This window comes from Dyella sp. OK004 (assembly GCF_900114495.1).
Lineage (GTDB): Bacteria > Pseudomonadota > Gammaproteobacteria > Xanthomonadales > Rhodanobacteraceae > Dyella_D.
Genome location: NZ_FOZI01000004.1, coordinates 57,672 through 115,342 on the forward strand (window position 1 = coordinate 57,672; position 57,671 = coordinate 115,342).

The 57,671-nt window shown below is 64.3% G+C and carries 43 protein-coding genes (2 of these 43 cut by a window edge); 18 read left to right on the top strand and 25 right to left on the bottom strand.

What is annotated here, in order from left to right; all coding sequences use genetic code 11:
• Positions 1-58, bottom strand: the 5' end (the start) of a protein-coding gene (locus BM338_RS16445; protein ID WP_090452707.1) for a nuclear transport factor 2 family protein. 311 nt of this gene lie to the left of the window's left edge; the window shows 58 of its 369 coding nt (coding positions 1-58); its start codon is at positions 56-58; its stop codon lies beyond the left edge, outside the window.
• Positions 59-255: 197 nt separating this feature from the next.
• Between BM338_RS16445 and BM338_RS16450 the strand changes: the two genes are divergently transcribed.
• A complete protein-coding gene (locus tag BM338_RS16450; RefSeq protein WP_090452709.1) occupies positions 256-1,659 on the top strand; it encodes a serine hydrolase domain-containing protein in 1,404 nt (467 codons plus the stop codon).
• Positions 1,660-1,690: 31 nt separating this feature from the next.
• Here the strand turns inward: BM338_RS16450 and BM338_RS16455 are convergent, their stop codons facing one another.
• The 16 genes from BM338_RS16455 to BM338_RS21420 form a co-directional block, all read right to left on the bottom strand.
• On the bottom strand, positions 1,691-3,733 hold the full coding sequence (locus BM338_RS16455; protein ID WP_255367341.1) for a TonB-dependent copper receptor: 2,043 nt from the start codon (positions 3,731-3,733) through the stop codon (positions 1,691-1,693).
• A 150-nt stretch (positions 3,734-3,883) separates the two neighbouring features.
• Positions 3,884-4,261 carry a DUF2946 domain-containing protein gene (locus BM338_RS16460; RefSeq protein ID WP_090452713.1) on the bottom strand — a complete coding sequence of 126 codons (378 nt, stop codon included), beginning with the start codon at positions 4,259-4,261 and terminating at the stop codon, positions 3,884-3,886.
• Positions 4,262-4,378: 117 nt separating this feature from the next.
• Positions 4,379-5,944, bottom strand: a complete 1,566-nt coding sequence (ilvA, locus tag BM338_RS16465) for a threonine ammonia-lyase, biosynthetic (protein ID WP_090452715.1) — start codon at positions 5,942-5,944, stop codon at positions 4,379-4,381.
• The gene (ilvN, locus tag BM338_RS16470) at positions 5,941-6,189 is read right to left on the bottom strand and encodes an acetolactate synthase small subunit (protein ID WP_090452717.1); all 249 of its coding nucleotides are present in this window, start codon (positions 6,187-6,189) and stop codon (positions 5,941-5,943) included. Before ilvN ends, ilvA begins: the two co-directional genes overlap by 4 nt.
• 14 nt (positions 6,190-6,203) lie before the next feature.
• Positions 6,204-8,084: a biosynthetic-type acetolactate synthase large subunit gene (gene ilvB, locus BM338_RS16475; RefSeq protein WP_090452719.1), complete on the bottom strand. Its 1,881-nt coding sequence runs from the start codon at positions 8,082-8,084 to the stop codon at positions 6,204-6,206.
• Between the two features lie 254 nt (positions 8,085-8,338).
• Positions 8,339-9,355, bottom strand: coding sequence for a ketol-acid reductoisomerase (gene ilvC, locus BM338_RS16480; protein WP_090452721.1), 1,017 nt, complete (start codon positions 9,353-9,355; stop codon positions 8,339-8,341).
• Positions 9,352-11,058 carry a dihydroxy-acid dehydratase gene (gene ilvD / locus BM338_RS16485; RefSeq protein ID WP_090452723.1) on the bottom strand — a complete coding sequence of 569 codons (1,707 nt, stop codon included), beginning with the start codon at positions 11,056-11,058 and terminating at the stop codon, positions 9,352-9,354. The genes ilvC and ilvD overlap by 4 nt, the downstream gene beginning before the upstream one ends.
• Positions 11,059-11,244: 186 nt before the next feature.
• Complete coding sequence (gene leuB / locus BM338_RS16490; RefSeq protein ID WP_090452725.1) at positions 11,245-12,342, bottom strand: 3-isopropylmalate dehydrogenase; 1,098 nt, start codon at positions 12,340-12,342, stop codon at positions 11,245-11,247.
• Positions 12,339-12,923: a 3-isopropylmalate dehydratase small subunit gene (gene leuD / locus BM338_RS16495; RefSeq protein WP_090452727.1), complete on the bottom strand. Its 585-nt coding sequence runs from the start codon at positions 12,921-12,923 to the stop codon at positions 12,339-12,341. Before leuD ends, leuB begins: the two co-directional genes overlap by 4 nt.
• A 169-nt stretch (positions 12,924-13,092) precedes the next feature.
• The gene (gene leuC / locus BM338_RS16500) at positions 13,093-14,505 is read right to left on the bottom strand and encodes a 3-isopropylmalate dehydratase large subunit (RefSeq protein WP_090452729.1); all 1,413 of its coding nucleotides are present in this window, start codon (positions 14,503-14,505) and stop codon (positions 13,093-13,095) included.
• Entirely contained in the window at positions 14,502-15,443 is a 942-nt protein-coding gene (locus BM338_RS16505) for a branched-chain amino acid transaminase (protein ID WP_090452731.1), read from the bottom strand. The genes leuC and BM338_RS16505 overlap by 4 nt, the downstream gene beginning before the upstream one ends.
• Positions 15,440-17,050 carry a 2-isopropylmalate synthase gene (locus BM338_RS16510; RefSeq protein WP_090452733.1) on the bottom strand — a complete coding sequence of 537 codons (1,611 nt, stop codon included), beginning with the start codon at positions 17,048-17,050 and terminating at the stop codon, positions 15,440-15,442. The genes BM338_RS16505 and BM338_RS16510 overlap by 4 nt, the downstream gene beginning before the upstream one ends.
• Before the next feature lie 842 nt (positions 17,051-17,892).
• Entirely contained in the window at positions 17,893-19,218 is a 1,326-nt protein-coding gene (thrC, locus tag BM338_RS16515) for a threonine synthase (RefSeq protein ID WP_090452735.1), read from the bottom strand.
• Positions 19,215-20,195 (bottom strand): homoserine kinase, encoded by a 981-nt coding sequence (locus tag BM338_RS16520; RefSeq protein ID WP_090452737.1) that lies wholly within the window; start codon positions 20,193-20,195, stop codon positions 19,215-19,217. Before BM338_RS16520 ends, thrC begins: the two co-directional genes overlap by 4 nt.
• Positions 20,192-21,298 (bottom strand): homoserine dehydrogenase family protein, encoded by a 1,107-nt coding sequence (locus BM338_RS16525; RefSeq protein WP_090453480.1) that lies wholly within the window; start codon positions 21,296-21,298, stop codon positions 20,192-20,194. The genes BM338_RS16520 and BM338_RS16525 overlap by 4 nt, the downstream gene beginning before the upstream one ends.
• A gap of 146 nt (positions 21,299-21,444) precedes the next feature.
• A complete protein-coding gene (locus BM338_RS21420; protein ID WP_143109329.1) occupies positions 21,445-21,624 on the bottom strand; it encodes a hypothetical protein in 180 nt (59 codons plus the stop codon).
• Between the two features lie 168 nt (positions 21,625-21,792).
• Here BM338_RS21420 and BM338_RS16535 point away from each other — a divergent pair, with 168 nt between their 5' ends.
• Together BM338_RS16535 and BM338_RS16540 are read left to right on the top strand one after the other, a co-directional pair.
• Entirely contained in the window at positions 21,793-22,365 is a 573-nt protein-coding gene (locus tag BM338_RS16535; RefSeq protein WP_090452741.1) for a hypothetical protein, read from the top strand.
• A 30-nt stretch (positions 22,366-22,395) separates the two neighbouring features.
• Complete coding sequence (locus BM338_RS16540) at positions 22,396-23,250, top strand: NIPSNAP family protein (RefSeq protein WP_177229391.1); 855 nt, start codon at positions 22,396-22,398, stop codon at positions 23,248-23,250.
• Between the two features lie 45 nt (positions 23,251-23,295).
• Here the strand turns inward: BM338_RS16540 and BM338_RS16545 are convergent, their stop codons facing one another.
• Complete coding sequence (locus BM338_RS16545) at positions 23,296-23,538, bottom strand: hypothetical protein (protein ID WP_090452745.1); 243 nt, start codon at positions 23,536-23,538, stop codon at positions 23,296-23,298.
• Positions 23,539-23,746: 208 nt separating this feature from the next.
• On the opposite strand from BM338_RS16545, the gene BM338_RS16550 reads away from it, so the two are divergent.
• Positions 23,747-24,289: a DUF2501 domain-containing protein gene (locus BM338_RS16550; protein ID WP_090452747.1), complete on the top strand. Its 543-nt coding sequence runs from the start codon at positions 23,747-23,749 to the stop codon at positions 24,287-24,289.
• 51 nt (positions 24,290-24,340) lie between these two features.
• On the opposite strand, the gene BM338_RS16555 is transcribed toward BM338_RS16550, so the two are convergent.
• Positions 24,341-26,326, bottom strand: a complete 1,986-nt coding sequence (locus BM338_RS16555; protein ID WP_090452749.1) for a bifunctional 2',3'-cyclic-nucleotide 2'-phosphodiesterase/3'-nucleotidase — start codon at positions 26,324-26,326, stop codon at positions 24,341-24,343.
• A gap of 235 nt (positions 26,327-26,561) precedes the next feature.
• On the opposite strand from BM338_RS16555, the gene BM338_RS16560 reads away from it, so the two are divergent.
• Positions 26,562-28,241, top strand: a complete 1,680-nt coding sequence (locus tag BM338_RS16560; RefSeq protein WP_255367342.1) for an LTA synthase family protein — start codon at positions 26,562-26,564, stop codon at positions 28,239-28,241.
• A gap of 165 nt (positions 28,242-28,406) precedes the next feature.
• Here BM338_RS16560 and BM338_RS16565 read toward each other — a convergent pair whose 3' ends face one another.
• Complete coding sequence (locus BM338_RS16565) at positions 28,407-30,428, bottom strand: alkaline phosphatase family protein (protein ID WP_090452752.1); 2,022 nt, start codon at positions 30,426-30,428, stop codon at positions 28,407-28,409.
• A 116-nt stretch (positions 30,429-30,544) separates the two neighbouring features.
• On the opposite strand from BM338_RS16565, the gene BM338_RS16570 reads away from it, so the two are divergent.
• Positions 30,545-31,150: a molybdopterin-dependent oxidoreductase gene (locus tag BM338_RS16570; RefSeq protein ID WP_090452754.1), complete on the top strand. Its 606-nt coding sequence runs from the start codon at positions 30,545-30,547 to the stop codon at positions 31,148-31,150.
• A 570-nt stretch (positions 31,151-31,720) separates the two neighbouring features.
• On the opposite strand, the gene nagA is transcribed toward BM338_RS16570, so the two are convergent.
• The 4 genes from nagA to BM338_RS16590 all read right to left on the bottom strand — a co-directional run bounded on the left by nagA (position 31,721) and on the right by BM338_RS16590 (position 36,364).
• Positions 31,721-32,881 (bottom strand): N-acetylglucosamine-6-phosphate deacetylase, encoded by a 1,161-nt coding sequence (nagA, locus tag BM338_RS16575; RefSeq protein ID WP_090452756.1) that lies wholly within the window; start codon positions 32,879-32,881, stop codon positions 31,721-31,723.
• Positions 32,881-33,915, bottom strand: coding sequence for an SIS domain-containing protein (locus tag BM338_RS16580; RefSeq protein ID WP_090452758.1), 1,035 nt, complete (start codon positions 33,913-33,915; stop codon positions 32,881-32,883). Before BM338_RS16580 ends, nagA begins: the two co-directional genes overlap by 1 nt.
• Before the next feature lie 42 nt (positions 33,916-33,957).
• On the bottom strand, positions 33,958-35,013 hold the full coding sequence (locus BM338_RS16585) for a LacI family DNA-binding transcriptional regulator (protein ID WP_090452760.1): 1,056 nt from the start codon (positions 35,011-35,013) through the stop codon (positions 33,958-33,960).
• A gap of 109 nt (positions 35,014-35,122) precedes the next feature.
• Positions 35,123-36,364 (bottom strand): sugar MFS transporter, encoded by a 1,242-nt coding sequence (locus tag BM338_RS16590; protein ID WP_255367365.1) that lies wholly within the window; start codon positions 36,362-36,364, stop codon positions 35,123-35,125.
• 524 nt (positions 36,365-36,888) lie between these two features.
• Here BM338_RS16590 and glk point away from each other — a divergent pair.
• The 7 genes from glk to BM338_RS16625 all read left to right on the top strand — a co-directional run bounded on the left by glk (position 36,889) and on the right by BM338_RS16625 (position 49,967).
• Positions 36,889-37,935 (top strand): glucokinase, encoded by a 1,047-nt coding sequence (gene glk / locus BM338_RS16595; RefSeq protein ID WP_255367343.1) that lies wholly within the window; start codon positions 36,889-36,891, stop codon positions 37,933-37,935.
• Between the two features lie 112 nt (positions 37,936-38,047).
• Positions 38,048-40,765, top strand: a complete 2,718-nt coding sequence (locus tag BM338_RS16600) for a TonB-dependent receptor (RefSeq protein ID WP_090452765.1) — start codon at positions 38,048-38,050, stop codon at positions 40,763-40,765.
• A gap of 269 nt (positions 40,766-41,034) precedes the next feature.
• Positions 41,035-43,806: a TonB-dependent receptor gene (locus tag BM338_RS16605; protein ID WP_090452777.1), complete on the top strand. Its 2,772-nt coding sequence runs from the start codon at positions 41,035-41,037 to the stop codon at positions 43,804-43,806.
• Between the two features lie 101 nt (positions 43,807-43,907).
• A complete protein-coding gene (locus tag BM338_RS16610) occupies positions 43,908-46,232 on the top strand; it encodes a family 20 glycosylhydrolase (RefSeq protein ID WP_090452779.1) in 2,325 nt (774 codons plus the stop codon).
• On the top strand, positions 46,229-47,299 hold the full coding sequence (locus BM338_RS16615) for an acyltransferase family protein (protein ID WP_090452781.1): 1,071 nt from the start codon (positions 46,229-46,231) through the stop codon (positions 47,297-47,299). The genes BM338_RS16610 and BM338_RS16615 overlap by 4 nt, the downstream gene beginning before the upstream one ends.
• A 453-nt stretch (positions 47,300-47,752) precedes the next feature.
• A complete protein-coding gene (locus tag BM338_RS16620; protein ID WP_090452783.1) occupies positions 47,753-49,498 on the top strand; it encodes an alkaline phosphatase in 1,746 nt (581 codons plus the stop codon).
• A gap of 265 nt (positions 49,499-49,763) precedes the next feature.
• Positions 49,764-49,967 (top strand): cold-shock protein, encoded by a 204-nt coding sequence (locus BM338_RS16625; protein WP_090452785.1) that lies wholly within the window; start codon positions 49,764-49,766, stop codon positions 49,965-49,967.
• A gap of 166 nt (positions 49,968-50,133) precedes the next feature.
• Here the strand turns inward: BM338_RS16625 and BM338_RS16630 are convergent, their stop codons facing one another.
• Positions 50,134-51,198 (bottom strand): hypothetical protein, encoded by a 1,065-nt coding sequence (locus BM338_RS16630; RefSeq protein ID WP_090452787.1) that lies wholly within the window; start codon positions 51,196-51,198, stop codon positions 50,134-50,136.
• An 87-nt stretch (positions 51,199-51,285) separates the two neighbouring features.
• Here BM338_RS16630 and BM338_RS16635 point away from each other — a divergent pair, with 87 nt between their 5' ends.
• From BM338_RS16635 to BM338_RS16655, 5 genes are all read left to right on the top strand, one after another.
• Positions 51,286-52,083: an AraC family transcriptional regulator gene (locus BM338_RS16635; RefSeq protein WP_090452789.1), complete on the top strand. Its 798-nt coding sequence runs from the start codon at positions 51,286-51,288 to the stop codon at positions 52,081-52,083.
• 103 nt (positions 52,084-52,186) lie between these two features.
• Complete coding sequence (locus BM338_RS16640) at positions 52,187-54,526, top strand: TonB-dependent receptor (RefSeq protein WP_090452791.1); 2,340 nt, start codon at positions 52,187-52,189, stop codon at positions 54,524-54,526.
• A gap of 171 nt (positions 54,527-54,697) precedes the next feature.
• Positions 54,698-55,792 carry a glycerophosphodiester phosphodiesterase gene (locus tag BM338_RS16645; RefSeq protein WP_090452793.1) on the top strand — a complete coding sequence of 365 codons (1,095 nt, stop codon included), beginning with the start codon at positions 54,698-54,700 and terminating at the stop codon, positions 55,790-55,792.
• 68 nt (positions 55,793-55,860) lie between these two features.
• The gene (locus tag BM338_RS16650) at positions 55,861-57,192 is read left to right on the top strand and encodes an alkaline phosphatase family protein (protein ID WP_090452795.1); all 1,332 of its coding nucleotides are present in this window, start codon (positions 55,861-55,863) and stop codon (positions 57,190-57,192) included.
• A gap of 244 nt (positions 57,193-57,436) precedes the next feature.
• Positions 57,437-57,671 carry the beginning of a TonB-dependent receptor gene (locus BM338_RS16655; protein WP_090452798.1) on the top strand. It continues 2,036 nt past the right edge of the window, so only the first 235 of its 2,271 coding nucleotides appear in the window; its start codon is at positions 57,437-57,439; the stop codon falls past the right edge of the window.

The following is a 57,671-nucleotide window of genomic DNA, read 5'->3' on the forward strand; positions in this document are numbered from 1 at the left end:
GATCGGTTTCGTTCCAGCTCTGGATATAGCGCGCGACGAGTTGGTTGGCGTGGTTCATGGCAGTTCTCCTTAGTGGTCGTTGTGTGTGCGACCAGATTGCGGCCCAAGGCGTGGCAAGACGATTACCTCGGAGGTAATGGGATGCTCCGGCAAGCGAAGATCTGCCCTGCGTGACTATCGGGACTGCCTGGTCCGCTATGGGCACGCTAGGCTCCGCTGCACATTCGACAGCCTGTCGAACACACGGAGGCCGGTATGCGTTCGCGGTTCCTTACGGTGCTGTTCGCTGTCGCGTTTTTGATGGGAGTGATCCCGCTGGGCACGACGATGGCCGCGCCGCCATCGGACGCCGCCGTCACCCATCAGGTACAGGCCGTGCTGGACCATGCCGCGGTTGCGGATGGCCCCGGCGTGGCGATGCTGGTGGCGAGAGGCGACACGGTGTTGTTTCGTGGTGCGCGCGGACGTGCCGATATCGAGCTTGGCGTGCCGCTCTCGCCGGATCAGGTGTTCCGGATCGCATCCGTCACCAAGATGTTCACCGCTGCGACGGTGGTGAAGCTGGCCGAACAGGGCAAGCTGTCGCTCGACGATCCGCTGGCGAAGTACTTCCCCGCGATCCCCGACGCTGCGCACATCACACTGCGCCAGTTGTTGAACCACACAGCGGGCATTTCCGATAAAAGCGTGATGCCGCAGCCCGGCGTATTCCGCCGCGATATCGATACCGCCGCGCATGTCGCCGAAATCAGCAAGCGGTCGCCCGACTTCTCGCCCGGCACGCGCTGGGCCTATTCCAATGCAGGTTACATACTGCTCGGCGCGGTGATCGAGAAGGTCACGGGCGACGCCTGGTATGTCACCTTGCAAAAGCAGCTGATCGATCCCCTGGGCCTGCAGCACACCCGTTATGGCGACACCGCGTCACTCATCGCCGGACGAGTGGCGGGTTACACCACCGACAACCCGGAACACCGGATCGATAACGCCGCTTTTATCAGCGCGAGCGTGCCGGCCGCAGCGGGCGCACTGGTTTCCACACTCGACGACTTGCGGTTATGGATGCGCGCACTCGCCAGCGGTCGTGCCATCGGCGGCGATGGCTTCCGGCAGATGATGACCGCCACGCCCGACCTGCCCGGCGCCTCGCCCGCTCATCGTTATGGCCTTGGCATGTATCTGTGGCAGGTACGGGGCAGCACGATGGTGGGCCATACCGGTCAGATCGACGGTTTCGCTTCCGCCGTGGTCTATCTGCCGAAGGAAGACATCACCGTTGTTGTGCTCGCCAACGACGACAACTTTGATGCGCGCACCATGAGCCGCCGTTTGGTCGCCATCGCATTGGGCCAGCCTTATCCGGATGTCGCCGATATCGCTCCGTCCGATGAGACTTTGCGATCGCTGGAAGGCAAGTATCAGTACGACGAGACGACCGTCCTTAATCTGTCCGTCAAAGCGAACGCCCTGTACTTCCAGCGCGGCAGCCGGCCCTCCATCCGCATGCAAGTAACGGCCGGTCAGGCGCTGCACTTCATTCCCGATGAACTGAGCTATTTGCAGCCAGTGCGCGACGCGTCGGGAAAGGTGATCCGGCTGGACTACTTCGAGGGTGGTGATGGTCCGCCCAAAGCGATGCTGCGCATCGCGGGGCCATAAGGCCCCGCCATGTCGGATCGACGCCGTCGCTTCAGTATTTCAGGTCAAGCTTGAGCCAGCCGGTTCGCCCGGGTTCGTTGATGCGCACCGTGTTGACGTAGCCGACCAACCCAACCGTGGCGGCGTTGATGTGCTCGGCGTAGGTTTTGTCGAACAGGTTGTCGATGCCTGCGCTCAGCGTGATCCTTCGGTCGATGCGATAGGCAGCATTGAGCGAGAACACAGCGAAGCCGCGACTGGGGCCAAGATCCTGACCGATGATGTTGCCTTCACCCACAGCCACACGCTTCTGTGCGGCGGCGATGCGCCATAGCGCGCCCGCAGTCCAGTGGCCGCTTTCATAGTTCAGGCCGAAGCGTGCTTCCAGCGGCGGCATCTGAGGCAATGCGCGATGCTCCGTGCGATTGGCGCCCCAGGCGTAGGCCAAGGTGGCATCGGTCTTCCAGTGATCGCTCAGGCTGTAAGCAAGGCCCGCTTCGCCGCCGGCGATACGCGCATCGACGTTGGTCGCGTGGCTGCTGGCCATCATGCCGCTGCCGTAATGCAACAGTATGAAGTCGTTGACCACGCCCGCATATGCCGATACCCAGGCCTTCAGGCGCCGGTCGTTGTATTGCAGGCCGACATCGAGCTGCGTGGTCTTTTCGGGACGCAGGCTGGAGAACGCCGATAGCGTCTTGCTGGCATGCTGGCCGAACAGTTCCCAGTAATCGGGATAGCGTTCCACATGGCCAATGCCGGCATACAGTGTCATCGGTGATGTGGCGAGATCGCGCTCGTAGCGAAGAAACCCGGCTGGCAAGGTAGACGAGCGGCCGGCATCGACCGTGGTGGCCGCGGGACTCATACCCATGTGGCCCATAGAGCTACCGCCCGGCAATGCCAGGCCATAGCCGCGTACCTGCGCGCGATCTACGCGTACGCCAGAAATCAGGCGCTGGCGTTCGGCAAAGCTCCAGCGCATTTCGCCAAACGCACCGATAGTGCGAATGCGCGCGTCGCGCGCGCGCGGCAGGTCGCGGTAATAACCCATCGGGCTGCCGGGCGGGCCGCCGTTGCGAGCGGTATGCACATTGGATGAACCATCCAGGCCAGTGGTGAGCTGCAGCGCGTCGCCCCAAACAAAGGTGCCGGCAAGTCTTCCGCCCACGGTCCTGCGATCAACATCACTGGCCATTGCCATCGGCATCATGCCGGTGGGGTCGGGTTTGCGCAGCGTGTAGTTGTCCATCACGTGGTCGGCGTAGTTGTAGTACACCTGCGCTTCGAGCTTGTCGAACACGGTGCTGAGATGGCGCCGTTCGAACTTCAGTCCCGCGCTTTCGCGTAGGAACTGCGCGCCGTCCATGCCACTGAAAGCGTACGCGGCCTTGCCGTCGCCTTTGCCGGCGGTCAGCTCCAGCCGGGTGTCGTCATCCGGCGTCCAGCCCAGTGTGGCGTCAGCATTCCAGCGGTCGTAGGACGAATGCACGCGGCGGCCGTCGCCATCCTCGTAATCCTGTGCATGCGTGTGGTTGGCGCTGATACCGAGATAGCCGGTGGGGTTGCCCGCGCGCAGGTCGGCCATCTGGTCGTTGCGTCCCCACGAGCCGCCGAGCAGGCTGCCTTCGAACGACGCGGCCGGCGCCGTATAACGGGTGAATTCGCGTTCGAACAACACCGTGCCGGCTGAGTTGCCTGGCCCATAGAGCACGGTCTGCGGGCCTTTGATCACGGTGACGCGATCGAACAGCTGCGGCGAGATATAGGCAGTGGGCGGATCCATGCGCGACGGGCAGCCACCCCCGATCTGACCGCCGTCGATCAGCAGATTCAGCCGCGATCCGGCCATGCCGCGCAGCACCGGGTCGCCGTTGCTGCCGCCTTTACGGATGCTGGAAAAGCCCGGGATGCTCTTGAGGAAATCCGCGCCGTCGCTGGCGGGCACAGGCTGCCGGGGCGCCTTGGGATTGGTCACCACGGTCAAGGGGCTGGTCTGCATCGGCGCGGTCACGACGACCGGCGGCAGGGTTTCGGTGTCGTCCTCGGCACGCGCATACCGGGGGGCCAGTGCCAGCGTGGCAATAACCGCCATGGCAAGCGGCGCCTGGCGGAGAAGGGTTGGAGCAATACACGATGACGCGCGCGCACTGGCGCGCCCGCAATGGGAAAAGAGGGACATGGCATTCCTTGGAATTCGGCAACGCAGCGCGGCACGGATCACCGTGCGCGCGGGAGATCGGCGTCAGGCGTTGACGAAACCAGGTGGACCACGCGGTGCTGCGGCCAGCGGCGAATGGCGCGAGAACGCAGGTGCTCCACGCCACAAGACGGGGATATAGGTGTTCTGAGGAAGGACGGAAGGCAGCCAGATTGCGCCGCTCAGAACCGGTGTGTGGCTAAGCAGGCTGCAGTAGCCGCAGTGCTCCATGGACGGAACATGCGGGTGCGGAGAGGCCGGATGCCCTGCGTGTTCCACGTGCTCGCCGCACATCATGCCCATGCCGGGCATCGGCCCGGCCGTAGGCAAGGTCTGCGATATCACCGGCGCAACGATGGTGAGCCATATGGCGGCCATGGCCAGCCACGCAACGAACCGTCGTTGTGTGCGCAAACGAATCACTCATTATCCCTGGAGTGCGACGAGCCTCGACCAGCGTAGCGCCGATCGGGCTGCATCATCCCATCGATACATCGCAACAGACACTGCGGCACAGTGCCGCTGGCGTTGCTGGGCCGGTCAGGCGCCGAGCAGCAGCCGATAGGCTGGGCTATCGCTCTCATCCCAGTGCGGATAGCCCAGCGTGCGCAGGAACGACTGGAACATCGCGCGCTCATCCGCGGGTACCTGGATGCCGACCAGGATGCGGCCGTAATCGGCACCGTGGTTGCGGTAGTGGAACAGGCTGATGTTCCAGTCCGGGTGCATATGACCGAGGAAGCGGGTGAGGGCGCCGGGGCGTTCGGGAAATTCGAAGCGGTAGAGCAGTTCGTCGTGCGCCAGCAGCGAGCGGCCGCCGATCATGTGGCGCAGGTGCAGTTTGGCCAGCTCGTCGTCGGTAAGGTCGAGTACGCCGAAGCCTTGCGCGTGGAACGCGGCGGTCAGCGCTTCGCGTTCGCCGCGGCTGTGGATCTGGATGCCGACGAAGATATGCGCCTGCGTGGCATCGCCGATGCGGTAGTTGAATTCGGTGATGGCGCGCTGGCCCAGCGCGGTGCAGAAGCGGCGGAAGCTGCCGCGTTCTTCCGGGATGGTCACAGCGAACACGGCTTCGCGCTGCTCGCCGACTTCGGCGCGCTCGGCGACGAAGCGCAGGCGATCGAAGTTCATGTTGGCGCCGGAAACGATGGCGACCAGGGTTTCATCGCGCAGGCCATGTTCCGCCGCGTAGTGCTTGAGGCCGGCCACAGCCAGTGCGCCGGAGGGTTCCGGCACGCTGCGCGTTTCCTGGAACACATCGCGGATCGCCGCGCAGATGGCATCGGTATCCACTCGCACCATCGCATCCACGTGGCGCTGACACACCGCAAAGGTTTCCGCGCCGACCTGTTTCACCGCGGTGCCGTCGGCGAACAGGCCGACTTCGTCCAGTGCGACGCGTGTGCCGGTTTCCAGGGAACGTGCCATCGCGTCCGAATCGGCCGTTTGCACGCCGATCACCTTGATCTCCGGGCGCAGCGCCTTGACGTATGCCGCCACGCCGGCCAGCAGGCCGCCGCCACCGACCGGAACGAAGATCGCATGCAACGGCCCCGGATGCTGGCGCAGGATTTCCATGCCAACAGTGGCCTGGCCGGCGATCACGTCGGGGTCGTCGAAGGGATGCACAAAGCAGTAGCTGTGCTGCGCTTGCCGTCGTGCCGCTTCGGCCTGCGCGTCGCTATAGGAATCGCCAGCCAGCACCACCTCGACCCAGCGGCCGCCGAAGCGGCGTACCGCGTCGATCTTTACCTGCGGCGCGGTCACCGGCATCACGATCACCGCATGCAGGCCGAGTCTCGCGGCGGCGAGCGCTACGCCCTGCGCATGATTGCCGGCGGAGGCGGCGATCACGCCACGCGCACGCTGCGCCGCGTCGAGACCCACCATCTTGTTGTAAGCACCGCGCAGCTTGAACGAGAACACTGGCTGCTGGTCTTCGCGCTTGAGCAATACGTTCTGGCCCAGGCGAGCGGATAGCAGTGGCGCCGGTTCCAATGGCGATTCACGTGCTACGTCGTAGACACGTGCGGCCAGCGTGCGGCGCAGAAGGTCATGATCCGTGTCGTCGCCGTCTTCCTGTCGTTCGGTGACCGCCGCGTTCACGGCATCGCGTCCACAGCCGGATGGCTGACCTCGATCACGTCAACCAACTTGCGTGTCTGCTTGATGAGCTGATCGACTGACGCGTCGGCACCATGCATGACCAAAGTGAGCTGGGAGACGGCGGGGTCCTGCGTCGCCGCGACCGTCAGCGAGTCGATGTTGTAGCCACGAGCCGAAAACAGGCCGGCGACCCGGACCAGCGCGCCAGCTTCGTTCTGCAACAGGATGGAAAGCGTGTGTTTCATGTCGGTCTCGGGGTTCAAAACATGTCGCTCGCGGGATCATTCGTTTTTGCTGGCGCTTGCCGCGAAGCGATGTGGTCGCCGGTGATCATCTGCGCATAAGTCGCGCCAGGACCGACCATCGGGTACACACCGGCGTCGGGATCGATCATCACTTCCAGGAAGGCCGGGCCGGGATGGGCGAGGAAGGCGGCGATGGTGTGCGCCAGGTCTTCATTGCGCTCCAGCCGCTCGGCCCATTCGAAGCCGTCGGCCTGCGCAGCCTTGATGAAGTCCTTGCGATGCAGGCTCTTGTCGGACGAGGCGAAACGGCCTCGGAAGAACAGCTTCTGCCACTGCCGCACCATGCCGTCGCCGATGTTGTTGAGCACCACCACCTTCACCGGCAGGCCATAAGTGGTGACGGTTTCCAGCTCGCCCAGGTTCATGCGGATGCTGGCGTCGCCGTCGATATCGATCACCATTGCATCGCGCCGCGCGAACTGCGCGCCGATCGCGGCCGGCAACCCGAAACCCATCGTGCCCATCGAGCCGGAGCTGAGCCAATGGCGCGGCTCGCGGAAATCGAAGTACTGCGCCGCCCACATCTGATGCTGGCCCACGCCCGTGCTGATGATGGCGCGGCCCTGCGTGTGACGGTTGATCTCCTGGATCACCGCATAGGGCTGGATCAGCGGACTGGTGCGGTCATAGTCCAACGCATGCGTGCGCTTGAGCGCGGCGATGTGCTGGTGCCACGTTGAGTATTGCTGGGCCAGTCGCTGCCGGTAGCCGTGCTGCTCACCCCAGCGGCGCAGCTGCGCCAGGGTGCGCGAGAGATCGCCAGTATGGTGCCAGTCGACCTTTTTCACCTTGCCGATCTCGGCGGGATCGATGTCGATCTGTGCGATGAACTTCGCGCCGGGTGCGAAACGGTCCGGCACACCAGCGACGCGGTCGTCGAAGCGTGCGCCCAGTGCGAACAGGAAATCGCAGTCATCCACCGCGTAGTTGGCGTACGCCGTGCCGTGCATGCCGAGCATGTGCAGCGCCAGCGGTTCGGTGGTGTCGTAGGCGCCCAGGCCCATCAGGGTGGTGGTGACTGGCAAACCGAAGTCGGCCACGAAGGCACGCAGCTGGTCGGCGGCGCCGGAGGCGATGACGCCACCGCCTGCATAGATCAGCGGCCGGCGCGACTGTGCGAGCGCTTCGAAGAAAGCCGCGCAATCGGCTTCGGCCAAGGTGGCCTGTTCGAGCTTCTGCAACCGCGCACGATAGCCGGGCATGGGTAGCAGGCCTTCGCCGCGAAACTCCAGCGGCGTGTTCTGCACGTCCTTGGGGATGTCCACCACCACCGGGCCAGGGCGACCGCTGCGCGCAATCTCGAACGCGGTGCGCAAGGTGTCTTCCAGCTTTTCGGCATCGGTGACCAGGAACACATGCTTGGCGCAGGCACTCATGATGTTGCTGATCGGCGCTTCCTGGAACGCATCGCTGCCGATGGCCGTCGTCGGCACCTGGCCGCAGATTACCACCATCGGAATCGAATCGGCCATCGAGTCGCGCACCGGCGTAACCATGTTGGTGGCGCCCGGGCCGGAAGTGACGATGGCCACGCCCACCTTGCCCGAAGCACGCGCATAACCGGCCGCCATGAAACCCGCGCCCTGCTCATTGGCCGGCACGATCAGCGGCATCGGTTCGCCGCCGTTCGGCGCGAGGTGCGTGGCGTTGTAGCGGAACACCGCGTCGTACACCGGCAGGATGGCGCCGCCGGAATAGCCGAACAGTACGTCGACGCCTTCGTCGGCGAGCACCTGCACCACGACCTCGGCGCCGCTCATGCGCAGCGCGTTGAGGGGGTGGGTGGCGTCGCTTTCAGAGGCGGCGTCGAGAATGTCCGGCAGAAGCGCATTCATGGTGAAGCGGGTCCTTTGGTGGTGGATCTTTTGCGTTGCTGAAAAATGGAGCGGTGTCGCAAGAGCTTTACCCCTCCCCAACCCTCCCCTGTCCCACGGGACTAGCTGCGCGTCGCAAGCAGGGGAGGGAGCAGGTTGCGCAGGCTCTGAGCTCTTGCCCCTCCCCCTGCTTGCGACGCGCAGCTAGTCCCGTGGGACAGGGGGAGGTTGGGAGGGGGTGAACCTTGCGATGACCTCGCAAGGCTCGCGAGCTCTTACCCCACCTTCTTCAACGGCTCAGCCGCCGGCTTCGCCGCACCCGCCTGCAACCATGGCATGCGCGCGCGCAGCTTCGCGCCAACCTGCTCGATCGGATGCTCGAGGTCCGCCTGCTTGAAGCGCTTGTAGTTCGGCAGGCCGGCTTTGTGCTCGGCGATCCAGTTGCGCGCGAAGGTGCCGTCCTGGATGTCGGTGAGTACGGCCTTCATCCGCTCCTTGGTGCCGGCGTCGATCACGCGCGGGCCGCTCACATAGTCGCCGTACTGCGCGGTCTCGGAGACGAACTCCAGCATGCGGGCAATGCCGCCTTCGTAGAACAGATCCACGATCAGCTTCAGCTCGTGCAGCACTTCGTAATAGGCGATCTCCGGCTGATAACCGGCTTCCACCAGCGTCTCGAAGCCGGCCTGCACCAGCGAGCTGGCGCCGCCGCACAGCACGGCCTGTTCACCGAACAGATCGGTCTCGGTCTCTTCCTTGAAATCGGTCTTGATCAGCAGTGCGCGACCGCCGCCGATGCCGTCGGCATACGCTTTGGCCTTGGCTTCGGCCTGGCCGCTGACGTCCTGGTGCACGGCCCAGATGCATGGCACGCCACGGCCGATTTCATACTCGCGGCGCACCAGCGCGCCCGGGCCCTTTGGCGCGACCAGGATCACGTCGATGTCGGCGCGCGGTTCGATCTGCTTGAAGTGCACGTTGAAGCCATGCGCGAACAGCAGCGCGGCGCCCGGCTTGATGTTCGGTTCGATCGACTCGTGATACAGCGCGGGCTGCACCATGTCAGGCGTGAGCACGGCGACCAGATCAGCGCCGCGCACGGCGTCGGCCGGCTCAGCCACGTTGAAGCCTTCGGCGCGGGCTTTCTCCCACGACGGGCCGCCCTTGCGCAGACCGACCACGACATCGAGGCCGGAGTCGCGCAGGTTGAGAGCGTGGGCGCGGCCCTGGCTGCCATAGCCGAGCACAGCGATGCGGGCTTGGGCCAGCGTGGAATGTGAGGTGGTGCTCATGCGGTGACTCCTTCGGTAGCGGTGACTTGGACGTGTTTGGGTGTGGAGACAGCAGTGTCGGGATGCGTGGTGGCGCCGTCGGAAGCTGAGCCGACCAGGCGCGCGTACTTGGCAAGCGCGCCGGTGGTGACCTTGGGTGCGGGTGGCTTCCAGTGCTGGCGGCGTTCGACCAAGTCGGCGTCGGTTTCGATGTCGCGCAGACCGGCGTCGATGCGGATCAGGTCGCCGTCGCGCAGCAGTGCGATGGGGCCGCCGCGCGCCGCTTCGGGTGCGATGTGGCCCACCATGAAGCCGTGCGTGGCGCCGGAGAAACGGCCGTCGGTGATCAGCGCGACGTCGTCGCCCAGGCCGCGTCCGATCAGTGCGGCGGTGACGCCGAGCATCTCGCGCATGCCGGGGCCGCCGGCCGGGCCCTCGTTGCGGATCACGATCACATCGCCCTTGGCGATGCGTCCGGACTGCACGGCGGCGAAAGCCTGTTCCTCGCTTTCGAACACACGCGCGGTGCCTTCGAAATGGCTGGCGCCCTTGCCGGCCAACTTCAGAATGCAGCCTTCCGGTGCGAGATTGCCGTACAGAATCGAATAGCCACCGCGCGGCTTCAGCGGCTTGCTGACGGGAAGCACGACATCCTGTTGTTCCGCGCGCGGTGCGGCGGCGGCTTCTTCGAACAGGCTGTGGCCGGTGACGGTGGGGGCGTCTTCGAGCATGCCGGCCGCGATCAGTTCCTGCGCCACTCTTGCGCTGCCACCGGCGCCGAACATCTCGACGGCGGTGTAGCGGCCGCCCGGCAGCAGGTCGGCGATCACGGGTGTGTGCTTCGACGCGGGTTCGAAATCTTCCAGCGTCCAGGTTGCGCCGGCTTCGCGGGCAATGGCCAGCAGATGCAGCACCGCATTGGTGGAACCAGCGGTGGCGGCGACCATGCGCGCGGCATTGCGCAGCGAAGTGCGATTGATCAGTGCGCGCGGCGAGCGCTGCTCGCGCAGGCAATCCATCACCAGCTCGCCGCAGCGACGTGCGGCGGCAGCCTTGGCGGGATGCGTGGCGGGAATGTCGTTGAAGCCCATCGGCGACAGGCCCAGCGTGGTCAGCACCATCGCCATGGTGTTGGCGGTGAACTGGCCGCCGCAGGCGCCAGCGCCGGGGCAGGCATCGCGCTCAACAGATGCGAGTTCGGCATCGTCGATCTTGCCCGCGCCATGTGCGCCGACCGCTTCGAACACCTGCTGGATGGTGATCGGATGGTTGTCGTGCGTGCCGTGTGCGATGGTGCCGCCGTAGAGCGCGACCGCCGGAATATCCAGGCGCGCCATCGCCATCGCGGCGGCGGGGATGGTTTTGTCGCAACCGCACAGCACCACCATCGCGTCGAGGCAGTGGCCATCCACGGCCAGCTCGATCGAATCGGTGATCACCTCGCGGCTGATCAGCGAGGCGCGCATGCCCGGCGTGCCCATCGCGATGCCGTCGGTCACGGCAATCGTGTTGAACTCGATCGGCGTGCCGCCCGCCGCGCGAATGCCTTCGGCGACGTGTTCGGCCAGCTCGCGCAGGTTGAGGTTGCATGGGCTGACGTTGGACCAGGTATGCACCACCGCCACTAGCGGCTTGGCGATGGCGGCATCGTCCAGCCCGGTGGCACGCAGCATCGCGCGCGCGGGTGCGCGGTCGGCGCCGGTCTTGATGAGATCACTACGCATGAAGGGTCTCGTTGGCGGAACAGTGGAAGGTGCTCTCCCTGCGTGCAGGGGTTTCGCGGGACAGGGCGCGGGGAGTGGCGGACACCCGGGGCAAGGTGTGCAGCGCCCTCGTTGCCCGCTGCACGCAGGGAGGAGCAGAGGGTGCGAAGGCCGTACGGCCTCCGCGTGGATTCATGGCGGCCTTGCTCAGCCGCATGCGCGCGCTCCAGCGAAGAACGCTTCGGAAGCGGCGGCATGTTCTTCGAACGCGACCAACACGGCATCGCGAACCGCGTCGGTGCCGGCCTGCCCGCCGATGTCGCGGGTGTGCGGACCACGCTCCAGCACATCCGCTACGGCCGCTTCGATGGCGACGGCCTCGTGTTCCAGGCCTAGTGAATGACGCAGCAGCATGGCGACCGACAGGATCGCGCCCACCGGATTTGCCACGCCCTTGCCGGCGATATCCGGCGCGGAACCGTGGATGGGTTCGTACAGGCCGGCCTTGCCTTCGCCCAGCGAGGCGGAAGGCAGCAGACCCAGCGAGCCGGCCAGCGCGGCGGCTTCGTCGGTGAGGATGTCGCCGAACAGGTTCTCGGTGACCACCACGTCGTAGTGCGACGGCTGGGTCAGCAGCAGCATCGCCATCGAGTCGACCAGTTGGTGTTCCAGCTTCACGTCCGGGTACTCGGCGGCGATGCGCTGCACCGTGCTGCGCCACAGGCGCGAGGTTTCCAGCACGTTGGCCTTGTCCACCGAGGTGACCTTGTGGCGACGGCCGCGCGCCAGCTCGAAGGCCCGGCGGGTGACGCGCTCCACTTCGGCGACGGTGTACTTGCACTCGTCGATGGCGGTGTCGGTGGTGCGCGTCTTGGCACCGAAATAGGCGCCGCCAGTCAGTTCGCGCACGAACAGCACGTCGACGTTCTTCAGCTTCTCGTTCTTCAGCGGCGACAGTGCGGCCAGCGCGGGGTGTACCTGCAGAGGACGCAGGTTGGCGTACACGCCGAGCGCGGCGCGCAAGGCGAGCAGGCCTTGCTCAGGACGCACCGGCGCATGCGGATCGGACCACTTCGGTCCGCCCACTGCGCCCAGCAACACGGCATCGGCGCTCTTGCAGGCTTCCAGCGACGCGGCGGGCAGCGGTTCGCCGGTGGCATCGATGGCACAGCCGCCGATCAGGTGTTCCTCGTAGCTGAACTCGTGGCCGAAGTGTTCGGCGACGGCGTCGAGTACGGCTACGGCGGCGGCAGTGACTTCCGGGCCGACACCATCGCCGGGCAGGGTGACGATGCGAGCTTTCATGCGGCGTGCTCCAGTTGCTGTTCGTAGGTGGTGATGGCGTCGGCGTGCTGCAGCAGGTAACCCAGCTGATCGACGCCGTTGAGCAGACAGTGGCGGGCGAAGGCTTCGAGCTTGAACGGCACGTGGCCACCATCCGCCAGCGCGATGAATTGCCCGCGCACGTCGATGGTCAGTTCGAGGCCGGGGTGCGAAAGCAGCCAGTTGTGCTCGGCATCGGAGATCACGATGGCGAGCAGGCCGTTCTTCAGCGCGTTGTTGCGGAAGATGTCCGCGATCTCGCTGCAGATCACCGCCTTGATGCCGTAATCCAGCAGCGCCCACGGCGCGTGCTCACGCGATGAGCCACAGCCGAAATTGCGGCCGGCGACCAGGATCGAGCAACCCTTGGCTTCCGGCTTGTTCAACGGGAACGCCGGGTTGTCGCTGCCATCCGGCTGATAGCGCCAGTCGTGGAAACACAGCTTGCCCAGGCCAGCGCGCTCGGTGGTAGTGAGGAAGCGCGCAGGGATGATGCGGTCGGTGTCGATGTTCTCGTCGGCCAGCACGGCGGTGCGGGAGTGGATGCGGGTGATGGGCTTCATGCGGCACTCCGATGAGCGAAGACGAGATCTGCTCCCTCTCCTGCGTGTAGCAGGGGAGGGTTGGGGAGGGGTGAAGCCCCGCAAGTCATGCGGCGTTTGTCGCAAGGGCTTACCCCCTCCCAACCTCCCCCTGCGAGCAGGGGGAGGAGCTGTCGATGTCGCTGCGTACTCATGCGGCAGCCTCCGTCAAGTACTCACGCGGATCGGCGATCACGCCGGCCAGCGCGGAAGCGGCCGCAGTGGCCGGGCTTGCCAGCACCGTGCGCGCGCCCTTGCCTTGGCGGCCTTCGAAGTTGCGGTTGGAGGTGCTCACCACCAGCTGCCCCGGCTGTGCCAGGTCGCCGTTCATGGCGATGCACATCGAGCAGCCAGGCACGCGCCACTCGGCGCCGGCTTCGGTGAACACCTGATGCAGGCCTTCGCGCTCCGCATCGCGGCGCACCGCTTCGGAGCCTGGTACCACCAGCATGCGCACACCGCTGGCGACGCGGTGGCCGCGCAGGATGTTGGCCGCTTCGCGCAGATCGGAGAGGCGTGAGTTGGTGCAGCTGCCGACAAACACCACATCCACCGGCATGCCTTGCATCGGCTTGCCCGGTTCGCTGTGCATATAGGCAAGTGCGCGGGTCTCCTGCGCTGAGCGCGCGGCCGGCACGGGCTTGTCCATCGCGATCGCCATGCCCGGATGGGTGCCGTAGGTGACGGTGGGTTTGACCTTGCTGGCGTCGATGCGCACTTCGCGGTCGTATGCCGCGCCCGCATCGGTGCGCAGCGCGCGCCACTTCGCCACAGCGGTCTCCCAGGCCTCACCTTGCGGTGCGCGCGGGCGGCCCTTCAGCCAGTTGAACGTGGTGTCGTCTGGCGCGATCAGGCCCGCACGCGCGCCGGCTTCGATCGACATGTTGCACACGGTCATGCGCTCATCCATCGACAACGCCTCGATGGCATCGCCGCGGTATTCGATGACGTAGCCGGTGCCACCGTCCACGCCGATCTCGCCGATGATGTGCAGGATCAGATCCTTGGCGCCGACGCCTTTCGGCAGATGACCGTCTACGTAGATGGCCAGCGTCTTGGGCTTGCGTTGCAGTAGGCACTGCGTCGCCATCACATGACCGACTTCGGTGGTGCCGATGCCGAACGCCAATGCGCCGAATGCACCGTGAGTGGAGGTGTGACTGTCGCCGCAGACGATGGTCATGCCCGGTTGTGTGGCCCCCAGCTCCGGGCCGATCACGTGCACGATGCCGCGATCGTTACTGTCCCAACCGTGCAGCTCCACGCCGAACTCGCGGCAGTTTGCTTCCAGCTGCGCGACCTGCGCTTTCGCCTCGTCGTTGGCGTAGGGGCGTTCGCCATTGGCGGCCGCGGGCAGCGTTGGCGTGGAGTGATCCAGCGTTGCCAGTATGCGATCCGGGCGGCGCAGTTTCAGGCCGCGCTCGCGCAGTTCGGTGAAGGCCTGCGGCGAGGTGACTTCATGCACCAGGTGCAGGTCGATGTAGAGGATTGCCGGGGTATCGGCGGTTTCGGGCGCGACGACGTGCGCATCCCACACTTTCTCGAACAGGGTCTTGGCGCTCATGCGGCCTCCTGCGCCGTAGCGTCGGAATGCACGGGCGTCAACCAACCCCAGCGGTCTTCAGTCGTTCCATCGAACAAACCGAAGAAAGCCTGCTGCAGCGCGCGTGTCACCTGGCCCGGCTTGCCGGTGCCCACTGCCTTGCGATCAACCGAGCGCACGGGCGTGATCTCGGCGGCGGTGCCGGTCATGAATACTTCGTCGGCGCTATACAGCGCTTCGCGCGGCAGGTCGCGCTCTTCGATCTTGATGCCCAGGTCTTCGGCCAGGGTCATCACCGTGTCGCGGGTGATGCCGGCGAGGATACCGGCGCTGGTCGGCGGCGTGAGCAACTTGCCGTTCTTCACCACGAACACGTTCTCGCCGGCACCTTCGCTCAACAGACCGTTGTGGCCCAGCGCGATGCCTTCGGCGTAACCACCGCGACGTGCTTCCAGCCCGATCAGCTGACTGCTCAGGTAATTGCCGCCGGCCTTGGCCCAGCTCGGCACGGTGTTCGGCGCAGGACGCTGCCATGAAGAGACGCATACATCCGCGCCATGCTCGCGCGCGTCGCCGAGATAGGCACCCCATTCCAGCGCCATGATCGCCACGTCCACCGGTGCGCCATCTTTCGGCAGCACGCCCAGGCCGCCCGCGCCGCGGAACACGATCGGGCGCACATAGGCCGAGCCCATGCGGTTTGCGCGGATCACTTCCATGCAGGCGGCGTTGATCTGGTCTTCGGTGTAGCCGATCTCGATCTCGTATACGCGGGCCGACTCGAACAGGCGGCGCGTGTGATCGGCCAGGCGGAAGTAGGCCGGGCCCTGCGGTGTGGCATACACGCGCTCGCCCTCGAACACCGAGGAACCGTAGTGCAGCGCGTGGGTGCTGACGTGGACGGTGGCTTCCGTCCACGGCTTGATGTGGCCGTTGTGCCAAAGAAATGGCGTGGTCATGCGGAGGCTCCTTGGGCTTGCGGGACGGCGACGGCGGCTTGCGGTGCCTGTCGCTCGATACGGTTGACGATCGCGAGCGCGGCCAGCGCGGTCGCTTCGACGATGTCGGTGCTGACAGCATTGCCGCGCCAGTCGCGCGCGGCATGGCGGGCGGTGAGCTGGGCCTGGCCCTGGGCGTCGCCGCCTTCGCTCACCGCGCGTACCTGGAACTGAGTGAGTTCGAGTGCGGTGCCGGTGGCGCGCTGGAACGCGCGCAACACCGCATCGACCGGACCATCGCCGATGGCGGCTTCGCCGATCTCGCGGCCGTCGTCATGGGACAGCTTCACCGAGGCCGACGCGCTGCCGCCGAGATGCGAGGCGGTGTTGAGTTGCACCAGATGCCACGGACCGGCGGCGTCGGGGTCCTGGCCCAGAGCCAACGCTTCCAGATCCTCGTCGTGGATTTCCTGTTTCTTGTCGGCCAGCGTCTTGAAGCGGGCGAACACATCGTCCATCGCGCTGTCGTCCAGCGCGTGGCCCAGTGCCTGCAGGCGTTGACGCAGCGCGTGGCGACCCGAGTGCTTGCCCAGTACCAGTTTGGTCTCGGCAATGCCGACATCTTGCGGGCGCATGATTTCGTAGGTGCCGCGATGCTTAAGCATGCCGTGCTGGTGGATGCCGGATTCATGCGCGAATGCGTTCTCGCCCACGATGGCCTTATTGCGCGGTACTGCCTGGCCGGTGAGCTGTGTCAGCAGGCGCGAGGTGGGATACAACTTGCGGCTGTCGATGCGCGTGCCCACGCCGAAGTGCGGCGCACGCACGCGCAGCGCCATCACGATTTCTTCCAGCGATGCATTGCCGGCGCGTTCGCCGATACCGTTGATGGTGCATTCCACCTGGCGTGCACCGGCGCTTACCGCGGCGAGGCTGTTGGCGACCGCCATGCCCAGGTCGTCATGGCAATGCGTGGAAAACACCACGCGCTCGGCGCCCTTCACGTGCTGGCGCAGGTAGGCGAACAGTTCAGCCATTTCGGCGGGCGTGGTGTAGCCGACGGTGTCCGGCGCGTTGAGTGTGGTGGCGCCGGCGGCGATGGCGGCGCTGAACACTTCCGCCAGATATTCCGGCTCGGTGCGCAGCGCGTCCTCGGCGGAGAATTCGACTTCGTGGCACAGGCCGCGCGCGCGTTCGATGGCGGCGACGGCGGTATCGATCACCTGTGCCTTGCTCATGCCCAGCTTGTGTTCGCGATGCAGCGGGCTGGTGGAGAGAAATACGTGGATGCGTGAGTGGTGTGCCGCTTCCAGTGCACGGCCGGTGGTGTCGATATCGCCGGGCTGACATCGCGCCAGGCCGCAGATGGTGGAGTGGCGCACGATCCTGGCGATCTCTGCCACGGCCGCGAAATCGTCCGGCGATGCCTGCGGAAAACCTGCTTCGATGATGTCCACGCCAAGCGCTTCGAGCGCATGCGCCATGCGCAATTTGGCGCGTCGATCCATCGCAAAACCGGGCGCCTGCTCGCCATCACGCAAGGTGGTGTCGAAGATGCGCACACGCTCGGCAGCTACGTCACTCACGTCGCTGCTCTCGCTGCTGGGTTGATCCTGGGTCTTCATCATTGGCTCCGCTGAGGCGTCGCGGAGGGCAATAAAAAACCCCGCATCCGTTTCCGGGTGCGGGGTTCTTTGGGGTATCTAGGTTAGTTTTGCTTTACCTGGACACAAGCCCTCAGCCCGCACCTCCGTTAGTAATAAGGAGTACGAGTACGAGGGTAAGAAGGAGGTTGCCGCGCAGTCGCAGCAGGCCGTAGAGCGTCGGAGGACGACTCTTTTCGGCGGTGCTGAGGTGGTTGTTGCGCTGCGACATGTGATCGAACGTAACGGCCGTGGAAGGGGCTGTCAACAGTTTCTTGTGAAATAGTTTGAAAAAGTTCGCCCGATCACATTTGGACGTCCAGATGGCTGGATGGAAATGCAGGATGCGGCCTCCGCGCCATCTGAAACCATTCTGTGGCGAATGGAACGTCCGCCTCTCCCGGCTTTCGCTAGTGTTCCAGGTGCTAGCGCGCTCCCTATCTCTGCTCACAGGGAGTATCTATGGGTGGAAGGCCGACTAGACGCCTGACACTGGAAAAGGCGTAGCTACAAAGCCCGCCGCCTGCTCTTCAGGCCATTTCTCTTTGGTTACTTTCTCTTGACTCCGGGCATCCATGCCCTCCGCCCTTCGGGCCAGCTGCGCTGTTCGCACTCGCTCCTGCGGCTGCGTGGGCCAGCAAAGAGAAAGTGACCCGAGCCGCGGCAGCGGTTCGGAAGCCCGCGGCAGGCGAGCCAGGGCACGCAGACGCGACAACCAAGCGATAACGCCACTGGATCCCTGCCTGCGCAGGGATGACGAGTAGGTGGGGATATCGCAAGGGCCGAACCCTCAACACAGTTTCTCCCCTGCAAGCAGGGACGGGAGTTCAGGCTGTGCGTCGCGTTCTAGCCTGGGACTGAAGTAGCCAAAGCTTCAAAGCCTCATCGCTGGCCTCCAGCGGCTCCGCCTGCGCCGACCGATCCAGCATCGCCGCCAGAGCCGGCGGCACCGGCACGGAGCGGCCGATCAACGGCTCGACCACACTTTCGAACTTGGCCGGATGCGCGGTGGCGACCACGGCCCAGTCTTGCCGCTCACTGCGCTGGTCGAGCCGGTGCATGGCGGTTGCGGTGTGCGGGCAGAACACTTCGCCATGCTTGGCAGCGTGGAGTAGCACGGTGTCGCGGATGGTGCTGTCGCTGACGCTGTGTGCGTTGACCAGGGCGCGCAGTTCGTCGTCGTGCGGGAAGGTCCAGTGCAGTCGTTCGAAATTGCTGGGCGCGCCGACATCCATCGCATTGGCCAGGGTGGCGACGGCCGCGCGCGGTGTGTACGGCGCGCCGTCGAAGTAGTCGCTGAGGGTCTCGTTAGCATTGCAAGCCAGTTCGACCTCGCCGATGGGCAGGCCCATCTCGCGCGCCCACAGACAGGCAAGGGCGTTGCCGAGGTTGCCGGTAGGCACGATGAAGTTGAGCGGGCGACCGTGATCGTGGTGCCAGCGCAGCGCGGCGTGCGCGTAGTAGGCCATCTGCGGCAGCAGGCGGCCGAGGCTGATGCTGTTGGCGGAGGACAGCGGGCGTTGCGCTTGCAGCGCGGCGTCGTTGAGCGCGGCCTTCACCATGCGCTGGCAGTCGTCGAAACGGCCGGCCACGCGCAGCGCCTGCACGTTATTGCCGAAGCAACCGAGCTGATGCGCCTGGCGCGGCGAGACCAGGCCATCGGGATAAAGAATCACCACCTGCACGCCGGGTTGCCGGTGGAAGGCGGCGGCTACCGCGGCACCAGTGTCGCCAGAGGTGGCGACCAGGATGGTCAGCGGTGGCTCGCCCGTCTTGCGCAGGCGGCGGAAACAGCTGGCGAGGAAGCGCGCGCCGAAATCCTTGAATGCCGCGCTGGGCCCATGGAACAACTCCAGCATCGATGCGCCGGGATGGGACGGCAGCGGCCGCAGCGGTGCCTCGAAGTTGAACGCCTCCGCGCAGATGGCTGGCAGGACCTCGGCCAGCGGGTGGCCGGCGAAGAACGGCATCAACAGGCGGGTAGCGGTGTCGGCCAGTTTGCCGTGCGGATCGAAGGTGGCCGGATCGAGTCGAGGCAGGGCCTCGGGAACATAGAGTCCGCCATCCGGCGCGAGGCCGGCGGCAATCACCTGATCGATGCGCGCGCCGTCTCGCGCGCCGCGTGTGCTGTGATAAAGCAGGGGTTCGCTCATGCCTTCCTCGTGGCGTCGACTAGCGTGGCGGCGGGGCCGTTGATGGGCGAGACGAGCACATCGCTGTCCAGGCCGGCTTCGGCAAACGCGGCCGACATCGCGGCGGATGCCTTCAGGGCGTCCTCGCGCTGCTCGAACCAGCCGAACACGCTGGGGCCGGCGCCGGAGATGCTGGCGCCGAGTGCGTGGTGATCCATCGCCGCCTGCTTGACGCGGTTGAAGCCGGGAATCAGCGGCGCGCGGCGCGGTTCCACCAGCACATCTTTCAGGCCGTCGCGGACCAGCGCGGCTTCGCCGCGATAGCAGCCGGCCAGCACCAGCGCAAGATTGGCGCTTTGCGCGACGAATTCGCCGAGTTGATAGTCGCCGGCCAAGGCCGCGCGGGCTTTGCGTGTCTCGAGCACCATGTGCGGATGGACCAGCGCGCAATGCCAATGTTCCGGCACCGGCACACGCACCAGGCGATCGCGGGTAGCGAGTACCAGGCCGCCCAGCAGCATCGGGCCCACGTTGTCGCCGTGGCGGCCGCCGCTGGCGACGGCTTCGCCTTCCAGCGCGAAGCCGTAGAGCGATTCGGCGGGTAGCGGGCGTTCCAGCAAGGCGTTGGCGGCGACCAGCGCGGCCACGCAGGAGGCGGCCGAGCCGCCCATGCCGGAGCCGAGCGCTATGCCTTTGTGCAGCACCACTTCGAAACCGTGTCGCAGGCCCAGCGCCTTGCGCAGCGCCATTAGCGCCATGCCGGCGGTGTTCTTCACGGCGTCCATCGGCAGCGCATCGACACAGCCATCAATCGCAGCGATGCGTACTACCGGTTCATCGATTCGGCGCACTTCGGCGCGATCACCAGCGCCCGCCACGCTATGGCCGAGGATGTCGAAGCCGATGCCGACATTGCCGACGCTGGCGGGCGATTCGGCGTGAGCGGAGAGGGCGCGTTGCGGCAAGACAGACATCGATTCCACCAGTTGTGCGTTCATGCGCGCGCCTCCAGCGATTCGGCGATGCGCAGCAAGTCGCCGAACACTCCGGCCGCCGTCACTTCCGGCCCGGCGCCCGGTCCCTGCACCAACAGCGGATTGTCGTGGTAACGACGCGTGGTGAATTGGACCACGTTGTCGGTCAACCGCGTATGGGCGAACGGATGAGATGAGGGCAGTACGGCCAATTTCACGCTGGCGCGGCCGTTGCGGTCGAGGCTGGCGACGTGGCGCAGCACGCCGTTGTGCGCGCGGGCCATCGCCAACTGCGCGGCCATCGGGGCGTCGAGCTCATCGAGCCGCGCCATGAAGTCGTCGACGGAGAGTGCGGCCAGTTCGGCGGGCACCAGGCTTTGTACTTCCACATCGTCCAGCGAAAGCGCCCAGCCGGCCTCGCGAGCGAGGATCACTAGCTTGCGCGCCACGTCCATGCCGGAGAGATCGTCGCGCGGATCCGGTTCGGTATAACCCAGCGCGTGCGCCTCGCGCACCAGCGCGGAGAACGGTTGCTGCCCGTCGTAACGGTTGCACAGCCAGGCCAGCGTGCCAGAGAACATGCCATCCACCGCGAGCAATTCGTCGCCGGTATCGAGCAGGTCGCGCAGCGTCTGCACCACCGGCAGACCCGCGCAGACAGTGGCTTCGTAGCGGAAACGCATGCCGGCGCGACAGGCTGCGCGAATCGCTTCCCAACGCGATAGCGGGCCGCTGCCGGCGAGCTTGTTCGGGGTTACTACATGCACGCCTTCGGCGAGCCAGTCGGCGTAGTGTGAGGCGACGACATCGTTGGCGCTGCAATCGATCAGCAGGGCGTGACGGCTGTCGTCGCCGCGAATATGCGTTGCGAATTGCTGCAGGTCGGTAGGGCGCCAGATCTGCGCGCGGTCGCAGCGGTAATTGAGGTCCGGGTCGTCGCAGTCCAGCCACATGCGCTTGCTGGCGGCGACGCCGCACAGTCTCAGCTCAAGTCCCGCTTCGGACAGACGTCCCTGCGCCGCACGCAGTTGGGTGAGCAGGGCGCTGCCGACACGACCGGGGCCGATCAGACCCACGGCCAGCGTACGGCGGCGTGGAGTGGTCGTCGGCAGCGCACGTTGGAGCAGCGGTTGTTTAGGCGGCTCTTGATGAGCCTTGTCGAGTAGTGGTGCGAGAACGTTCACGGTGGTCTCCTGGTTGGAGCCCCGTCTCGCTGGCGGTTCGGTGTGTGCCGGCCCGCCTCATCGAGGGCGGGGCCGTTGCGTGTGAGAGATTACTCGCGCGCTGACACCCACCCGTGGCCGGTGGTACCGGTACCGGTGGTAATAGTCGTGGCGGAGATAGCTGCAGCGATGACGCCAGCGGACAACGTCATGCTCCCGGTGGAAGCCGGGTGGCGATACATGCGGGCTGGCGCGGATAGCGGCGACATGTGGCTGACCATACGAGCCATGCTGCACCGCAGTCAACAGGTTCATCTGAAACTTTACGAGGGTGGGATGGCCCGGTCCGGGCTGCCTGGAATGGGTTCTGGCGACGGCAGCGAAACGAGGGCGAATTCCGTCCTGTTACTTGCCTAACTTGATGCGGCACCGACACACCTTCCGCCCTGGAGCCCGCCATGCCGATCAAGACGCGCCTTGCCGTTGCCGCCATAACGCTTCTGTTGTCCGCCGTGACGCCGTGGGTAAGCCACGCCGCGCAGACGGATATGCCGGCAGCGGCGCGTGATAGCTCCCGGGATCTGGATTTCCTCCGCGGCAGCCCCTGGCACGTGCACAACCGGCAGTTGCCCAAGCGCCTGGCCGGCTCGCATGACTGGGTGGAGTTCGATGCCACTGACGAATTCATCGCCCTGCCGGGCAACCTCGGCAACGAAGAGCACTACCGCACCGACCACTGGAAGGATTTCGTCAGCGTCGCGTTCCAGCTCTACAACCCGAAGACCCGGCAATGGAACGAGTACTTCGTGGAAAACCGCAGCGCACCCGGCGTGCTGCAGCCGCCGGTTACCGGTGGCTTCACGGGCGATGTCGGCCACTTCGAAGGCCAGGACACCTACGCCGGCAAACCGATCACCGTGCGCACCACCTGGCGGCGGCTCGGGCCGAACCATGTGACCTGGGAGCAGGCGTTCTCGCCGGACGGCGGCAAGTCCTGGGAAACCAACTGGACCATGGACTTCACGCGCTGATCCGTCATGACACCACATCAAGGGCAAACCATGAATCGCTTTGAACGTCTTCTGGCTGGCACGCTGGCCTCGGTCATCACCTGCGCCGCCGCCGCGCAAACCGCGCCCGCGGGCAACGCTGCGGCGCAGGCCGAAAGCGTGAAACACCTGTCCAGCTTCCAGACCATCGAACTGCGCCGCTACACCACTAGCGATGGTGCGCGCGCACGCTTCGCCAAGTACTTCGATACCTATTTCCCGGAGGCCTTCGAACAACTGGGCGCGATGGTGTTCGGGCAATTCCTCGAGCGCGGCAATCCCAATCACTTCACCTGGCTGCGCGGTTACAAGGATCTGTCCGCGCGCCCGGTGGTCTGCGCCGAGTTCTATTACGGTCCGCTATGGAAGGAGCATCGCAGCAAGGTCAACGCCATCCTGCCCGACAGCGACAACGTGATCCTGTTGCAGCCACTGCATCCCGAGCATGGTTTGCTGGTGCTGCCGGCGGTCGATCCCGTAGAGGAGACCAAGGGGGCGCAAGGTGTGGCCGTGATGCAGATCTTCCCGGTGAAGAAGGGCAGCGAGGAAGCTTTCGCGAAGCAGACCGAGGCGGCGTTTGCGCGCTATCGCATCGACGGTGTGCGCGAAGCGGGCGTACTCATTTCGCTCGACGTGCCTAATAACTTTCCGCAATTGCCGATACGCACGGATGGTCCGTGGCTGGTCTGGGTGGGCGTGGTGAAAGACAACGCGACACTCGACGCGAAAGCCGCACCGGCGATGAAAGCCGCCGAGCAAGCGCTCGCCGCCACCGGGCTGCTGCGCGGTGAGATCGAACGCGTGGTGATGGACCCGACACCGCGCTCGCGACTGCGCTGGCTGGAAAGCGGCAACCCGTCGCCGTGAGTTCGTGAGGCTACGAGTGGAAGAGTCCGCGGAGCGGCGGAGCCGTTATTTGCCTGTGCGCCAACGGGGCGGCTCACCTTTCCACCAGCAGATGGCAACCAGAAGTACGGTCCATAACGCGGTGCATACCAGGAAAGCGTTGCGTTGCTGCGGAAGCAGCAGCGCCGCGGATGCGGCCATCACCCCGGCGTAGCCCAGCAGAACCGTCCAGCCTTGCCAGGTCGTCGGTACGCCCCATCCCCATCCGTAGCGCTTGGCGGGGAACCAGTAGCTTGGCTGTCGCGACATGACTTGGCTTCCCTGAAGTGGCAGAACGATGAGCCTGCAAACCGAGCATTGCAGAAAGCTTCTGTTTGGGACTACCCCGACGCCGGAAATCCATATCCATTCACACACGATGGACCAAAGTGATCCGGCTGGGCCGCCTTCTTACGGTGACGCCGGCATAACAAAGCGCAGTGTTGAATGCGCTCACCTGACGGACGGAGGGACGCACATGAAGAAGCGTATCGGCGGTATCGCAACAACGGGTCTGGCCATCGCGCTCGGTCTCGCATGCAGCACCAGTGGTGCGCAGGATCTGGGCAAACTCGGCGGACTGCTTTCCGGCGGCGGCGGCTCGATGAGTTCCGGCAGCATGGGTAATGTGGCTGGCCTGCTGCAGTACTGTGTGAAGAACAATTACCTCGGCGGCGATTCGGGCGCGTCCGGCATCAAGGATCAGCTGCTCGGCAAGCTGGGCGGTGGTTCCTCCGGCTCAAGCGGCAGCAGCGACAAATCGTCGGGCACCAGCGACATGCTGGGTGGCTTGTTGGGCGGCAAGAAAAAGAAAGCCGCCGCGACCAGCGGTGATGCCACCAGCGATCCAGGCTACCTGAGCGGTGCCAAGGGCATCCTGCAGACCGGCAGCGGCAAGAGCATGGATCTGTCCAGCCTCGGTGGTGGTAGCAGTGGCGGCTCGAGCGACCTCAAGTCGCAGCTCACCCACAAGGTCTGCGACACCGTGCTGAAGCAGGGTAAATCCTTCATCGGTATGTAACCGGCAAAGGAGGACAGGGCGGCGCCGCGAGCGACGCCCTGTCCACGACACTCATCGCGACAGATCGATGGCGTAAGTCGCCGTGCCATCGCCATGGTCTTTCACCTGGCGCACGTTCTTGATCCCCGCTGCCTGCGCCACCGCCTGCTTGCCGGCGGCGCCTTTGAACACTACCGGTCCGCGCGTTTTCAGCGGCGCGAAATGCCATGACGTCGCCGGCAAGTCCTTCGCGGTGATGCTGCGGTGGCGTTCGATCCACTTGGCGAGAATCTCGCGCGTGCCATCGGGTGCGCTGAGCACGATGTTGTGGCCGTCGAGGCCAGGGAAGTTGCCGCCGCCGCTGGCGCGGTAGTTGTTGGTGACCACAATGAAGGCCTGCTTCGCGTCCACCGCCTTGCCCTTCCAGCGCAGGCTGGTGATGCGCTCGCCGACCGGTTTGGAGACGTCGATGGTGTAGGCGATATCGCCCTGGATCTGGTCGAAGTTGAAGCCGGGCAGGCGCTCGTTGATCAGCGGCTGTTCCGCGGTCTGCGCCGGATCGATCCGGTTGAAGCGCTCGGCGGATTTCTCCAGCCAGGCTTTGAGCCCGGCGCCGTCGATCTTCACCGCGGCCAGCGTGTTCGGATAGAAGTACAGGTCGGCGGCGCTGCGCAAGCTCAGCGGGCCGGCGGCGACGTCGGTGTAATCGTCCGGGCCGCCGAAGCCGGTACGGAACGCCGCGGCGGAGGCGACTACCGGCACGTTGGCCAGCTCCGGGTGTGCCTTGGGCAGTTCCGTCATCACGTAATCGCGCTGCGCGGCATTCACCGCGGCCAGTGCGGTCATGTTGCCGACGTCGGCGAAGTAACTGCTCATATGCACGCGGCTCTGGCCGATCGGCGTGTTCACGTGCGCGAGGGCGGCCTGGTGCGCCTTCGCTACCAGCGGCGCGATGGCCGGATCGGCGAGCACGCAGTCGTTCTTCTGCGGGCAGATCGGGCGCACTTCGCTATGCGTCTGCAGCTTGTCGATGGCCCACTTGCCGTCCTTGCGGGTCAGCGCCAGCTTGACCACGCCGAGATCTTTGCCGAAGAAACCGCCCATCACCGCTGGCGTGCCGCGCACAAAGCCGCGCTCGGCATCCACTTCCTTCATACCCTTGTAGTGCGGGCCGGGGAATTCGGTGTGCGAGTGGCCGAGCAGCAGTACATCGACGCCCGGCACCACGGCGAGATACCAGCCACCGTTTTCCATTTCGTGGGTATAGGTGTTGGTGTCGAGGCCGCCATGCAGCACGGCCACGATCAGGTCGGGATGCTGCGCCTGCAGTTCCGGCAGGTATTTCTTTGCCGCTTCGATCACGCCGGTGACGGTGACCTTGCCTTCCAGGTTCTGCTTGTCCCACTCCATGATCGGCGGCGGGGTGAAGCCGATGATGCCGACCTTGAGCGGCACGCTCATCTTGCTGCCGTCCGGCGTATAGGCCTCGACGTTCTTCTCCACCACCGCCCACGGTTTGAAGATCGGTGCACCGTCGCGCGCGCTGAATACGTTGGCCAGCACCAGTGGAAAGTGCGGGCCGGCACAGCGGTCGCTGCGGCCGCCATCCACGTTCATGGGCGTGCCGGTGACTTGTGACAGGAAGGACAGGCCGTAGTTGAACTCGTGGTTGCCGGCGGTGCCGCCGTCGTAGCCCAGGGCATCCATGGCGGTGTAGATCGCCAGCTCCTCATCGCAGGCCACCGGCTTCACCTGAGCCTGGTAGTCGGCCAGCACGCTGCCCTGGATGGTGTCGCCGCTATCGAACAGGAAGCTGTTGGGAAACTCCTGCCTGGCGCGGCGGATCAGGGTGGCGGTGCGCTCGTAGCCCAGCGAGCTGTCCGGCTTGAGCTTGTAATAGTCGTAGCTCAGCACGTTGGCGTGGATATCAGTGGTTTCCAGGATCGCCACATCGGCGCGCGCCCCCTCGGGCAGCTTGCCGGGCTTGAAGCTCTGGCTGGCGCAACCGGCCAGCAGTGCGGCGGTAAGGGCGGCGAGGGGTAGCAGGCGAGGCGTCATGGGATTCCCTAAGAACTTGCGAGCCGCTGAAGCTAGCAGATCGTAATGACGGTTCGCGGGAAGAAAACGGGCCAACGCCGGCTGAACCCTTTTCTGGCGCCATTTGGCCGTTACCTCCGGTTCTGTCTGTGACCGTGGCAAGACCGTAAGATGGCGCCCCGATGACACACCGGCCGGACAGGGGGCCTTGCGCAACATGCAGGAAAAACCGTTTCGCGTTACGCGGAACAGCGTCGTGTGGCTGTGTGCCCTGCTTTTCTTCGCCGGTTGCGTGCGCGCCACCGCGGGACAGGAGCCGGTGCTGCAGCAGCAAGGTTTCATATTTGCCCTGATGCTGTGCACCCTTGGGGTGCTGCTGTTCGCCTTTGCCCGCTCAGCCACCGCCATGGTGGTTACCGGCGTGCTGTTTCTCGGCCTCAGCTTTCTGTCCGTGCTCAAGCAGCGCTATCTCGATTCGCCGCTGATGCCCTCGGACTTCGTCTACTACCTGCGTTCCAGCTTGCTGGAGACGCTTGGGCATTACCCGCATCTGTGGGAGCTGACCCTGGGCATCGTGGTAGTGGTGCCGCTGGGCCTGTGGCTGGTGTGGCGCGGCGACCGGCGCTTGTTCTCCACGCTGGCACCGGCGAAGGCGTTCGCCGTGCGCGTGGGTGGTGCTGTGCTGTGCGCGCTGGCGTTCTGGGGGTGTCTGCTGCCGGTGGGGCCGTTCGCTCAGGTGCATGCCAAGGATGTGTGGCAGAAGCTGTCGGACGACGCGCAGCTCACCAACTTCTTCATCAACTTCCGCGACTCCGACGTCTCCCTGCCGGCGATGACCAGCGATACGCTGGCCGAGCAGGAGTGGAGCGCCACCGCGCAGGGCGGCCCCGGTTCGGTGCAGCCGCCGTACCCGGACATCGTGCAGGTGCTGGAAGAAAGCACCTTCGATCCCTCCAATTTCACCGCCTGCAATATCCCGCAGTGCAAGGTGCAGATGTTCAAGCCGGACGAGCACACGCTCTCGCACGGCCCGCTCCGCGTGCACACCTTCGGCGGCGGCACCTGGGTGAGCGAGTTCGCCGTGCTCACCGGCATGCCGCAGGACATCTTCGGCCCCGGCGGCATGTATGCGCCCTATGTGCTGGCGCCGCACGTGCGTGATTCGCTGCCGCAGCAGCTGCAGCGCCTGGGTTATCTGACCATCGCGATCTACCCGACCAACGGCGCCTTCCTCAATGGCCGCAACGCCTACAAGGCCTACGGCTTCGATCATCTCTACGACGCCAAGGAACTGGGGCTGGACGAGTGGGAAGAGACCGATGCGCAGATGTTCGACGCGGCCAAGCGCACCTACGACAAGGTGAAGAAGCCAGGCCAGCCGGTCTTCATGATGATCCTGACCCTGGCTCAGCACGGTCCGCACGATATGGACCCGCTGTCCACGCTGCCAGCGCCGTTCAACCGCGGCCTGATCAAAGGCGTGCCGGAGAAGCAGGCGCTGAACCTCAACACCTATCTATCCAACCTGCACAACTCCGACGTGGCGATGAGCGGGCTGGAGAAGAACTTCCTGGCCCGCAAAGAACCGACGGTGATCGTGCACTTCGGTGACCACCAGCCTTCGTTCGGCGGCCTGATCCGCGACATGCCGCGCACCTGGCCCGCCGCGCTGCAGCCGTACAAGCACTACCTGACCTACTACATGATCAAGAGCAACGTGCCCGGCCGCAGCATGCCGAGCTACCCGATGCTCGACATTGCGCACCTGCCCAACATGGTGCTGCAGGCGGCGGGCCTGCCGGTGGATCCGTATTTCTCCGCCTCCACCGTGCTACGTACGCGCTGCAATGGCCTGTACAGCGACTGCATCGATCAGGATCTGGTGAAGTCCTACCACGCGTGGACTTTCAACCATCTGCACGTCTACGAGGAATAAGCGAGAGCTCTCGTGAGAGGGTGTCGCAAGAGCTTACCCCTCCCCAACCCTCCCCTGCGAGCAGGGGAGGGGGCAGAGTGTCGCGAGCTTTTAGCTCCTCCCCCTGCTTGCAGGGGGAGGTTGGGAGGGGGTAACGCTCTTGCGATCACCCTTCCCGAGCACGAGCTACTTCCGCTCGGGTTTCGCCAGATCGAAATACGTATAGGTCTTGCCGTCGGTCTGCAGCTGCTTGAGCTGCACCACGAAGCTATAGCTGCTGCCCGGTGATGCGCTGCCGTCCACACGCTGCATGCTCAGACCGCTGGCGGATTGTGTGGGACGAAGTTCGGCCGGCTTGAGCTGATAGGCATCAAGCGGACGCGTGAGCGTGCCGCTCAGCGCTTCATGCAGTACGCGGCCTTGCGCCTGCGGCAGCTTCAGGCCGAGCAGGGCCGCGATGGTCGGCGCCACGTCCACATTGCCGCTGGGCAGTGAGTCGCGGAAACCGTTGCGGAAGTTGGGGCCAGCCGCGAGCAACGTGTTGTGCACATCGATCGGGCTGAAGCTGCCGTGCTCGCCACGCTCGCTGGGCAGGTCGGGAAAGACGGTGGAGTACTCGGTGCCGCGGAAACCCTGGATCACCGCATCGGCATCCCAGGCGTAGCTGACGATGATGTCCGGGCCGCGCTTGGCGTTCTCCAGATGCACGTTCTCCGCCGGCAGCGTGCCGGGCAGGTTGCCGTAGCGCTTGGCCACGAATACCGCCGCGACATAGTCGCGCGATTGCAGGAAGCGCACGGCGCGCTTCACCACGTCCGCATTGTGTTCCGGCTGATAGAAGTATTCGGTACCGCCATTGGGCGCGGTGACCAGCGCACCTTTGGGTAGCGTATCCGGCACGACATAGCTTGGCGTGGTGTATGGGCCGGGCTTGCCGCACAGGCGGCCGTCATCATCGAAGTGCGTGGGCATCAGCTGGGTGCCATCGGCGCGGATGCCGCTCATCACCGGCGCGTAGACGCAACCCAGCCCATCAAAGGTGGGAATGTGGCCACGGGTCGTCAGCTCATGCGCCATGCGGATGCCGCCTGAGACGGAATAGCCCCAATCGTTGTCGACGCCGGCCACGCGGCCGTCATTGATCTGGCGCAGCGGAAACAGCTCGCGCGCGCCGGCAATATTGCTGTGGCCATGATCGGACACCACGATGATGTCGGTGTCCTGCGCCATGCCCAGTTCCTGCAGCTTCGCCTGCAGCTGGCCGAGCAGCGCGTCCTGCGCCTGCAGCGCGAGATGGAACTCCGGCGAGCCCACGCCGTAGATGTGCTGGGTGGTATCCGGATTACGCATCCACACCACGCTCAAATCGGGGCGATGCTTGGGCAGCACCTCTTCCAGATACACCTTCATCATCCACGCGTTGGCCGCGGTCGGCGGCGTGTCGCCACCGGCGGTGGCATCGCTGGTGGTGCCGTCCTTGAGCAGCGCGGCCTTGGCGCGGTCGGTGGGGCCGTCGTTATCTTCGCGCAGCGTCAGTTCGCCGTCGGCGTAGGTGTTGGGTGTGGTTTTGGGCAGCGGGTAACCGGCCCTCTGCAGTTCCTGCGCGAAGGACAGCGGAAGTGCGGTCCTCTCATCCAGCAGCAGGCCGACGCGATCCGCATCGCCGTGATTGGGCAGGCGGTAGTTCTGCAGGAAGGCCGCGCCGGACTTGCCGATAGCGGCGGTTTTCAAACCGGCCTTCTGCGCGGCGGCGAACAGCGTGGGCAATTCCAGCAAGCCGTCGCCGTCGCTGGCTTTGTCGATCGCGCGCAGCACGAGGTCGTCCTCGACATAGACCGCGTTGCGGAAATTCACATCCTCGCCGCTGGTGCTGCGCGCCTTCGGCAGCGTCTTCAGTCCCGCCTGCGGCGTGGCCCAGAAACGGTTGCCGTAGAAGCCGATCGGGCCGGGGAAGGCGCCGGTGGCGAAGCTCGACGCATTCGCCATGGTGAAGGTGGGGTAGGTCGAGTGATTGTCCTCGAAGAAACTGCCGCGCTGGCCTAGCGCCAGCAGGTTCGGCGTATCTTCCGCGCTGATCGCGTCAGGGCGCATGCCATCCCACACGAACAGGATCACGCGATGCGGCGCCGCCAGGGCGGGGCTCACGGAAACGGCAGCCAACAGGGCGGCGGCCACGGCTTTCAGAGCGCAGCGATGGAGCGTGGACATCGGGACCTCGGCGGATAGGAATGAATCAAACCGGTCATGCTGGGCGAGGCGTGTTGCAGTTTGGTGTCGGCGCACGATCTGTGCTCACTTGACGCCGGTCGAGGCGGAAACTACCAATGGCCGCTTGGCAGACCTTTCACCCGATGGATCGCCACGGGCGAATCCGTGCGTACCTCACCGAGACGGATACCACGACCATGACGCAGGCAAGCCGCTATCGATATGCATGGCTCTTCATCGGATGCCTGCTGGCCTCCGCGGCACACGCCGCAGAGCCCGTGGCGACTCCGCCCGCAGCGACCCTTCGTGTCGTGGTGGAAGGCAAGCCGGTCGTGTTCGACCGGGCCGCGCTGGCGGCCCTGCCGCACATCAGCGTCACGGCTGCCACGCACGACGAAAAGCCTGCGCTCTGGGCCGGCGTCGGTCTGGACGAACTGCTGCGCTGCGCCGGTGCGCTCGACAAGCCGTTGCGTGGGCGAGGCCTTGCGCGGTTCGTGCGCGTCACGGCCATGGACCACTATCAGGCGGTGTTCGCGCTGGCCGAACTGGACCCATCGATATCACGCACGACAGTGGTATTGGCCGATGTACGCGATGGCCAGCCCCTGACCAGTGATGGCCCGTTCCGATTGGTGGTGCCGAGCGACAAGCGTCCTGCGCGCTGGGTACGCGGCGTCACTACGATCGAGGTGGTGGACGCAGCCACTTCGGGTGGGCCCTGAGGGCCTGTTCAAAGTCGCTGATTGATTCTGTATCGATCTGTTCGCCGCCTTTGCTCGCGGAGGTAAGCCTTTGGTTCGCGGCTTCGTACTTTTGATGTTGGGTTATCGCGACCTGGCCGCTTATGCAGCGGGCATTCCGCCTCGCTGCCGCGAGCCGGGTAACTTTCTCTTTGCTGACCCAAAGAGAAAGTAACCAAAGAGAAATGGCCTGAAGAGCAGGCGGTGTGCTCTGTAGCTACGCCTTTTCCAGTGTCAGGCGTCGAGATGTTTTTCTCCGACATCGAGTACTACTGCTTTGGCCCCTCTCCACAGAGTGGGGAAGAGAAAAAGTGAGAGCACGAGTTTCTCGGTAACGCCATGCTTCCAACGTCTGACACTGGAAGACGCCTAACTACGAAGCACGCCGCGCTCTTCCAGACCATTTCTCTTTGGTTACTTTCTCTTTGGGTCAGCAAAGAGAAAGTGACTCGGGCGCCGGCAGGCGTCCGAAATGCCCGCTGCATAAGCGGCCAGGTCGCGATAGCGCCACGATTAACGCAACCACAAAGGACAACCCAGGCACCTGCTCCATCAAGCAGCGTACTGGACACCGCCGACCCAGGTTTCCCGCACATAAAGGTCGTCATCGAGCACAGCAAAGTCCGCACGCTGCCCGGCAACGATGCGCCCCTGCTCGCGATCCAGCCCCAGCCACGCGGCGGGATAACTGCTCGCCATGCGCGACGCTTCGGCTAGCGGCAACCCAACCATGTTCACCAAATTGCGCACACCGGTCGCCATATCCAACGCGGAGCCCGCGAGCACGCCTTCGTCGCTCTGACAGATGCCGTCGCGGGCGACGATGGTCTGGCCATTGAGTACGTAGCTGGGATCGTCGGAGCCGACCGGCGGCATCGCGTCGGTGACGAGCACGCTCTTGCCGCGCGCCTTGGCGGCGATGGCGATGCGCAGGCTGACCGGATTCACATGGTGGCCGTCGACGATCAGGCCACACCAGCTGTGCGGATCGTCGAGCGCGGCGCCGACCACGCCGGGGTCGCGGCTGCCAAGCGGGGTCATGGCGTTGAACAGGTGGGTGAAGCCACGCACGCCGGCATCGAGTGCGGCGCGGGTGGTGTCGTAGTCGGCGGCGGTGTGGCCGGCCACGACGATCACGCCGGCTTCGGCGAGCTGGCTGATGGTTTCCAGTTCGACGCGCTCGGGGGCCAGGGTCATCATCACCACGCCGCGATGTTTGGCGGCGAGGGCGGCGATGTCGCGGGCGTCCGGTGCGCGGAACAGGTTCATGTCGTGGATCCCCTTGCGCGCGGGCGCGAGGAAGGGGCCTTCCAGGTGGATGCCGAGGATGCCCGGCACGCCTTCGGCCATGGCCGCATCTACGGCGGCGAGCGCGGCGTACATCACGTCGGCGGTATCGGTGATCAGTGTCGGCAGCAGGCCGGTGGTACCGAACTTGCGATGCGCGGCCGCGATGCCGCGCAGTGTGTCGACGGTGGGTGCGGCGTTGAACAGCAGGCCGCCGCCACCGTTGACCTGCACATCGATAAAGCCAGGCAACAGCAGTTTGCCTTGCAGGTCGTGCTGCTGTGCCGTGGTGACGCGCTTGTCGGCGGCAAGGGCGACGGCTTCGATGCGCTCGCCGCGCACCAGTACCGCCAGGTCGTCCTGCACACCGTGATCGGTGAGGACGCGACCGTTGACCAGGGCAAGCGAGGGCTGTTCGGCATTCATCACATGGTCTCCGTCACCTTGCGCAGATGCGGCGGCACGTCCGGGTCGTAGCCGCGCGCGAGCGCGAGCGCACTGGCGGCGCGATAGAAACTCTGCACGGCGAGCAGTGGCGTCACGATCGGATCGATGCCCGCCGGCAGCGGCAACGTGTCGGGCACGTCGACGCCCGGCGCGGCCACGAACACGCGGGCGCCGCGCGCGCGGAACTCGTTGGCGACGGCGATGGTGTTGTCGAGCGTGCCGTCGTCCTGGGCGAAGAACAGCACCGGGAAACCGTCACCGACCAGCGCCATCGGGCCGTGCTTTACTTCCGCGGCGCTGAATGCCTCGGCATGCAGGCCGCAGGTTTCCTTGAGCTTGAGTGCGACTTCCAGCGCGGCACCGAAGCCGTAGCCACGGCCCACCACGAACAGATTTTGCGTGTCGTAAAGGCCATCGACCAGCGCGCTCCAATCGCCGCCCCAACTCTTGCGCAGGTCGGCTGGCAGGCGCGCGACGGTGGCGTGCAGCGAGGCATCGTCGCTCCAGTGCGCGGTGAGCTGCAGGATCGCGGCGAGGGTGGCGAGGTAACTCTTGGTCGCGGCCACGCTCATTTCCGGGCCGGCTTTCAGCGGGATCACCGTATCGGCCAGCGCGGCCAGCGGCGAGTCCTCCACATTGACCATCGCCAGCACCAGCGCGCCTGCGTCTTTCGCGGCCTGTGCGCTGCGCAGCAGATCGGGGCTCTTGCCCGACTGCGAGATGGCGATGAACAGCGCGCCGTCGAGCTTGAGGTCGGCGTCGTAGATCGACGAGATCGATGGCGAGGCCGACGCGGTGATCAGGCCCAGCCGAGTCTCGAACACGTACTTGGCATAAGCCGCCGCATGATCGGAACTGCCGCGCGCACAAGTGACGATGAATCGCGGCGGGTTGGCGCGCAGCCGTTCGCCGAGCGCTTTCAGCACGGCGTCGTTGTCGCGGAGCTGGCGCTCGACGACGTCGGCGGTCTCGTGGGCCTCGCGGAACATCAGGGTGTCACTGGCTTGCTTCATATGTAGCGTTCTCGATGCATGCGTGCCGCGGGGCGTGTGCCCTCAAGTTTTGCGCGGCGGAGTGTTGTTCTGCGGTGGGGCGGTAGAACCGCGCACCACCAGTTCGGGGATAAAACATTCATTGGACGGCGCACCGTTCGGCTCGCTGCCCTCGCGCTGCAGGTCGGCCATTAGATGCAGCGCGGCATGGCGGCCGATCTCGCTGGTCGACTGGCGGGCGGTGGTCAGCGCCGGCCACGCCTGCTTGGAGAACGGGCTGTCCTCGAAGCCGGCAATGGAAAGATCCCACGGCACATCCAGTCCGCTGGAGCGCGCCGCGGCTAGCACGCCGGCCGCGATTTCGTCGTTGCTGCCGAAGATCGCGGTGGGCGGATCCTTCAGTGCGAGCAATTTGCGCGCGCCGCGGAAACCGTCGTCGAACGCGTAGCGGCCCGGCAGCACCAGCTTCTTGTCGAGCGCAATGCCGTAATCCTTCAGCGCATTGGCATAACCCTGATAGCGCTCAGGACTCGAACGGTGATGCGGTTCGCCCCACAGGAAACCAATGCGCTTGTGGCCGAGCTGGATCAGATGTTCGGTGATCGCATAGGCCGCGCTGCGGTCATCCACGTAGACGCAGGGCGAGCCGTCATGTGGATCCTCGCGCGAAGAAATGATGCGCACGAAGCTGATGCCTTCCTTCATCAGCGTAGCCACCAGATCCGCCTGTTCCGACATCGGCGGCGCCAGCACCAGGCCAGCGAGACGGTTGCGCTCCACCAGCGAGCACAGCTCGTTGGCGAGGCCGGGCGACGTGGCGTCGCAAGGGTGGATCTGCAAACCGAAGCCACGCTCGCGGCATGCCGACAGCACACCGTCTTGCATGCTGATCACGTAATGCGCGTTCGGGTTGTCGTAGACCAGGCCGATGGCGTAGGCGTGCGTGCTGCGCAGGCCGCGCGCGGAGGGGTTGGGCTGGTAGCCCAGTGCCTCAATCGCACGCTCCACTTTTTCGCGCGTGTCGGTACGCACCGAGGCTTCCCGGTTGATCACGCGGGAGACCGTTTTCAGCGAGACGCCGGACGACTTGGCGACGTCCTTGATGGTGGGGTTGCGCAACGCGGGAAACTCCGGAGAAACGGTAGGCCATCGTAGCCCAGCGGATCGGGCGGGTGGTTGCGGGGCCATGACGCGGGGCCATAACGATCAGGCCCCGCCAAAGCCCCTATCAATGAGCGTGCTGGCCCACCCGATGGCCGCGCAGTCCGTAGAAAAGGATGTACAGGTAACAAGGAATCATCAGCGCCATGAAGACCAGCTGGAAATCGAAGTACTGCTTCAGGTGCACGAAGGCTTGCGGAATCAGCGCGCCGCCGGCGATGCCCATGATCAGCAAGGCCGAACCCGCTTCGGTGTGACGGCCCAGGCCCTTGATCGCGAGCGGGAAGATCGCCGGCCACATCATCGCGTTGGCGAAACCGAGTGCCGCCACAAAAGCCACCGAGGCATAGCCGTGGGTGACGTAGGCGCCGAGCGTAAACAGCACGCCGAGCACCGCCGACACCGCCAGGTAGGCCTGCTGCGAAATCACTTTGGGGATCAGCACCAGCCCGGCCACGTAGCCGGCGAGCATGGCGATCAGCGTGTAGGAGGTGAAATGCTTGGTCGCGTCTAGCGGTAGGTCGAAGCCGCGGCCGTAGGTGCCGATCGCATCGCCCGCCATCACCTCGACCCCGACGTAGACGAACAGGCAGACCACGCCCAGCCACAGGTGAGGAAAGCTGAAGATGCTGCCGTCGCCATGGCCGATCTCGGCTTCTGCATTGGCGCCGGAGGGCTTCACTTCTGGCAGCGCCGAGCGAACCACCCACACCGCCAGCAGCACCAGCAGGCCGGCCATGACCATGTACGGCATATGCACCTTGGCGGCGAAGGTATTGAGCAGCGCATCGCGCGCTTCGGCGCTCGGTGCTGCTTTCACTTGCTGGTCGAAGGTGTCGATGCCGTTGAGCACCAGCCAACCGAACACCACTGGTGCCAGCGCACCGGCCACCTTGTTGCAGATACCCATGAAAGCGATGCGCTGCGCCGCGCTGTCGATCGGGCCAAGAATACTGATGTATGGATTGGAGGCGGTCTGCAGCAGCGAAAGGCCGGCGCCGATCACGAACAGCCCGGTGAGCGCACCCGGATACACGCGCATGGTCACGAACTGCCCGAACAGCACCGCACCCAGCGCCATCACAAACAGCCCGAGCGCCATGCCTTTCTTCATGCCAGTGCGGCGCAGTACCCAGGACGAGGGCAGGGCCAGGAAGAAGTAGGAGAGATAGAACGCCATCGGCACTAGGAAGGCGTTGACGTCATCCAGGTCGAAAGCCAGCTTGACGAAGGTGATCAGCGGCCCGTTGAGCCAGGTGACAAAACCGAAAATGAAAAACAGCACGCCGATGATCAGCATCGGCAGCATGCTGCTCGACGTTGGCGTCTCGCCGGCGGCAAGCGTTGTGGACGACATACCTAACTCCCCGAGTGTTCTTGTGGGCTGCCCCGAAGTGGCCATTCTGGCGCTGTTTTCGTGGTGCCTGTTGCCGACGAACGGCCCGCTGGCCGCGTCGCCCCCGGATCGATTTATCCGCGCTAACTAGCAACGTTGTCAATTGCCATGACCCATTGGACATTCCGGGACCCATGCCTTTCGACACGGTCCGGCCCATCCTGTGGGTACCCGTGGCGCAGCGCGGCAAACCCGCATTGAAGCTGGCAAAAACCGTGCTAACCGGCTTTCCAGCGGGCTTTGACGAGGTTTTCACAAACGCAGCTTCTTGCCCTCTAGGGAGGGTTTGCTGCGCTGCGAAAAGTCCGGGCAGCGACTAGGAAATTTGACCAGTTGACAACGTTGTCATCCGTTACCAGACTCCGGCCGAAATCGGGGGCTGTTTGACAACAGCATGACGTCCGCATGACGGCGTCCACATTGAGAGGGGAGAGGTTGTGGCGGAACTGGCCAACCACGGCAGCGTGCAGAAGGGCGCATTAGAGCCTTTCCTGGCGGCGGACGTCGGCGGCACCCACGCGCGCATCGGGCTGGTAAGCCAGCACCCGGACGGCGCGCGCCCGGTCACGGTGCTGCAGTACCACCGCTATGCCTGCGCGGAATGGCCCAGCCTCACTGCGGTCCTCAAGGATTTCGTCAGCCAGCTCGGCAACGCGGTGCATGTGGATCGCTGCGCCGTCGCCAGCGCCGGCTATGTGCTGGGCGACGCTATCGTCAACGACAACCTGCCCTGGCCGGTGTCGATCCGCGATATTCGCGACAGCCTCGGCATCCATCAGCTGGCGGTGATCAACGACTTCGAAGCGGTGGCTTATGCCACCCAGTTCCTGGCCCAGGCTGACACCGCGCCGGTGATCGAGGCCGAAGGCCCGGCCGCGAACGGTCCGGTGCTGGTGATGGGGCCGGGTACTGGCCTGGGTTCGGCGGTGCTGTTGCCGGGCAAGCCGCACGCCACCGTGCTGGCCACCGAAGCGGGCCAGATCGCACTGTCGCCCGGCAACGAGCGCGAGATCGCGATCCTGCGCGAGCTGGCGAAAGAGCGTGCCTATGTGTCTTTCGAGCACGCGCTGTCTGGCCCGGGTCTGCTCAATCTCTATCGCGCCATCAGCACCCTGCGCGGTAGCGCGGCAACGCTGGCGCGTCCGAGCGATGTGACGCGCGCCGCGCTGGAGCGCAGCGACGAGGCCGCGGTCGAGGCGCTCGAGGTGTTCTGCGGTCTGCTCGGCAGTTTCGTCGGCGATCTCACTTTGCTGTACGGCGCGCGCGGCGGCGTGTTTCTCGCCGGCGGCATCCTGCCGCAGATCCGCGACGTGCTGATCACCAGTTCGTTCAAACAGCGCTTTTTCAACAAGGGGGTGATGCGTGCCTTCTTGCAGCAGGTTCCCGTTCGCCTGATGGAGCACGGCCAGCTCGGCGTGATCGGCGCGGCCGGCATGTATCTGGACGGGTACAGCACCCCGCCGGGAGACAGCACCACGCAGTAGTCATCGATGGACTCAGCAGCATCCAGGAGCAGGGCCCCCGCCCCGCCAGTCACGCCGCCATGGATCCCCCACGAGGTTCCCCGGCGGTCAAGCCTTTTGAGGGAGTAAGCACATGTCACATCGCAGAACTTTGCTCGCCGCGAGCATCATCGCCAGCCTCTGTATGGTCGGGGCGGTGCATGCACAGGACAGCACACAGAACACCAAGCCGAAGAGCGCGGAAGAGGCCAAGGCCACCGAGCTGCAGGCCGTCACCGTCACCGGCATCCGCGCCAGCTTGCAGCAGTCGCTCGACACCAAGCGCAACGCCGACGCCGTGATCGAAGCGGTTACCGCTGAAGACATCGGCAAGTTCCCCAACACCAATGTCGCGGAAGCCATGGCCCTGATCCCGGGCGTGACCATCGACCGCCAGTTCGGCCAGGGCGACCGCGTCAGCATCGACGGCACCGATCCCAGCCTCAACCTGACCTTCCTCAACGGCCAGCCGATTTCGCAGACCCCGTGGCAGTACGGAGCACAGCCGAACCGCGGCTTCGACTTCACCATGCTGGCGCCGGAAGTGGTCGGCCGCCTCGAGGTGTACAAGAGCCCCGAAGCCCGCCTGCCGGAAGGCAGCCTGGGCGGCACCATTTTGCTGCACACCTTGCAGCCGCTCGACCTGCCGGCCAACACGCTGCGCGGTTCGTTCGGCATTAACTACAACGATCAGGCCAGCAAGCAGCGTCCGTCCGCCTCGGTGCTGTACAGCTGGAGAAATGATGCCAAGACCTTCGGCATCATCGCTTCGGCGCAGCACTTCGAAGAGAAGATCGACCGTCAAGGCATCGAGATCTTCGGCTATCACCCGGTCTCCGACTACGCCAGCAGCCCCGCGGTTGCCGCCGGCATCGCCAACGGTTCGCTCAACCCGAACGCGAAGGTGCCGGACGAAATCAACTCGGCCTACTTCCAGCAGACCCGCAAGCGCGACACCGTCACGCTGGGCGCACAGTTCAAGCCGAACGAGCATTGGGACATCGATTTCAACAGCCTGTTCGTTCGCGAGAACTTCAACAACTGGAATCAGTCGCTGTATCCGTTCACGCACGCCACGCCGGGACAGATCACCAGCTTCAACCAGGGCGGCAACGGCATCGTGACCGGCGGCCACGTCTGCGGCAAAACCGACGACCCGACCTGCCCGGACATCGCGCAGGGCACCTTCGACAGCAACATCCGCAAGTCGGTGGTGAAGACCACGGCGTTCGATCTCAAGTCCACCTACCACGGTGACGGCTGGAGCATCGGCGGCGCGGCTGGCTACAGCAAGGCAGACAACAACGACATGTCGCAGGTGGCAATGGAGCCGGTGTACGGCGGCGGCTACACCTGGGATATCCGCAAGGGCTTCTCGTTCGACAGCCCGGCGGCGGCCCGCAATCCGGCTAACTGGCACATGGGCGACACCCCGGGACTCGGCGGCTGGCCGGGCAACTATGGTGTGTTCAAGGCCAGCGCGAAGGATGAGTACGCGCAGCTCGACTTCACCAAGGACTTCGACGGCTTCGTCAACACCTTGCTCATCGGTGCGCGCTACAACCGCCACGAAGAGAGCATGGAGCAGCACGTCTACGGCCCCAACGGAACCATCTCGCTGGCCAACCTCGGCACCCTGGGCTACACCAATACGCTCAGCGACTTCTCCGGCATGATGGATGGCGCCAAGAACCACGTGCAGCCCGATCCGGCCAAGGAATGGGCGTGGGTGCGTGCCACCAACGGCGGCAACAACGATCCGGGTTCGTTCGTCAACGGCACCTGGAAGATCGTCGAGAAGACCACCGCGGCCTATGCGCAGATCGACTTCGGCTCGGGTCCGTTCCGCGGCAACCTCGGCGGCCGTTACGTGCACACCGTTGACGACGCCAGCGGCTACAACTACAGCGGCGTGCCGATTTACCCGCCGCCGTCCAGCTGGTACCAGACGGTTTCGACCACGCACAACGATTTCCTGCCGTCGCTGAATCTGTCGTATGACGTGACTGACTCCATCGTGCTGCGTTTCGCCGCTGCCAAGGTGATCTCCCGCGCGCCGTACAACATGCAGGTAAACAATCTGTTCCTCAACGACTCGGTGCTGACCGGCTCGGGCGGCAACGCCAAGCTCAATCCGTACAAGTCGAACAACTACTCGGTGTCCGCGGAGTGGTACTTCGCGCCGCAGTCGGTGCTGGCCTTGACCGGTTTCTACAAGGACATCAGCAACTACATCTTCATCAACTCCGCGATCGAGCAGCACTACAACTCGGCCAAGGACAACGATCCGGCCACCTTCGCCAAGCAGGTCACGCAGGGTCTGTGCACGGCCGACGGTTTCTGCGGCTACTCGGTGAGCCGTCCGCGCGACACCGGTGCGGGCAAGGTGAAGGGTTTCAGCGTGAGCTATCAGCAGCCGCTGTTCGACACCGGTTTCGGCCTGGTGGCCAACTACACCTATGCCGACGCCACGCTCGCCAGCGGCGGCGCGCTGCCGTACAGCTCGAAGAACTCGTACTCGCTGAGTCCGTACTACGAGAAGGGTCCGTTCAGCGCACGCCTCACTTACAACTGGCGCAGCAGCTACCTCGCCGGTGGCTACATCGCCGGCGCGCCGCCGGCCACCACTGGCAGCTACAAGGATCTGGGTGGATCGCTCGGCTACAAGCTGACCGACAACATTTCGTTGTCGCTGGACGCAATGAATCTGCTCAATTCCAAGTACACCCAGTACCTGGGGACCAAGGATCTGCCGGTTGCCGAATACACGACGGGCCGCCGCTACATGGCCACCGTCCACGTGAATCTGTAAGCGCAGGTACTGAAAAACGCGCGAGGCCAGGGACGGCCTTGCGTGATTCGAGAGGGGGCGGGCGGTAAGGCTTCCGACGAGTCTGGAGCGGTTGCACGGAAGGTTCGGCTAGGCATCACCGCGTTCCGTCGTGTGTCCTTGGGAGGGGAGCGGCGGACATGCAAAAACCCGTCATCGGAGATCGAAGGCGGGCGGCAATACGGTCAGAGCAAGACAGGCAGGACGCCCAACCATCCGCCATTCCAACGCGCCTCTGAGGGGGGGACACCATGTCGTATCGCAGATCGCTACTCGCAGCCAGCATCATCGCCAGCTTCTGTATCACCGGCACGGCCTACGGCCAGGACGCCGGCACTACCAGCACCACGCAGCAGACCAAGGCGGATCGCGCCAAGGCCAAAGAACTGGGTCAGGTCACCGTCGTCGGCATCCGCGACAGCGAAGCCGAATCGCTGAACCTGAAGAAAGAAGCCAACTCACACGTTGAAGTGATCACTGCCGAAGACATCGGCAAGCTGCCCGCCAAGAACGTCGCCGACACCTTGCAGCGTCTGCCGGGCGTCAACATCAGCTCGTCCAGCGCTACCGAAGGCGGTTTCGACGAAAGCGACCGCGTGAGTCTGCGCGGCACCAACCCCAGCATGACGCAGACCCTGGTCAACGGTCACACCGTGGGCACCGGCGACTGGTTCGTGCTGAGCCAGGTGCAGACCGTGGGCCGCAGCGTGAGCTACAGCCTGTTGCCGTCGGAAATCGTGAGCGAAGTGGTCGTGCACAAATCGTCCGAGGCCAAGCTGCAGGAAGGCGGCAGCGCCGGCACGGTCGACATCATCACGCGCAAGCCGCTGGAGTTCGCCAAGCCGATCACCGCGGAAGCCTCGATCGGTGGCGTTTACGCCGACCTGCCGGGCGATACCAAGCCGCAGTTCAGCGGCATGTTCAACTGGAAAAACAACGACAACACCTTCGGCGCGATGGTGCAGGCCTTCTATGAGAAGCGCAGCCTGCAGCGCAACGGCCAGGAAATTGTCGGTGGTTATAACCAGATCGGTGCCAAGGATCCCATCGCCGTCGCTCATCCCGATCTGGCGGGCGTCTACTACCCGAACGAAACCGGCCAGACGTTCTTCACCCAGACGCGTGAGCGCAAGGGTGGCACGATCGATCTGCAGTGGAAGCCACTCGACAACCTGACCCTGAACCTCAGCAGCTTCTACTCCAAGCTCAAGGCCGACAACTACAACCGCAACTACATGATGTGGGCGAGCCAGTTTGTGCCGAGCGGCGCAGGCCTGCAGCCGGGCTACACGGTATCGGGCAACGTGCTCAAGAATGCGACCTTTGCCAAGCCCGGCCCGACCGACATGTGCGGCGCGAACCTGTGCAGTGCCACGGCTTACGGTGTGTACGACCAGATCTCGCGTCCGAAGGCCTCCTCATCGTCTGCCTACACCACGCTGGACGCCGAATGGCGCGCCACCGACCACCTGACCTTCACCGGCCAGGTCGGCACGACGCAAGGCAAGGGCGATAGCCCGACTCAGGACGTGAGCGAACTCGGTTTCGGCGCTGGCGCCGGCGCCAATTGGGCCATGCGTGGCACAGGCAACCCGATCAACTGGGGCATGGGCGGTGACAACAGTTCGCCATCCGGCATCATTCCTTCCGCTGGCTGGATCTTCGGTGGACAGGACATCCACGTGAAGGACAAGGAGAACTTCTTCCAGAGTGACGGTTCGCTTGCCTTCGACGACTCCAAATTCTTCCTGTCCTCGCTGGACTTCGGCGTCCGCTACTCCGATCACACGCGCGAAAACAAGAGCGAAATCGCGCAGGGTCCGACCGGCGACTGGCAGAATCCCGCTAACTACCCGCAGTCGTTCCAGCATTACCCCAGCGGCTTCAACAGCGATCTGGGCGTCAATGCTCCGAGCCCCGTTTGGTTCTATAGCCCGGGCGCGCTGGCTGCGTTCGATGCCAAGTACGCCAACCGTAATCCGGTGACGCGCTTCTACTGGCAGGATCTCTACAAGGTCAACGAGAAGGACGCGGCGGCCTACCTGCAGGCCAACTTCTCGGGCGATCGCTGGAGTGGCAACTTCGGTATCCGCTACGTCGACACCAAGGAAGACATCACCTACAACACTCCGGCGGTATCCCAGTACACCACCGCAGGTCCGATCACGGGCTCGGCGTTCGGTGACTACTACAAGAACACCTATAAGCACAGCTATGACCGGTTCCTGCCTAGCCTCAACTTCAAGTTCAACCTGACTGACGATCTGCTGGCACGTTTCGCCGCCTCGCAGACCATGACCCGCCCGGATTACTCAGCGCTGGCCGGTTCGTTCTCGCTGGACGATCTGACTCACACCGGCAGCGGCGGTAACCCGCAGTTGAAGCCGCTGATCGCGACCAACTTCGACGCAGGCCTGGAGTGGTATTTCGCTCCGCGTGGCCTGGTGTCTGCCGGCGTGTACAACATGCAGCTCAGCGACTATGTGACCTTCGGCAACAAGAACATCCTGTTCAAGGACCAGCAGGCCAGCAGCCAGCAGGGACACGATGTCTTCTCCAACTACCAGGTCAGCGTGCCGACCAACACCAATGGCAACGTCAAGGGTGTGGAGCTGAACTACATCCAGCCGATCGGCGATAACTTCGGTGTGCAGACGAACTACACCTATGCCAGCGGTCACGCCGATGGTGGCAAGCCGCTGCAAGGTACCTCGAAGAACACCTACAACATCTCGGGCTACTTCGAGAACCAGTTGTTCAATGCGCGTCTGAGCTACACCTACCGCTCGTCGTTCTTTGACGGTGTGAACCGTACCGATATTTTCTACCAGGCAGGTATTGGCAACCTCGCATTCTCGCTGGGCTACAACATCAACGAGTGGATGGCGGTCTCGTTCGACGCCATGAACCTCAATAATCCGAAGCTCAAGTACTACACGGTCAATCCGGCGTATGGCCGCCAGCCGTCGGCGTTCTACGTCAATGGCCGCCAGTACTACGTGAATCTGCGTTTCAAGCTGTAAGTGGCAAACTGAGCAACAAACCTCCCCAATTGGGCCCGGACTTTGTCCGGGCCCCTCTTTAAGATGGGGCGGTGATTCGATCAAAGGAAGGATGTCCGGTGATGCTTGTAACCCGTTTCAGCAGAACGCTACTGCTCGCCGCTTTGGCACTCCTCTCCACTACGGCCCTTGCGGCCGGCGACGGCGCCACATCGGCGCCGTTATCACTTATCCCGATGCCGGCGAAGCTATCGCAGTCGCCGGGATCGCTGACCATCGATGCCGACACCGTCATCGTGGTCGACCGCAACGACGCGGCAACCAAAAGTATCGCGACCTATCTGGCAACGCAGCTCAAGCAGAGCCGCGGCCTCGATCTGCGCGTTACCGACAGCGCGGGCACGGCGAAGGCCATCGTGCTCAAGCGCGACGCCAAGGCCAGCTCGCCGGCCGAAGGTTACATACTCGACGTGGATGCCCAGGGTGTACGCATTCGTGCGCGCGATGACGCGGGGCTGTTCCACGGCGCCGTCACGCTGTGGCAGCTGCTGACACAGAACGAAATGCACGGGCCGGTCGAACTGACTGCCGTGCATATCGAAGATGCGCCGCGTTTCAGCTGGCGCGGTTTGATGCTGGATTCTGCGCGCCACTTCCAGAGCACCGACGAGATCCGCGTGTTGCTCGATCAGATGGCGCTGCACAAACTCAACGTGCTGCACTGGCATTTGACCGACGACCAGGGCTGGCGCATCGAGATCAAGCGCTACCCCGAACTGACCCGCATCGGTGCGTGGCGCACGCCGCCCGATGCCAGTCGCGACAGCGAGCCGGCGCGTTACGGTGGCTTCTATACGCAGGACGATATCCGCGCCATCGTGGCCTATGCCGCCGAGCGCCACATCACAGTAGTACCCGAGCTGGACATGCCAGGCCATGCGCAGGCTGCTGTGGCGGCGTATCCGGAGCTGGGCGTTACCGGCAAGCGTCCGCCGGTCTCGCCGGACTGGGGCGTGAATACCTATCTCTACAACGTCGACGATGCCACCTTCACTTTCATTGACCATGTGCTCGATGAAGTGATGACGCTGTTCCCGTCGCGCTATATCCATCTCGGTGGCGACGAGGCGGTGAAAGATCAGTGGCAGGCTTCGCCCGCGGTGCAGGCAAAGATGCGCGCGCTGGGGTTGAAGGACGAGGATGCGTTGCAAGGCTGGTTCATCGCCCGTGTTGGCCGCTATCTGCAGGCCCATGGCCGGCGCCTGATCGGCTGGGATGAAATCCTTGAGGGCGGCGTGCCGTCAAGCGCCACCGTAATGTCGTGGCGCGGCATCAAGGGTGCCGTCGAGGCGGCGAAGAAAGGACATGATGTGGTGTCTTCACCGGCACCCGATCTGTACTTCGATCAGCTGCAGAGTGACCGTGCCGACGAAACCACCGGCCGCACTCCGGTGCGCGACCTTGCCAGCATCTATGCCTTCGAGCCGGTACCAAAGGAACTCTCAGCGGCACAGGCCGCGCACGTCCTCGGCGCGCAGGCCAATGTATGGACCGAGCACATGCCGAGCGCGGCACATATGCAGCATGCCGTGTTCCCGCGTCTGGATGCGTTGTCGGAAGTGCAGTGGTCGCCGGCATCCGCACGTGACTGGTCCGGTTTCCTTGCGCGTATGCCGGCGCAGCTGGCGCGTTACCGTGCGCAAGGCGTGGCTTATGCCGATAGCGCGTTTGCGCCCTCCATCGAGGTGGGCCGCAACGCCGCGCTCGTCAGCGGCAAGACCACCGTAACGCTGGCCAACCAGGCGGCTTACGGCCAGTTGCACTACACGCTCGACAACAGCACGCCGACCGCACAGTCACCGCTGTATCAGGGTCCGTTCGAGGTGAAGCTGCCGTCGACCGTGCGCGCCGTGGCAGTGGACTCACAAGGCCAGCCGCTGGCTGCGCCGCGCAGCCGCGTACTCGACGGGGTCAGCCTGCTCAGCCGCGATAGCGCCGAGCTGCTGAACTGCCCGGGCAGCGATTTCCGACTGCGCATCCAACCCACCCCCGATGCCACCAGTCTGGCGCCGGCGTACAGCATCAACATCTTCGACACCTGCCAGCGCTATCCCGCTGCACGCCTGGATGGTGTGACCTCGATCCATGTCGAAGCGGCGCGGCTGGAGCGCAACTATCAGCTGGCCCACGAAGCCAAGCTGGTGGTGTCGCGCCCCGCCAAGACTGCCTTCGGTGAGCTCGTAGTGCATCTGAACAACTGCGACGGCGAAACTCTTGCGTCCATGCCATTGCCCGATCCGGCAATGGGACCACGCCGTTTCACTCTGGCGGCGGCTTTGCCGGATCACACCGGTGTGCATGATCTCTGCCTTATCTTCACCGCACCGACTACTGGCCCGCTGTACGGCATCGAACGCATCGGCCTGACGCCGGCCAGCGCACGATGAGTGCACCGCGCCGTCTCGCTTCGGTCGACGCACTGCGCGGCTGCACCGTGGCGGCGATGTTGCTGGTGAACGACCCAGGCGATTGGGGCCACGTCTTCGCGCCGCTCGAGCATTCGGAGTGGAACGGCTGCACCCCGACCGATCTGGTGTTTCCGTTCTTTCTGTTTGTGGTGGGGGTGTCGGTGGCGCTGGCGATCGGGCCGCGGCTGGAGCAGGGGGCGGATCGCGCATCACTGATGCGCGCGGCATGGGTGCGTGCGCTGCGCATCGTAGTGCTTGGCCTGCTGATCAATGTGCTGGCGTGGCTGATCATGCCCGGCGCGCATCTACGCCTTCCCGGAGTACTGCAGCGGATCGGCGTGTGCTTCGCGGCGGTAGCGGCGTTCGAGATCTATACGAGCCCGCGCACGCAATGGGCTTCGCTGGTGGCGATTCTGCTGGGGTATTGGGGATTGTTGGTACTGGGCGGTTCGCTGGAGCCGTGGAGCAATGTGGTCAGTCGCTTTGATAGCGCGGTGTTCGGCCGCTTCGTGTATCAGATCGATGCAGCGAGCGGGCGTGGCCACGATCCGGAAGGCTTGCTTGGCGTGTTGCCTTCCATTGCCACCTGTTTGCTCGGTTTGCGCGCCGGAGACTGGTTGCGCCGGGAACAGGTCAGGACGTTGCTGCTCGGCGGTGTAGTGGCTTTGGCGCTGGGTGCGCTGTGGTCGCTGGTGTTTCCGCTCAACAAGAATCTGTGGACGTCGTCGTTTGTGTTGTGGACCGGTGGGTGGGCCATGTTGGCGCTGGCGCTGTTTCATGCGCTGGTTGATCGGCGTGGGTGGCCAGCCTGGGGGCGGCGTTTCGGGGTGAATGCGGTGGCGGCGTATGCGGGGTCGGAGTTGATGCAGATTCTGTTGCCGGGGTTGGGTGTACAGGAGCCGCTTTATCGGGGGGTGTTTGCTTCTTGGATTACGCCGGTGGCGGGGGCTTATGTGGCGTCGCTGGCGTTTGCGGTGGTGTTTGTTTTTGTGTGGTGGGTGATTGTTTGGAGGATGGATAGGCAGCGCTGGTATTTGAAGTTGTGACGCGCCCTCTTACTTCGTCATCCCTGCGCAGGCAGGGATCCAGTGGCGTTATCGCTCGGTCTTAGCGTCTGGGTGCCCTGGCTCGCCTGCCGCGGGCTTTCGAACCGCTGCCGCGGTCCGGGTCACTTTCTCTTTGCTGGCCCAAAGAGAAAGTAACCAAAGAGAAATGGCCTGAGAGCAGGCGGTGTGCTCTGTAGCTGCGCCTTTTCCAGTGTCAGGCGTCGGGATGGTTTTCTTCATGCCTGATCGCTTGGCACCCATCGCCGCATCGAGCCATTGCTCCCTCCCCCGCCTGCGACGCGCAGCTAGTCCCGTGGGACAGGGGAGAGCTGGGGAGGGGTGAGTACTTGAGATAGCGCCTCCATTAGCTCTCCCGCATGAAGTCACGAAGTGACATTTGCCTGGGCTATCATCGCCCGCTTGCTGACATCAAGCTGACGAAAGGGCTCTCTGATGAATCATCTTCCACGGCTCGCGCGTTGCGGGCTGATGCTGGCTGTGACGGCTTTGTTGAGTGCTTGTGCGAGTCAGGCGGTGACGGCACCGCAGGCTTCGAGTGCTGTGGCGATCGAGGTGCCTTCGATCAAGCGGCCGGATGGGGAGACGCCGCAGTGGTGGTTCCGCAGTGGCGCGGCGCAGGCGGATCAGGCTTCGGCGCAGGCGAATGCGCGGGGGCAGAAGGCGAAGAATGTCATTGTGTTTTTGGGCGATGGCATGAGCATTCCTACGATTGCGGCGGCGCATGTGTATGCGGGGCAGCGCAAGGGTGTGGATGGCGAGAGTTATCGGTTGAGTTTTGAGCAGTTGTCGTTCAGTGCGTTGAGCCGCACGTACGAGACGGATCAGCAGACGCCGGATTCGGCGGGCACCATGACGGCGATCATGACCGGTGTGAAGACGCGCGCGGGTTTCATCGGCACGTCGCAGGTGCCGCGCCGGCAGGATTGCGCGGCGAGCAAGGGGCAGGAGCTGGTGACGACGCTGGAGCTGGCGGCCGCGGCCGGCATGAGCACCGGCGCCATCACCACCACGCGCGTCACCCACGCCACGCCGGCGGCGACATACGGCCATCTGCCGGAGCGCAACTGGGAAGTGGATGCGGAGCTGACGCCGGAAGCGAAGGCGCAGGGCTGCAAGGATTTCGCGGCGCAGCTGGTGGATTTTCCCGCCATCGACGGCCTCACTGTCGCGATGGGCGGCGGCCGCACGGAGTTCATGCCGGCGGGCGAGACCGACCCGGAGTATGCGAACAAGGTCGGTCAGCGCCTCGACGGCCGCGATCTGATCGCCGAGTGGAAGGCGAAGCACCCGGGCGGTGCGTATGTGTGGAACGACAAGCAGCTGAAGGCGCTGGATCTCGCCCATACGCCGCGCCTGCTCGGCTTGTTTGAGCCGTCGCACATGAACTACGAGCATGAGCGCGCCAAGGACAAGGCTGGCGAGCCGAGCCTGGCGGAAATGACTGCCAGCGCGATCGAGGTGCTGAAGCAGAATCCGAACGGCTTCTTCCTGATGGTGGAAGGTGGCCGTATCGATCACGCCCTGCACGCGGGCAACGCGTATCGCGCGCTGGACGAAACAGTGGCATTCGCGGACGCGGTTTCCGCGGCGCTGGCGCATGCCGACCCGGCCGACACCTTGATCGTGGTCACCGCCGACCATTCGCATACGATGACCTTTGCCGGCTATCCCAAGCGTGGCAACGGCATCCTCGATGTGGTCAAGGGCCACACCGACAGCTACGACGAAGAAGGCGGCGCGGGCATCGCGCGCGATGCGGCGGGCAAGCCGTACACCACGCTCGGCTTCGCCAACGGCCCTGGCTACACCGGCGCCACCAACCGCCAGCCGGAAGGTTCCAAGCACTATCCGCACAACCCGGGTGAGTACGAGCACATCAGCAAGGGGCGTCCGGATCTGAGCAAGGTCGACACCACCGATCCCGATTACATGCAGGAATCCATCGTGCCGATGAAGGCGGAAACGCATGGCGGCGAGGACGTGGCGATCTTCGCCAGCGGTCCGGGCGCGGCCGCGTTCCATGGCGAGCTGGAACAGAACGCCATCTTCCACATCATCGTGCAGCACGCGCCGCTGATCCGCGCCGAGCTGTGCAGGCTCGGCAGCTGCAATGCGGACGGGGTGCCGGTCGACCGGCCCACGTACCAGGCGTGGCTGAAGCAGCTGGGCCCGAAGTAGGGCGCAGGGTGGCCATGGGGGCTGGGGCGACCGGGGGGCGAGTCCCGGCCACCCGGCTGGCTGAGCCGCTATACCCCTGGATTCGCACGGTTTCAGCCCACGATTCACCGGTCTTTGACAAGTCCAGTGGATAGTAGTGATGCTCTGCACCAGCGGCTGCTGGCGCAAGCAGGGCCGCTAGATGTCATACTTATGTGTCGAGCCACGCTATATCCCGATATGCGTGACTGTGATTCGCATTACCACGCAAACCGAGGAAATTGTCATGGCAACAGGTACCGTCAAATGGTTTAACGCCGAAAAGGGTTTCGGCTTTATCACTCCTGACGATGGAAGCGCTGATCTTTTTGCGCACTTTTCAGAGATCAAGATGGATGGCTTTAAAGAGCTGAAAGAAGGCCAGAAGGTTAAGTTTGAAGTCACCCAGGGCAAGAAGGGTCTGCAGGCATCGAACATTCAGTCTGCCTGATTGATGGGTATGGGAAAGGCCAGATGCTGCTTGCGCTGATGCCAATGTTGCGCCCCTGCGCCTACCCAGTATCGAGCTAAAGACGTGTGACGGCTCCAGGATATTGCGATGCCTGTCTTGGACAGGTGCCCCAATCCCCTGGAGCCGTTCACGATAAAGAAGAACCTCATCCGGATCCCAGCAGCCGTTCGGGGTAGGGGTTGGCGCCGAAAGGCGCGAGTTCGCCGAGGCGCAATGCCGCGGCGACATACGCCCACAGTCCATCAGGCTTGGACGCATCCTCGGGCGGTGAACCGTCCGGGTGCTGGCGCCCCGCACTGCCAGTCTTGATGTACTTCCCGATAACCGTCGCCGTGCCCCCTTTTGCGTGGTCCGACTCGGGAAGCGTGCGGCTGAACTCACCAGTCAGCAGCGTCACCACATTGCGCCCGGGCAACGTCATGACGCGACTGAGGAAGGCGGTCAGCGACGGCGTGATCGGCGCCATGACCTCGCGCGCCACTTTCCCCACGTCGTCCTTGTGCGTATCGAACTGACGATCCTGTCGCCCGGTATAGGCAGGTTGCGCGAAAATCACGCTGGCCCCTGCATGGATCAGCGCCTCGACACCGGCAAAGGTCGAGCGCTGCTCGTCGATGGCGATGCTTCCCGAGGGGACACCGTAGACATGACGGATAGCGTCGAACTCCGACATGGAAAAGGAGCGGCGTGCATCGTCGAGCTTCTCGATATGCTCGAAGGCGACGTGGCCCTCGGCGGCGGGATTTGCAGAGACGCCGACTGGCAGGCCGAGATTGTTGACGATGGCGCAAGGGATCGCGCTATCCGGCATGGCTGCCGCCATGCGCAACAGCTGGCTACGTGAGCCCATCTCCAATACCGCGGCACGTGCATCATTGTGGGAATAGAGCCCGTGCCTGAACGGGATCGCTGCCATACGCGCGAGCGTGGATGAGGGCAGCGTGCCCAGTGACCCGGCGTCGACATAAAGCCCGTTGCCCAAGGCGCGAACATTGTCTTGAGTAACACCGAAAGCGCCGTTGGCGAGAAAGGAATCCGCACTGTTGAACAGACCGGCGGGCCCACCGTTCAACCAGAACACCACCAGGGTCGGCCGTTCGCCGGCGCGAGGGGTTTTCGCCTGGAGACCCAGCTCGCCGAATGCCAGCGTTCCGGCCAGGGCCACGCCTGCCCTGAGCACGGTGCGCCGCGTGATCATGTATGCGCTCATGGGATGCCTCCGCCAGCCGTTGTTGCGGTCGCCCCGCAGGTCCAGACTTAGCCTAGCCCTGTCCGTATAGAGAGATGGAGTCATCCTATGTCGCGTTTCAGACACTACGCCCGGCGCGTGTCTTCGTGGCCGATGACGGCGCTTGCCAAGGATTACCCGCGGGGGTGCCATATTCCGAAACATCGGCATCGGCGCGGACAACTCATCTATGCCGCGTCCGGTGTGATGCAGGTAACGACGCGCGAAGGCATCTGGATCGTGCCGCCGCAACGCTCGCTGTGGGTGCCGATCGGCATGTCGCACGAGATCCATATGGAAGGGCAGGTCGCCGTACGCATGCTTTATCTGGATCGCGAGACCAGCGCGCTGCTTGGAACGCATTGCAGAGTGCTCGCGGTATCGAACCTGCTTCGGGAACTCATCCTTGCAACGGTGCAGGCGCATGGAGAGAAGAACGCCGAGCACATGGAAGTCATGGCGCCACTGTTGCTGCACGAATTGCAGGAGGCGGACGAAACGGCCTTCCATATCCCCGTGCCGTCGGATCCACGCCTGAAGAAAGTCTGCCAACGGCTGCTGGATGAAACCTCACGCGTGGAGTCATTGGAACAACTGGCTCAGCATGCGGGCGCCAGCAGCCGGACCCTGGCGCGATTGTTCGAGAGTGAATTGAATATGTCGTTCGTACGCTGGCGGCAGCATGTGCGCCTGGCCAGGGCACTCAGCCAGATGAGCCTGGGTCATCCCATCAAGATAGTCGCGCGCGATGCGGGCTATGCCAGCAGCAGTGCTTTCTGCAGCATGTTCCATCGCATCATGGGAGCCACGCCTACCGATTATCTGAGCCAATCGGCGGGCTCCTTCGGTACGCGTTCGGGGTCGTAGCGCACGGGTACGTCATCACAATGTCAAAGAACGTACACGTAACAACTCCACGATAAGCGGTCCCCGCGCTCCACCGGCGCCGCTTCAACTGGAGTTTCCCCACATGCAGAAGAATCTGCTGGCTGCCGCTGTAGCCATCATCCTTGCCGGTTTCGTTCCCGCCGTTTTCGCGAATGATGCCGATCAGCCCGCCGCTGACGCTGCTGCCGTAAAGCCGGATGCCGCGAAGAACCTGGAGGGCGTTTCCGTGATTGGCCAGGGCGAAACCCGCCAGGTGCAGCGCGTGACCCCGGCGGATACCACGGTGCTGCCGGCTGGTACCAGCATCCAGAAGGTGCTGAACCGCATGCCGGGCGTGAACGTGCAGTCCAACGATGCGTTCGGTGCGAATGAGGAATCGCAGACCATCAGCCTGCGCGGCTTCAACGGCCAGCGCCTGGGCTACACGCTGGATGGCGTGCCGCTCGGCGACAACGCCTATGGCAACTACAACGGCCTCAATATCAGCCGCGCGCTGATTTCCGAGAACGCCGTGGGCGCGGAACTGGCGGAAGGCATCGGCAGTCTCGGCATCGCCTCCACCAGCAATCTCGGCGGTGCGATCCAGTATTTCTCGGCCGATCCGGAAGCCAAGTTCGGCGGCCGCTTCGGGCAGACCTTCGGCAGCGACCAGAACCGCCGCACCTATCTGCGTCTGGACACCGGTGACTATCACGGCTTCTCGATGTATCTCTCGGGTATCCGCGCCACCGCCGACATGTGGGCGCCGCCGAGTTCGCCGACTACCACCAAACAGTTCAACGCCAAGGCGGTGTATCAGTTCGAAGGCGGCCGTATCACCGCGTTCGCCGATACCTCGCGCACCTCGCAGGCTGACTACGCTTATCTCTCCAAGAGCGGCATGGGGCGCGGCCTCGGTTGGGACTGGAATCTGTACGCGCCGGACTGGAAGCGCGCACTGGCCGCGGCGTATTGCGCGCCGGCTTACACCATCAAGGGCGCGAAGGATGCGCGCTGCGGATTCTCTGGCGGCGTCGACAATATCGATGACGCTTACTACCAGAGCCGCGCGCTGCGCCGCGACGATCTCTACTACCTTGCCGGCGATTTCAATCCGAGCGAGAGCGTGACCCTGCATGGCCAGGTCTATCACCACGAGAACGCCGGCCAGGGCCACTGGTGGTCGCCAGGCCAGAAGTCGAACCCGGGCACGGCGCAGGAGCTGCCGATCTCGATCCGCAGCACCAACTACAAGATCAACCGCACCGGCGCCATCGCCTCGCTGGGCTGGGATATCGGCGAGCATCATCTGGAAGGCGGCGTGTGGTACGAGCAGAACCACCACAACGTCGAGCGCAACTTCTACTACCTTCCTTTTTCGAGCAGCACCGCGCCGATCAACGACGACAGCTACCTCAGCAACCCGGACCGCCGCCTGTTCAGTCAGGCCTATGTGATCACCACACGCCAGGCCTATGTGCAGGACAGCTTCAAGCTGCTGGACGACAGGCTCAGCGTGGACGTGGGCGTAAAGAGCCCGCACACCACCATGACCGCGAAGCAGGCCACCGGCAATTTCGAGGCGCCGGTCGCCAACGGCACCTTGAAGGCAGAGAAGAACCTGCTGCCGCAGATTGGCCTGGGCTACAAGATCGACGCGAACCAGGAGCTGTTCCTCTCCTACGCGAAGAACATTGCCGCGTTCCAGGGCGGCGGCGCCAGCGGTCCGCTGCTGGTGACGCAGTCCTCGTTCAATGCCACGCAGGGCAATCTCAAGCCGGAGCAGTCGCGCACCATCGAAGGCGGCTATCGCTATGTGCAGCGCGAATTTGAAGCGTCGGCCGCGCTGTACGACGTGAAGTTCGACAACCGCCTGCTCTCGCTCAACCCCTGCCCGAGCATTCAGCAGGGCACCACGGCGGCATGTACCACGCGCTTCTATAACGTGGGTTCGGTGAGCAGCAAGGGTGCGGAATTCACCTTTATCTGGAAGCCGTTCGAACATTTCCAGTGGTACAACTCGGCGTCGTTCAACCGCTCCACCTACGACAACGACTACGTGCAGAACGGCGTGACTGTGCCGACCAAGGGCAAGATCACGGTCGACACGCCCAAGCGCATGTTCGCCAGCGAAATCAGCTGGGTCTATGGCCCGTGGAACGTGAGCCTGCGCGGCAAGTACACCGGCACGCGCTACTACACCTACACCAATGATCAGGGCTTCGGCGGCTACACCTCGTTCGACTTCGGTGCGGGTTACGACTTCGGTGCGGCGTGGTTTGCGCAGGACATTCGCCTGTCGCTCAACGTCACCAACCTGACTGACAAGCGCTACGCTTCCAACCTCACGGCGTTTGCCAACACCGATCCGAACGGGCGGCAGCTGGCATTCCACGCGAGTGCGCCGCGGCAGAGTTTCCTGACGTTGGATGTGAAGTTCTGATCGGGCGTCGCAAGGGTCTACCCCTCCCCAACCCTCCCCTGCCAGCAGGGGAGGGGGCTGATTGTCGCGAGCTTCTGCTCCTCCCCCTGCTTGCAGGGGGAGGCTGGGAGGGGGTAAGCCCTAGCGACACCGCCGCACTTCTCGCCCTAACCCATCACCTCGGATCCGCCCATGAAACCGCTATGCTGGATCGCTCTCGCTACCTTGGGCTTGGCCTTGCCTTACGCCGCTCACGCTGTTGAAAAACCCATCGCCGCCAAGGTGCTGGTGATCGGCCACCGCGGCGCTAGTGCGCTGCGTCCGGAACACACGCTCGCTTCCTACGGCAAAGCCATCGCCGACGGCGCCGATTTCATCGAGCCGGATCTGGTGATGACCAAGGACGGCGTGCCGGTGGCACGGCACGAGAACGAGATCAGCGGCACCACTGACGTCGCCAGCCATGCGGAATTCGCCGGCCGCAAGACCACCAAGACCATCGACGGCCATCCGGTCACCGGCTGGTTCACCGAAGACTTCACGCTGGCCGAGCTGAAGACGCTGCGCGCGCGCGAACGTCTGCCGGAACTGCGCAGTACCAAATACGACGGTCAGTTCCAGATTCCCACGCTGGACGAGATCATCGATTTCGTTGCCACTGAATCAGCCACGCGCGAGCGCGTGATCGGCATCATTCCCGAGATCAAGCACGGCACCTATTTCCAGAAGGCCAAGCTGCCGATGGAAGACCGCGTGCTGGCGATCCTTGCCGCGCATGCGTACACGCGCACCGCGCCGGTGGAGATCCAGTCGTTCGAAATCGCCAACCTGCGCTACCTGCGCGGCAAGCTGGGCAAGGCGCATCCGAATATCCGTCTGCTGCAGTTGCTCGACGACGCCAAGGAGCAGCCTTATGACGTCGTCGCGGCCGGCGGCAAGCTGACCTACGGCGAGATGATGAAGCCGGCCGGCCTGCGTGAGATCGCCGGTTACGCCGATGCCATCGGTCCGAACATCCGCGCCATCATTCCGCTGGCAAAGGACGGCACGCTGGGTCAGCCCACCGCGCTGGCGCACGATGCGCACGCGGTGAAGCTGGAACTGCATCCCTACACTTTCCGCCCGGAGAACCATTTCCAGGCGAAGAACTTCTGGCAGGGCAGCGACCCGAAGAGCTTCAACGAAGCGGGTTCAATTGCCGAGATGCGCGCTTATCTGGATGCCGGCGTGGATGCCTTCTTTACCGACGATCCGGCCATCGGTCGCAAAGCCGTCGATGGCAGGTAAGCCTGCCATCATGCTGTCACTGGGATAGCGTTCACTCGCGGGCTTCCATCCGCTATCCCGGTTTCTTCATGCGCATTGCTGCCCGTCGTTTCGCCGCAGGCTTGATTGGTCTTGCCCTCATTGCTTCGGCGCAGGCCGCGCCGGTCTTGCTGATCTCCATCGACGGTCTGCGGCCGGCCGACGTGCTCGAGGCGCAGCAGCGTGGATTGAAGCTGCCCAACCTGCAGCGTTTCCTGAGTCAGGGCAGCTACGCCAGTGATGTACGCGGCGTACTGCCCACGTTGACCTATCCCAGCCATACCACCTTGCTCACTGGCGTGTCGCCCGATACGCACGGCATCGGCGGCAATCTAACCTTCGATCCCAGCAACAAGAACCAGCAGGGCTGGGCCTGGTATGCCAGCGATATCCGTGTGCCGACCTTGTGGGATGCCGCGCATGCGGCGGGCCTCAGCACGGGTAACGTGCATTGGCCGGTGAGTGTCGGTGCCACGGTGGACTGGAACCTGCCGCAGATCTGGCGCACCGGCTTGCCGGATGACCGCAAGCTGCTTGCCGCGCTGGCGACGCCTGGTCTGCTGCCCGCTCTGGAAAAGGATCTCGGGCCTTACGCCGACGGTATCGACGAAAGCCTGGCTGGTGACGAAAACCGTACGCGCTTTGCGGTAAAGCTGATGGAAGAGCGCAAGCCCGCTTTCATGACGACCTATCTCGCCTCGCTCGACCACGAGCAGCACGCCAGCGGTCCGGATACGCCGCAGGCGAAGCGCACGCTGGAACGTATCGACAGCCTCGTCGGCGAGTTGGTCGCGGCGGCCAGGCATGTGCATCCCGATGGCGTGGTCGCGGTGGTCTCCGATCATGGTTTCCTGCCGGTGCAGCAGGATGTGAATCTCTACGCGCCCTTTATCCAGGCCGGTTTGATCACGATCAAGGATGGCGCGGTAACGGGCTGGCAGGCGATGCCGTGGAACGACGGCGGCAGCGCGGCTATTGTGTTGCGCGAGCCGGGCAACGCTGCGACATCAGCGAAAGTATCCGCCTTGTTGACGCAGTTGCAGGGCAATTCCGCTTACGGCATCCAGCGCGTACTCGATCACGCGCAGTTGGTGGAGCAGGGCGGCACGGCACAGGCCACCTGGTTCGTGCTGTTCAAGCCGGGCTACGAAATGGCCATCAAGCCCGATGCACCACTGCCCGCGCCCAGCCACTATCGCGGCATGCATGGCTACGACCCGTCGCTGCCGGCGATGCGCTCCACCTTTCTCATCGAAGGCAAAGGCGTGCCGGCAGGAAAGAATCTTGGTGCGATCGACATGCGCGATATCGCACCGACGCTGGCGCGACTGCTTGGCGTAAGTCTACCGAAGGCTGAGGGCAAGGCATTGCTCACGCTTTGAGCAAACGCCCGGAGATGCGCACGGATTTGCGAAGTTGTTGCATTTATATGGACGTCCATAGACTGCGTGACTTGCGAATGTAAATTCGCTTTAACAATCACGCTCCATGCTTGCGAGTACGGCTGCTGGGGGTGTGTCGCGCACAGCGCACACCGCTAGGGGGCAGCCTCCCGTTTCATCCATTCACTCATTTGAAGACGTGGCTTCCCGCCAAGGGGAACGGCTGCGCAAAGGAAATGTACGCATGTCAGTTCGCAAGAGTTCTATCCGCATGACGGGTCTCGCGCTGGCGTTGTTCGCGGCGCTGCATGGTGTAGCCGTTGCCGCCGATAACGATGTGGCGCCGGCTGCTGCTGATGCCGCGGCCGACAAAGCCAAGACGCTGGATTCGGTGTCGGTGATTGGTCAGGGCGAGTCGCGCCAGGTGCAGCGCATCACCGTCGAGGACGTGAAGGTCTTGCCGCCGGGCACCAGTCCGC

What these genes read in the sequence shown, in the direction of transcription:
- BM338_RS16450 (WP_090452709.1), top strand. Translation starts at nt 256, where the DNA reads ATGCGTTCGCGGTTCCTTACGGTGCTGTTCGCTGTCGCGTTTTTGATG.
- BM338_RS16455 (WP_255367341.1), bottom strand. Translation starts at nt 3,733, where the DNA reads ATGGCGGTTATTGCCACGCTGGCACTGGCCCCCCGGTATGCGCGTGCC.
- ilvN (WP_090452717.1), bottom strand. Translation starts at nt 6,189, where the DNA reads ATGAAACACACGCTTTCCATCCTGTTGCAGAACGAAGCTGGCGCGCTG.
- ilvB (WP_090452719.1), bottom strand. Translation starts at nt 8,084, where the DNA reads ATGAATGCGCTTCTGCCGGACATTCTCGACGCCGCCTCTGAAAGCGAC.
- ilvC (WP_090452721.1), bottom strand. Translation starts at nt 9,355, where the DNA reads ATGAGCACCACCTCACATTCCACGCTGGCCCAAGCCCGCATCGCTGTG.
- ilvD (WP_090452723.1), bottom strand. Translation starts at nt 11,058, where the DNA reads ATGCGTAGTGATCTCATCAAGACCGGCGCCGACCGCGCACCCGCGCGC.
- leuB (WP_090452725.1), bottom strand. Translation starts at nt 12,342, where the DNA reads ATGAAAGCTCGCATCGTCACCCTGCCCGGCGATGGTGTCGGCCCGGAA.
- leuD (WP_090452727.1), bottom strand. Translation starts at nt 12,923, where the DNA reads ATGAAGCCCATCACCCGCATCCACTCCCGCACCGCCGTGCTGGCCGAC.
- leuC (WP_090452729.1), bottom strand. Translation starts at nt 14,505, where the DNA reads ATGAGCGCCAAGACCCTGTTCGAGAAAGTGTGGGATGCGCACGTCGTC.
- BM338_RS16505 (WP_090452731.1), bottom strand. Translation starts at nt 15,443, where the DNA reads ATGACCACGCCATTTCTTTGGCACAACGGCCACATCAAGCCGTGGACG.
- BM338_RS16510 (WP_090452733.1), bottom strand. Translation starts at nt 17,050, where the DNA reads ATGATGAAGACCCAGGATCAACCCAGCAGCGAGAGCAGCGACGTGAGT.
- thrC (WP_090452735.1), bottom strand. Translation starts at nt 19,218, where the DNA reads ATGAGCGAACCCCTGCTTTATCACAGCACACGCGGCGCGCGAGACGGC.
- BM338_RS16520 (WP_090452737.1), bottom strand. Translation starts at nt 20,195, where the DNA reads ATGAACGCACAACTGGTGGAATCGATGTCTGTCTTGCCGCAACGCGCC.
- BM338_RS21420 (WP_143109329.1), bottom strand. Translation starts at nt 21,624, where the DNA reads ATGGCTCGTATGGTCAGCCACATGTCGCCGCTATCCGCGCCAGCCCGC.
- BM338_RS16535 (WP_090452741.1), top strand. Translation starts at nt 21,793, where the DNA reads ATGCCGATCAAGACGCGCCTTGCCGTTGCCGCCATAACGCTTCTGTTG.
- BM338_RS16540 (WP_177229391.1), top strand. Translation starts at nt 22,396, where the DNA reads ATGAATCGCTTTGAACGTCTTCTGGCTGGCACGCTGGCCTCGGTCATC.
- BM338_RS16545 (WP_090452745.1), bottom strand. Translation starts at nt 23,538, where the DNA reads ATGTCGCGACAGCCAAGCTACTGGTTCCCCGCCAAGCGCTACGGATGG.
- BM338_RS16550 (WP_090452747.1), top strand. Translation starts at nt 23,747, where the DNA reads ATGAAGAAGCGTATCGGCGGTATCGCAACAACGGGTCTGGCCATCGCG.
- BM338_RS16555 (WP_090452749.1), bottom strand. Translation starts at nt 26,326, where the DNA reads ATGACGCCTCGCCTGCTACCCCTCGCCGCCCTTACCGCCGCACTGCTG.
- BM338_RS16565 (WP_090452752.1), bottom strand. Translation starts at nt 30,428, where the DNA reads ATGTCCACGCTCCATCGCTGCGCTCTGAAAGCCGTGGCCGCCGCCCTG.
- BM338_RS16570 (WP_090452754.1), top strand. Translation starts at nt 30,545, where the DNA reads ATGGCCGCTTGGCAGACCTTTCACCCGATGGATCGCCACGGGCGAATC.
- nagA (WP_090452756.1), bottom strand. Translation starts at nt 32,881, where the DNA reads ATGAATGCCGAACAGCCCTCGCTTGCCCTGGTCAACGGTCGCGTCCTC.
- BM338_RS16580 (WP_090452758.1), bottom strand. Translation starts at nt 33,915, where the DNA reads ATGAAGCAAGCCAGTGACACCCTGATGTTCCGCGAGGCCCACGAGACC.
- BM338_RS16590 (WP_255367365.1), bottom strand. Translation starts at nt 36,364, where the DNA reads ATGCTGCCGATGCTGATCATCGGCGTGCTGTTTTTCATTTTCGGTTTT.
- BM338_RS16600 (WP_090452765.1), top strand. Translation starts at nt 38,048, where the DNA reads ATGTCACATCGCAGAACTTTGCTCGCCGCGAGCATCATCGCCAGCCTC.
- BM338_RS16605 (WP_090452777.1), top strand. Translation starts at nt 41,035, where the DNA reads ATGTCGTATCGCAGATCGCTACTCGCAGCCAGCATCATCGCCAGCTTC.
- BM338_RS16610 (WP_090452779.1), top strand. Translation starts at nt 43,908, where the DNA reads ATGCTTGTAACCCGTTTCAGCAGAACGCTACTGCTCGCCGCTTTGGCA.
- BM338_RS16615 (WP_090452781.1), top strand. Translation starts at nt 46,229, where the DNA reads ATGAGTGCACCGCGCCGTCTCGCTTCGGTCGACGCACTGCGCGGCTGC.
- BM338_RS16620 (WP_090452783.1), top strand. Translation starts at nt 47,753, where the DNA reads ATGAATCATCTTCCACGGCTCGCGCGTTGCGGGCTGATGCTGGCTGTG.
- BM338_RS16625 (WP_090452785.1), top strand. Translation starts at nt 49,764, where the DNA reads ATGGCAACAGGTACCGTCAAATGGTTTAACGCCGAAAAGGGTTTCGGC.
- BM338_RS16630 (WP_090452787.1), bottom strand. Translation starts at nt 51,198, where the DNA reads ATGAGCGCATACATGATCACGCGGCGCACCGTGCTCAGGGCAGGCGTG.
- BM338_RS16635 (WP_090452789.1), top strand. Translation starts at nt 51,286, where the DNA reads ATGTCGCGTTTCAGACACTACGCCCGGCGCGTGTCTTCGTGGCCGATG.
- BM338_RS16640 (WP_090452791.1), top strand. Translation starts at nt 52,187, where the DNA reads ATGCAGAAGAATCTGCTGGCTGCCGCTGTAGCCATCATCCTTGCCGGT.
- BM338_RS16645 (WP_090452793.1), top strand. Translation starts at nt 54,698, where the DNA reads ATGAAACCGCTATGCTGGATCGCTCTCGCTACCTTGGGCTTGGCCTTG.
- BM338_RS16650 (WP_090452795.1), top strand. Translation starts at nt 55,861, where the DNA reads ATGCGCATTGCTGCCCGTCGTTTCGCCGCAGGCTTGATTGGTCTTGCC.